50 protein-coding genes and 3 tRNA genes (2 of these 53 cut by a window edge) are annotated in these 57,671 nt (G+C 41.5%); 19 read left to right on the top strand and 34 right to left on the bottom strand.

Going from position 1 to position 57,671, the window contains the following annotated elements; translation table 11 throughout:
• From DW800_RS17065 to DW800_RS17030, 8 genes are all read left to right on the top strand, one after another.
• Window positions 1-2,801 carry the 3' portion of a SusC/RagA family TonB-linked outer membrane protein gene (locus tag DW800_RS17065; protein WP_119958220.1) on the top strand. 319 nt of this gene lie to the left of the window's left edge, so the window shows 2,801 of its 3,120 coding nt (coding positions 320-3,120); its start codon lies beyond the left edge, outside the window; it ends in the stop codon at window positions 2,799-2,801.
• Between the two features lie 21 nt (window positions 2,802-2,822).
• Window positions 2,823-4,535, top strand: coding sequence for a RagB/SusD family nutrient uptake outer membrane protein (locus tag DW800_RS17060; RefSeq protein WP_165859904.1), 1,713 nt, complete (start codon window positions 2,823-2,825; stop codon window positions 4,533-4,535).
• Between the two features lie 199 nt (window positions 4,536-4,734).
• Window positions 4,735-5,931: a sialidase family protein gene (locus DW800_RS17055; RefSeq protein WP_119958218.1), complete on the top strand. Its 1,197-nt coding sequence runs from the start codon at window positions 4,735-4,737 to the stop codon at window positions 5,929-5,931.
• Window positions 5,932-5,946: 15 nt separating this feature from the next.
• The gene (locus DW800_RS17050; RefSeq protein ID WP_005823641.1) at window positions 5,947-7,137 is read left to right on the top strand and encodes a glycoside hydrolase family 172 protein; all 1,191 of its coding nucleotides are present in this window, start codon (window positions 5,947-5,949) and stop codon (window positions 7,135-7,137) included.
• Window positions 7,138-7,174: 37 nt separating this feature from the next.
• Window positions 7,175-9,784 carry a glycoside hydrolase family 3 N-terminal domain-containing protein gene (locus DW800_RS17045; RefSeq protein WP_117962671.1) on the top strand — a complete coding sequence of 870 codons (2,610 nt, stop codon included), beginning with the start codon at window positions 7,175-7,177 and terminating at the stop codon, window positions 9,782-9,784.
• Window positions 9,785-9,866: 82 nt separating this feature from the next.
• Window positions 9,867-11,594 (top strand): family 20 glycosylhydrolase, encoded by a 1,728-nt coding sequence (locus DW800_RS17040; RefSeq protein ID WP_227224196.1) that lies wholly within the window; start codon window positions 9,867-9,869, stop codon window positions 11,592-11,594.
• A 25-nt stretch (window positions 11,595-11,619) separates the two neighbouring features.
• Window positions 11,620-14,175 (top strand): GH116 family glycosyl hydrolase, encoded by a 2,556-nt coding sequence (locus DW800_RS17035; RefSeq protein ID WP_119958217.1) that lies wholly within the window; start codon window positions 11,620-11,622, stop codon window positions 14,173-14,175.
• Between the two features lie 191 nt (window positions 14,176-14,366).
• Window positions 14,367-14,732, top strand: a complete 366-nt coding sequence (locus tag DW800_RS17030) for a hypothetical protein (RefSeq protein WP_005823632.1) — start codon at window positions 14,367-14,369, stop codon at window positions 14,730-14,732.
• A gap of 95 nt (window positions 14,733-14,827) precedes the next feature.
• On the opposite strand, the gene DW800_RS17025 is transcribed toward DW800_RS17030, so the two are convergent.
• Window positions 14,828-15,982 (bottom strand): acyltransferase family protein, encoded by a 1,155-nt coding sequence (locus tag DW800_RS17025; RefSeq protein WP_008665488.1) that lies wholly within the window; start codon window positions 15,980-15,982, stop codon window positions 14,828-14,830.
• Between the two features lie 100 nt (window positions 15,983-16,082).
• Window positions 16,083-16,646 (bottom strand): Crp/Fnr family transcriptional regulator, encoded by a 564-nt coding sequence (locus tag DW800_RS17020; RefSeq protein ID WP_005823628.1) that lies wholly within the window; start codon window positions 16,644-16,646, stop codon window positions 16,083-16,085.
• 173 nt (window positions 16,647-16,819) lie between these two features.
• Between DW800_RS17020 and DW800_RS17010 the strand changes: the two genes are divergently transcribed.
• The gene (locus DW800_RS17010; protein WP_057282023.1) at window positions 16,820-17,116 is read left to right on the top strand and encodes a hypothetical protein; all 297 of its coding nucleotides are present in this window, start codon (window positions 16,820-16,822) and stop codon (window positions 17,114-17,116) included.
• A gap of 133 nt (window positions 17,117-17,249) precedes the next feature.
• Here DW800_RS17010 and DW800_RS19705 read toward each other — a convergent pair.
• The 21 genes from DW800_RS19705 to DW800_RS16890 all read right to left on the bottom strand — a co-directional run bounded on the left by DW800_RS19705 (window position 17,250) and on the right by DW800_RS16890 (window position 34,575).
• Window positions 17,250-17,355: transfer RNA gene (locus tag DW800_RS19705), tRNA-Gly, on the bottom strand.
• A 101-nt stretch (window positions 17,356-17,456) separates the two neighbouring features.
• Entirely contained in the window at window positions 17,457-18,056 is a 600-nt protein-coding gene (locus DW800_RS17005) for a hypothetical protein (protein WP_009129192.1), read from the bottom strand.
• A gap of 193 nt (window positions 18,057-18,249) precedes the next feature.
• The gene (locus DW800_RS17000) at window positions 18,250-18,705 is read right to left on the bottom strand and encodes a lipocalin family protein (RefSeq protein WP_009129191.1); all 456 of its coding nucleotides are present in this window, start codon (window positions 18,703-18,705) and stop codon (window positions 18,250-18,252) included.
• A complete protein-coding gene (locus tag DW800_RS16995; RefSeq protein ID WP_009129190.1) occupies window positions 18,702-19,739 on the bottom strand; it encodes a penicillin-binding transpeptidase domain-containing protein in 1,038 nt (345 codons plus the stop codon). Before DW800_RS16995 ends, DW800_RS17000 begins: the two co-directional genes overlap by 4 nt.
• 73 nt (window positions 19,740-19,812) lie before the next feature.
• The gene (locus tag DW800_RS16990) at window positions 19,813-20,415 is read right to left on the bottom strand and encodes a hypothetical protein (RefSeq protein ID WP_119958216.1); all 603 of its coding nucleotides are present in this window, start codon (window positions 20,413-20,415) and stop codon (window positions 19,813-19,815) included.
• Between the two features lie 6 nt (window positions 20,416-20,421).
• On the bottom strand, window positions 20,422-20,832 hold the full coding sequence (locus DW800_RS16985) for a hypothetical protein (protein ID WP_009129188.1): 411 nt from the start codon (window positions 20,830-20,832) through the stop codon (window positions 20,422-20,424).
• A gap of 1 nt (window position 20,833) precedes the next feature.
• Entirely contained in the window at window positions 20,834-21,073 is a 240-nt protein-coding gene (locus DW800_RS16980) for a hypothetical protein (protein WP_009129187.1), read from the bottom strand.
• 716 nt (window positions 21,074-21,789) lie between these two features.
• Window positions 21,790-22,377 (bottom strand): tyrosine-type recombinase/integrase, encoded by a 588-nt coding sequence (locus DW800_RS16965; protein WP_009129186.1) that lies wholly within the window; start codon window positions 22,375-22,377, stop codon window positions 21,790-21,792.
• Window positions 22,378-22,527: 150 nt separating this feature from the next.
• Window positions 22,528-22,974: a JAB domain-containing protein gene (locus tag DW800_RS16960; RefSeq protein ID WP_009038408.1), complete on the bottom strand. Its 447-nt coding sequence runs from the start codon at window positions 22,972-22,974 to the stop codon at window positions 22,528-22,530.
• Window positions 22,975-22,985: 11 nt separating this feature from the next.
• Window positions 22,986-23,261 (bottom strand): hypothetical protein, encoded by a 276-nt coding sequence (locus DW800_RS19965; protein WP_009129185.1) that lies wholly within the window; start codon window positions 23,259-23,261, stop codon window positions 22,986-22,988.
• 84 nt (window positions 23,262-23,345) lie between these two features.
• Window positions 23,346-23,618, bottom strand: a complete 273-nt coding sequence (locus tag DW800_RS16950) for a hypothetical protein (protein ID WP_009129184.1) — start codon at window positions 23,616-23,618, stop codon at window positions 23,346-23,348.
• Window positions 23,619-23,705: 87 nt separating this feature from the next.
• Window positions 23,706-24,725, bottom strand: a complete 1,020-nt coding sequence (locus DW800_RS16945; protein ID WP_009129183.1) for a DUF3871 family protein — start codon at window positions 24,723-24,725, stop codon at window positions 23,706-23,708.
• Window positions 24,726-25,023: 298 nt separating this feature from the next.
• Window positions 25,024-27,318: a zinc ribbon domain-containing protein gene (locus DW800_RS16940; RefSeq protein WP_009129182.1), complete on the bottom strand. Its 2,295-nt coding sequence runs from the start codon at window positions 27,316-27,318 to the stop codon at window positions 25,024-25,026.
• Between the two features lie 201 nt (window positions 27,319-27,519).
• On the bottom strand, window positions 27,520-28,164 hold the full coding sequence (locus DW800_RS16935) for a winged helix-turn-helix transcriptional regulator (protein WP_009129181.1): 645 nt from the start codon (window positions 28,162-28,164) through the stop codon (window positions 27,520-27,522).
• A gap of 1,093 nt (window positions 28,165-29,257) precedes the next feature.
• Complete coding sequence (locus DW800_RS16925) at window positions 29,258-30,466, bottom strand: hypothetical protein (RefSeq protein ID WP_009129179.1); 1,209 nt, start codon at window positions 30,464-30,466, stop codon at window positions 29,258-29,260.
• Between the two features lie 284 nt (window positions 30,467-30,750).
• Window positions 30,751-31,593, bottom strand: a complete 843-nt coding sequence (locus DW800_RS16915; protein WP_009129178.1) for a hypothetical protein — start codon at window positions 31,591-31,593, stop codon at window positions 30,751-30,753.
• Window positions 31,594-31,662: 69 nt separating this feature from the next.
• Window positions 31,663-32,880: a site-specific integrase gene (locus tag DW800_RS16910; RefSeq protein WP_009129177.1), complete on the bottom strand. Its 1,218-nt coding sequence runs from the start codon at window positions 32,878-32,880 to the stop codon at window positions 31,663-31,665.
• A 128-nt stretch (window positions 32,881-33,008) separates the two neighbouring features.
• Window positions 33,009-33,081, bottom strand: a tRNA-Gly gene (locus tag DW800_RS16905).
• Window positions 33,082-33,090: 9 nt separating this feature from the next.
• A tRNA-Tyr gene (locus DW800_RS16900) sits at window positions 33,091-33,173 on the bottom strand.
• Window positions 33,174-33,246: 73 nt separating this feature from the next.
• Complete coding sequence (gene ribH / locus DW800_RS16895; RefSeq protein ID WP_005823623.1) at window positions 33,247-33,741, bottom strand: 6,7-dimethyl-8-ribityllumazine synthase; 495 nt, start codon at window positions 33,739-33,741, stop codon at window positions 33,247-33,249.
• Between the two features lie 150 nt (window positions 33,742-33,891).
• Window positions 33,892-34,575, bottom strand: a complete 684-nt coding sequence (locus DW800_RS16890; RefSeq protein ID WP_057282025.1) for a tetratricopeptide repeat protein — start codon at window positions 34,573-34,575, stop codon at window positions 33,892-33,894.
• A 237-nt stretch (window positions 34,576-34,812) separates the two neighbouring features.
• Between DW800_RS16890 and recF the strand changes: the two genes are divergently transcribed.
• Complete coding sequence (recF, locus tag DW800_RS16885) at window positions 34,813-35,925, top strand: DNA replication/repair protein RecF (protein WP_008666103.1); 1,113 nt, start codon at window positions 34,813-34,815, stop codon at window positions 35,923-35,925.
• Complete coding sequence (locus DW800_RS16880) at window positions 35,922-36,212, top strand: DUF721 domain-containing protein (RefSeq protein ID WP_005823615.1); 291 nt, start codon at window positions 35,922-35,924, stop codon at window positions 36,210-36,212. Before recF ends, DW800_RS16880 begins: the two co-directional genes overlap by 4 nt.
• Here DW800_RS16880 and DW800_RS16875 read toward each other — a convergent pair.
• From DW800_RS16875 to gap, 7 genes are all read right to left on the bottom strand, one after another.
• Window positions 36,205-36,990: a histidinol-phosphatase gene (locus DW800_RS16875; RefSeq protein ID WP_005835445.1), complete on the bottom strand. Its 786-nt coding sequence runs from the start codon at window positions 36,988-36,990 to the stop codon at window positions 36,205-36,207. The two genes, DW800_RS16880 and DW800_RS16875, sit on opposite strands and share 8 nt — an antisense overlap.
• Window positions 36,987-37,517 (bottom strand): 5-formyltetrahydrofolate cyclo-ligase, encoded by a 531-nt coding sequence (locus DW800_RS16870; RefSeq protein ID WP_117703452.1) that lies wholly within the window; start codon window positions 37,515-37,517, stop codon window positions 36,987-36,989. Before DW800_RS16870 ends, DW800_RS16875 begins: the two co-directional genes overlap by 4 nt.
• Window positions 37,435-39,174: a S41 family peptidase gene (locus DW800_RS16865; protein WP_117703451.1), complete on the bottom strand. Its 1,740-nt coding sequence runs from the start codon at window positions 39,172-39,174 to the stop codon at window positions 37,435-37,437. Before DW800_RS16865 ends, DW800_RS16870 begins: the two co-directional genes overlap by 83 nt.
• Window positions 39,175-39,242: 68 nt before the next feature.
• Window positions 39,243-39,683, bottom strand: a complete 441-nt coding sequence (locus DW800_RS16860; protein WP_022401703.1) for a dCMP deaminase family protein — start codon at window positions 39,681-39,683, stop codon at window positions 39,243-39,245.
• 5 nt (window positions 39,684-39,688) lie between these two features.
• Window positions 39,689-40,219 (bottom strand): DUF4847 family protein, encoded by a 531-nt coding sequence (locus DW800_RS16855; RefSeq protein ID WP_117703450.1) that lies wholly within the window; start codon window positions 40,217-40,219, stop codon window positions 39,689-39,691.
• Window positions 40,216-42,273 carry a M3 family metallopeptidase gene (locus DW800_RS16850; RefSeq protein WP_117703449.1) on the bottom strand — a complete coding sequence of 686 codons (2,058 nt, stop codon included), beginning with the start codon at window positions 42,271-42,273 and terminating at the stop codon, window positions 40,216-40,218. Before DW800_RS16850 ends, DW800_RS16855 begins: the two co-directional genes overlap by 4 nt.
• A 140-nt stretch (window positions 42,274-42,413) precedes the next feature.
• Window positions 42,414-43,424, bottom strand: coding sequence for a type I glyceraldehyde-3-phosphate dehydrogenase (gap, locus tag DW800_RS16845; protein WP_005835458.1), 1,011 nt, complete (start codon window positions 43,422-43,424; stop codon window positions 42,414-42,416).
• A 140-nt stretch (window positions 43,425-43,564) separates the two neighbouring features.
• Here gap and mscL point away from each other — a divergent pair, with 140 nt between their 5' ends.
• The 4 genes from mscL to DW800_RS16820 all read left to right on the top strand — a co-directional run bounded on the left by mscL (window position 43,565) and on the right by DW800_RS16820 (window position 48,130).
• On the top strand, window positions 43,565-43,999 hold the full coding sequence (gene mscL, locus DW800_RS16840; RefSeq protein ID WP_005835461.1) for a large-conductance mechanosensitive channel protein MscL: 435 nt from the start codon (window positions 43,565-43,567) through the stop codon (window positions 43,997-43,999).
• A gap of 462 nt (window positions 44,000-44,461) precedes the next feature.
• Window positions 44,462-46,015, top strand: a complete 1,554-nt coding sequence (gene guaA / locus DW800_RS16830; protein ID WP_005823593.1) for a glutamine-hydrolyzing GMP synthase — start codon at window positions 44,462-44,464, stop codon at window positions 46,013-46,015.
• Window positions 46,016-46,054: 39 nt separating this feature from the next.
• A complete protein-coding gene (gene guaA / locus DW800_RS16825) occupies window positions 46,055-47,362 on the top strand; it encodes a glutamine-hydrolyzing GMP synthase (RefSeq protein ID WP_117703448.1) in 1,308 nt (435 codons plus the stop codon).
• 81 nt (window positions 47,363-47,443) lie between these two features.
• Window positions 47,444-48,130 carry an SGNH/GDSL hydrolase family protein gene (locus DW800_RS16820; RefSeq protein ID WP_005823589.1) on the top strand — a complete coding sequence of 229 codons (687 nt, stop codon included), beginning with the start codon at window positions 47,444-47,446 and terminating at the stop codon, window positions 48,128-48,130.
• Between the two features lie 20 nt (window positions 48,131-48,150).
• Here the strand turns inward: DW800_RS16820 and DW800_RS16815 are convergent, their stop codons facing one another.
• The gene (locus tag DW800_RS16815; protein WP_117703447.1) at window positions 48,151-48,813 is read right to left on the bottom strand and encodes a Crp/Fnr family transcriptional regulator; all 663 of its coding nucleotides are present in this window, start codon (window positions 48,811-48,813) and stop codon (window positions 48,151-48,153) included.
• 101 nt (window positions 48,814-48,914) lie between these two features.
• A complete protein-coding gene (locus DW800_RS16810; RefSeq protein ID WP_057088355.1) occupies window positions 48,915-49,604 on the bottom strand; it encodes a rhomboid family intramembrane serine protease in 690 nt (229 codons plus the stop codon).
• A gap of 170 nt (window positions 49,605-49,774) precedes the next feature.
• Between DW800_RS16810 and DW800_RS16805 the strand changes: the two genes are divergently transcribed.
• Genes DW800_RS16805 through DW800_RS16795 form a run of 3 tightly spaced genes read left to right on the top strand, consistent with a single transcriptional unit; the run spans window position 49,775 to window position 54,431 of the window.
• The gene (locus DW800_RS16805; protein ID WP_057088353.1) at window positions 49,775-51,715 is read left to right on the top strand and encodes a glycogen debranching enzyme N-terminal domain-containing protein; all 1,941 of its coding nucleotides are present in this window, start codon (window positions 49,775-49,777) and stop codon (window positions 51,713-51,715) included.
• Between the two features lie 14 nt (window positions 51,716-51,729).
• A complete protein-coding gene (locus DW800_RS16800; RefSeq protein WP_008666090.1) occupies window positions 51,730-52,998 on the top strand; it encodes a glycosyltransferase family 4 protein in 1,269 nt (422 codons plus the stop codon).
• Between the two features lie 17 nt (window positions 52,999-53,015).
• Window positions 53,016-54,431: a glycoside hydrolase family 57 protein gene (locus tag DW800_RS16795; protein ID WP_117703446.1), complete on the top strand. Its 1,416-nt coding sequence runs from the start codon at window positions 53,016-53,018 to the stop codon at window positions 54,429-54,431.
• Between the two features lie 80 nt (window positions 54,432-54,511).
• Here DW800_RS16795 and DW800_RS16790 read toward each other — a convergent pair whose 3' ends face one another.
• Both DW800_RS16790 and DW800_RS16785 read right to left on the bottom strand, forming a co-directional pair.
• Window positions 54,512-56,095 carry a DUF4270 domain-containing protein gene (locus tag DW800_RS16790; RefSeq protein ID WP_117703445.1) on the bottom strand — a complete coding sequence of 528 codons (1,584 nt, stop codon included), beginning with the start codon at window positions 56,093-56,095 and terminating at the stop codon, window positions 54,512-54,514.
• Window positions 56,096-56,118: 23 nt separating this feature from the next.
• The gene (locus DW800_RS16785) at window positions 56,119-56,943 is read right to left on the bottom strand and encodes a glycogen/starch synthase (protein WP_005823572.1); all 825 of its coding nucleotides are present in this window, start codon (window positions 56,941-56,943) and stop codon (window positions 56,119-56,121) included.
• 246 nt (window positions 56,944-57,189) lie between these two features.
• On the opposite strand from DW800_RS16785, the gene panC reads away from it, so the two are divergent.
• Window positions 57,190-57,671: the 5' portion of a pantoate--beta-alanine ligase gene (panC, locus tag DW800_RS16780; protein ID WP_044469131.1), read on the top strand. It continues 376 nt past the right edge of the window; the window shows 482 of its 858 coding nt (coding positions 1-482); it begins with the start codon at window positions 57,190-57,192; its stop codon lies off the right edge, out of view.

The raw sequence follows: 57,671 nt of genomic DNA, 5'->3' as shown, positions 1-57,671 counted from the left end.
AGATTATTCTAAAAGAAGATAGTGAATTATTATCGGAAGTAGTGGTAGTTGGCTATGGAACTCAAAAGAAAACATCACTTACAGCAGCTGTTTCTTCTGTGGATGGTAAGATTATAAGCCAACAACCAGTAGCAGATGTTTCTAATACTTTAGGCGGTAGAATGGCGGGTGTGATATTTACACAAAAAAGTGGAGAACCTGGTTCAGATTTATCTGATATAATGATTCGTGGTGTAAGTACGACAGGAAATAGTGCCCCTTTGGTTATAGTTGATGGAATTCAGCGTGAATTATCTCGTCTTGATCCTAATAGTATTTCTTCTATTACTGTTTTAAAGGATGCGGCAGCGGTAGCTCCTTATGGTATGGCAGGAGCGAATGGGGTAATTTTAGTAACAACGAAACAAGGAAATTCTGGTGCTCCTCAATTCTCTTATAATGGGTATGTAGGGTGGCAAAATCCAACAGTTTTGACTGAATTTGCCGATTCTTATGAATATGCCTGTTTATTTAATCAGGCAAATGATAATCAGGGACAACCTCATCGTTTTTCAGATTATGATTTGGAAATGTATAAATCAGGGAAAGATCCGATAAATTATCCTAATCACAATGTATTAAAAGAATTGATTAAATCAAATTCACCGATAACAAGTCATAATGTTCAGTTGTCTGGTGGGAGTGAGAAATTTAACTATTATATAAGTTTAAATTATTTGTATCAGGGTGGTATGTGGGAAACAACTAATATGCATAAATATAGTTTAATGTCCAAAATACAGGCTCAGGCTACAAAAACAACTAAAATAGAATTGGCTGTTACTGGACGGATTGAACAGTATAATTATCCTGGAGTAGCTTCTGGCGGTGCAGGGAATATTTTTTCTCAAGCTTTTCGTACTCCTCCGATTGCTCCATTGGTTTACCCAGGTGGATTGGCTGGAGAATTTGAAGGCCGCACTGTATATGGTCAAATTTATCAAAGTGGATTTAATAAATATCGTAACTATGTTATGTATAACCAAATGGTTATAGAACAAGACTTGCCGTTTGTTAGAGGATTGAAACTGAAAGGAGTTATAGCATACGATTTGAAGCCTATTCATAAAAAGATTTGGAAAACTCCTATGCCTTATTACACTGTTGACATGTCAAGTGGTAGTCCTGAATATGTACAAGCAGGTAGTGACGGACCAGAAAAACCTACATATACTCAGAATTATTCTGAAAATCAAAGTCTCACCTTGCAAGGACAAATTCAATATAATAATACTTTTGGTAAACACGAAGTGGGAGGGCTAGTGGTCTTTGAGATGAGAAATACGCAAGGAGATTCCTTTGAGGCCTCTAGATTGAATTATAATGTTAATATACCAGAGTTGAATAATGGAAGTTCTGATCCCGCAGATATAAAAAATAGTGGTAATTCCTCTAAAACGAAACAGCGCTCTATCATATATCGTGTAAATTATGCATATGATGGTAAATATTTATTTGAAACTTCTGCTCGTTATGACGGTAGTTATTATTTTGCTCCAGATCATCGGTTTGGCTTTTTCCCATCTGCCTCAATAGGGTGGCGTATTTCAGAAGAAAACTTTTTGAAAGGGCGTTTTAATTGGCTGAGTAATTTGAAATTGAGAGCTTCGTATGGAGAATCTGGTGCTTTGGCGGCAGATCCGTTCCAGTATCTCAGCTCTTATAATCTGTATAGTAATTCTGCTGTTTTGAATGGTAAACCAACACAAGGTTTGTCTGAGTTATTAGAGCCTAATAAATATATAACTTGGGAGAAGGCTAGAAAGATGGATATAGGTTTTGATTTGGGACTACTTAATAATCAAATATCATTTTCGATAGATTATTTCTCTGAATATAGAAGTAATATGTTGGTAAAGCCTCAAGTTACTGTACCATTTGAGTATGGTATTGGGATAGCCCAGGAAAATAAAGGTAAAATGAAAAATAGAGGCATTGAATTTAGTTTAAATGCATCTAATCAATTTACAAAAGATTTTTCCGCAGGACTTCAAGTGAATTTTACTTATGCTAAAAATAAGATTGTTGAGATATTTGAGACTCCAGCTACTTATAATAATCCATATCGGAGGCAAACAGGTAGACCACTGGGACAAAAATTCGGTTATAAAGCTTTAGGGTACTTTCAACTTTCGGATGATTTGAATGGGAATGGTATTATTGATTCAGATGAGTATAATGTAAAACAGCCTTGGGGAACAGTGCATCCCGGTGACTTAAAGTATCAGGATACTAATAAAGACGGTTCAATTACTGAAGATGATATGGTGCCTATTGGACTTTCTAATATTCCACAAATTGTATATGGATTTTCTCCTAGTATTAGATATAAAGGATTTGATTTGCTTTTGTTGTTTCAGGGTGCTGCAAAACGAGATTTCTGGATTGGAGATGTTGGAGCATGGCCATTTACAAATAATTCATCTGTGCCAAAAACTGCATTGGATGTATGGACTCCTAATAATCCAAATGCTAGAAATCCTCGTGTGACAACAATTCCTGCTACAAATAATACTCAGTATTCATCTTGGTGGTTACATAATGGGAATTATCTAAGATTAAAGACGGGAGAGTTAGGATATACGATCCCCAAGTCTTTAGCCGATATGGTTGGGATCAAATCAGCAAGAATATATGTGTCTGGTCAGAATATTTTCACATGGAGTAAAATTAAAAATTTTGATCCGGAAATTAGTGATCAAAATGGTATCTATTATCCTCAACAAAAAGTAATTTCTATTGGTGTGGATATTAAATTTTAATACATTAAAATGAAATTAGTTATGAAAAAGTTGTATTATTTTGTAGTTGCTATTTGTACTGCTTTAACGGCTTGTGATGATAGTTTGCTTGATGTAATTCCTAGGGATCGTTTGTCAGATGGAAATATCTGGGCTGATGAAAGTTCTGCAGATTTATTTCTAAATGATATCTATGACAAATTACCAGATGGAAATAACTATCAAGATCCATTTGAAAATTTTAGTGACAATTCTATGAATGGTTTTTCATGGGCTCCTTCTAGAAGTTTGGAGAGAGAATCGTCTTATACTCCTTATGCTTATCCTGATGGAGGTATAACTTTAAATATTTATTGGGATACAAATTATTCTTTTATAAGAAAGTGTAATATATTCATTAAAGAGGTTTCAAAATCTAACTTGTCAGATAATTATAAAAAAGAAAGAATAGCTGAAGCACGCTTTCTACGCGCTTTTTTCTACCACATATTGTGGATGAATTATGGGGGGGTACCATTGATTACTGAACCTTTAGATCGTATAACTCAAGGAGATGAAATTTTTGTATCTAGATCTACTGTAGAGGAGACTGCAGATTTTTTAATTGATGAGCTGAGATTGGCCGCTGTTGACTTGTCAATAACAAAAGAGCCTGGACGAGTTTCAAAAGGAGCTGCATTAGCATTAAAAGGCTGGATTGAATTGTATTTTGCAAGTCCTTTGCATAATCCAGATAATGACTTAAGAAGGTGGGAACAAGCGGCAGCGACTAATCAAGAGATAATGGATTTAGCCGTGTATCATTTATATCCTGATTATGGTAAATTATTTTTACCTGAGGGAAACATTAATGAGGAAGGTATTTTCTACCGCCAATATTATCCAGGAGCTAAAGGGGGAAGGGAGTCTAGTTATATGTCAACTCCCTATACAGGAAATGGAGGACATACGAGTTGGGGAGCTGTCAATCCGACGCATAATTTAGTTGCAGATTATGCAATGAGTAATGGCAAAACAATTGATGAACCTGATTCTGGTTATGATGAACAAAATCCCTATCTGAATAGAGAGAAGAGATTTTATGAAACAATTGTGTATGATGGTTCTTATTGGTATAATACTACTATTTATACTCGTTTAGGAATGAATAGTTTGAATGAGTTGGACCTATCAGATGCTAGTGATGCCACTAATACAGGTTATAATTTGCGTAAGCGAATGAATCCAAATATTGCTTTAGGGGCAGCAAATTGGGATGGGGCAACAAGTAGCCAAAATTATTATTTATTTAGATATGCAGAAGTGCTTTTGAACTATGCAGAAGCTCGTAATGAGTCGGTTGGCCCAGATGTTTCTGTTTATGATGCAGTGAATGCTGTAAGAGAACGAAATCCTGAAGAGCCATATTTGCCTAAATTGAAGGAGGGATTAAGCAAAGATGAGATGAGGAAAGCTATACGCCGTGAACGTAGAGTAGAACTAGCATTTGAAGATAAACGCAGATTTGATCTTTTAAGATGGAAAATAGCTGAAGAAGTGTATAGTCAAGGGTTGCAAGCTATGAGAATAGAGGAAGTGAATGGAAGATTAAAATATACAGTAATACAAGCTCCTGATGGGAAGAGGAAATTTGAATCGAAAAATTATGTATTTCCAGTTCCACGTCAAGTATTGGACCAAAATCCCAAAATTCTTGAACAGAATGGTGGGCCGGATAATTGGGAAAATGGCCAAAATCCAGGATATGACAAATAATATTATTGTAGATGAAATCATATTTGATAAAAATATTAATCTATGTATTAGTGAACATGGGGAATAGTTGTTGTATATTGTTTGATATAGTTACTCAAAATCCTGGTTGGGATAAATGAAGTATATTATTGAAATCTTTCCAATATGTTGTAACTTTACAGCATATTGGAAAGATTGATAAACGAACATAATAAAATATATGAAGAAATCTATATTTCTCTTTTATTGTCTGCTTGCTTACTTGTGTTCTGCGACAACATTGTTTGCTCAACAGAATGACGTTTTGATACCAGGTGTCAAGAAAATAAAGGATGTAATAATATATAAGGATACCATGTTTTACTCCGCTTTTCCTTCAGCTGTAAGATTATCGAATGGAGAGATACTGGTATCGTTCAGAAGAGCTCCAGACCGTAAAGTCTTTAAGGAGAAGAAGAATAATCATTTGGACCCGAATAGTTATCTGGTAGTAGTGAGATCCAAAGATGGCGAACATTGGACCAAGGAACCGGAACTGCTTTATGCCCATCCGTTTGGAGGCTCACAAGATCCATGTTTGTTGAAGTTGAAAGATGGAACACTGCTATGTGCTAGTTATTTGTGGACATTTATTCGTCCGGATGGTTTAGCTGTTCTTAAGAAACTGTTCGTACAGAATACAGACGCTGTTTTTGCAGGAGGATATTTGCTCCGTTCTTATGATGATGGTAGAACTTGGAATGATTTGATTATACCTTGTAGCGTTCCGTCTGAAATAAATTATAGTGGATTGGGAGGTAAATTGCCGGCTTATAATCGTGGCGCTTTGTATGAAGGAAAAGATGGACGTATTTTTTGGGCAGTAGTAGCTTCTGATACAGAAGCTTTAAGAAATACGTCGGTCTATTTGCTTATATCCAAAGATAAAGGAAAAACATGGGAATACGGTACGAAAATTGCTAAAGATAAAAAGGTCTCGTTTAATGAGACTTCCATGTATGAAACGCCTAATGGGGATTTGATTGCTTTTATGCGTTCGGAAGCGTTTGGTGACCAAGCTTGTATTGCACGGTCCATAGATGGTGGGAAAACATTTGGTGAATGGAAAAGTATGGGGTTCAAAGGACATCCTCTCCAGGCAATGAGGCTGCCAGACAATAGAGTTTTGTTGACATATGGTTATCGTCATGAACCTTGTGGAGTTAGAGCCAGAATTCTTAATGCAGAATGTACAGATTTTGCCACGGCTCCTGAGATTATCATAAGAGATGATGCGGATAATGGAGATGTCGGATATACATGGGCTGTACAGCTGGATGAGAAGAGGGTATTGGTGGTATACTATATAAACTTTGACAGAGCCAAAGGTACTAGACATATACAAGGCTCTATTTTAGAGATTGAACCGCAAGGATAATTGTTAATACATAATATGATGAAGAGAAAACAAATTCCGGGCAATATGGATTCCAGCCCTCAAAAGATGTCTCGTCGTAAAGCATTGGCTACTATGGCAGGTGCCGTAGGATTGGCAGCATTACCTGGTGTAGGGCATGCATTGAATCCCATCAAGAAAGAACGGAGAGACATTCAAACCTCTGCTTTTACATCTATCCATACTATGCGTAACGCTGTATCTCGTCAGTTTACGACTTTTGACTTGAATACTAAGATTAAAGCCCATTTGGTTGGACCGGGTGAGAAATCCGTACTGGTAGATCACACTTCTCCTGGTGTAATTACCCGTATGTGGTTTACTATTAATGGTTGGTTTTGGGAAAATTGGGATTTAAGTAAGGAGCGGTGGCCTGATCCTACTATTTTGAAAATGCTGATTTTGCGTATTTATTGGGATGGTGAGGACTATCCTTCTGTAGAATGTCCGATTGGTGACTTCTTTGGTATAGGGCATTGTGAATATAAGCATTATATGTCCAAATATATAGGTATGTCCAGTGGAGGTTTCTATTGTTATTTTCCGATGCCATTTAAAAAGGTAAGGATAGAAGTGGAAAATCTTCATCACCGTTTGACTACAAGCGTTTTCTTAAATGCCAATTATGATCAATTGGAGAGTTTACCTGAGGGTATGGGACGATTCCATTGTTTATATAATGCTGGTACCAATCCTGGTTATGAACCATTAACCATATTGCAGACTAAAGGACATGGACATTTTATTGGCTGTTCCTTGTCCATGCAGAGTTGGCTTCCAAACTACTTGGGATATTTGGAAGCACCCGAGTTTATTTATATCGATACGGAAGACAAAAGTGTACCGACTATAGTTGGTTCTGGACTTGAAGATTATTTTAATGGTGGCTGGTATTTTAGGGAAGGTGAATTCTGTGGAGAGTTGCATGGAGTTCCTATAAAGGATCCGCTCCGTTCGATGGTGAGTATGTATCGTTATCATGAGCAAGATGCAATCTGTTTCAATGAAAGTTTTATTTTTGATTTTATAAATCCCCGTAAACCGGAGCAGACCCGGCCCTTTAAATTCTCTTCGGCGGCTTTCTGGTATCAAGACAAAGCTGTACCTCTGGCGTTCAAATTACCAGAGAAAGAAAAGTTGGTTGATTGGTATAGAATGCGTGATACAGACCATCAAGCTATACCATAAGATTGATATTTATATTTACTTTTTGAATTACTGAAATATGTTACTTGAAGATAGGATTTTGAAAAAATGGTTATTACCTTTTATATTGTCGGTTCTTATTGCCGTAGATTCCATGGCTCAATGCATTCCGGTGTACAAGGATTCTAGTATGTCTGTTGAACGACGGGTTACAGATTTATTGGGCAGAATGACATTACGAGAAAAAATAGCACAATTAAGTCATTTGCATGGTTATCAATTATACAATGGTCAAGAGGTGGATTACCAAAAATTAAGAGATGCAGCTGGTGATATTAGTTACGGCTGTATTGAGGGATTCAATCTTACTGGTGAAAATGTGCGGAAAGCATTTCATGCAATTCAGAAATATATGGTTGAAGAGACACGCTTGGGAATCCCAGTTTTTACAGTAACTGAGTCTTTACATGGCTCGGTACATGATGGTTCTACCATTTTTCCTCAATCTGTAGCCGTTGGTAGTACTTTTAATTTAGATTTGGCTTATCAGATGACTAAAGCAATTGCTACAGAATTAAGGTCCCAAGGGGTAATTCAGACTCTTTCACCAGGATTGGATGTTGTTCGGGATTTGCGATGGGGGCGTGTTGAGGAATCGTTTGGTGAAGATCCTTGGCTAGTGGGACAGATGGGGATTGCACAAGTGAAAGGTTATATTGACGGAGGAATATCTCCAATGTTGAAACCTTTTGGACCGGGAGGAGCTCCTTTGGGAGGGCTGAACTTGGCTTCAGTTGAGAGTGGAGAACGGGATATACGTAATATCCATATCAAGCCGTATGAGATGGCTGTTCGGAATACGGAAGTGAAGGCGGTGATGACCTCCTATAATTCTTGGAATGGCATCCCTAATTCTGCTTCTTCTTATTTACTGACGAATATTTTACGCAATGAATGGGGATTCAAAGGATATGTATATTCCGATTGGGGGGCAGTGGCTATGTTGAAGGATTTTCAGCATACAGCTAAGGATGATAGTGAAGCGGCTATCCAAGCCTTGACTGCGGGGGTGGACTTGGAAGCTTCCAGTAATTGCTATTGGGCTTTGGAGCAATTGATAGAGCAAGGCAGGTTTGATGAAAAATATGTGGATTTGGCTGTTGGACGTATCTTACGTGTTAAATTTGAATTAGGATTGTTCGAGAATCCATATCAGGGCGCTGACATGCCGGAAGTAGCCATGCGTACTAAAGAAGCGGTGGAGCTATCGCGCAGAGTGGCCGATGAATCGATTGTTTTATTGAAGAATGAAAATACTCTTTTACCCTTAAATTTGAATAAAATAAAATCATTAGCAGTGATTGGGCCGAATGCTAATCAAGTACAGTTCGGGGATTATACATGGAGCCGGAGTAATAAAGATGGGGTTACTCCACTTGAAGGCCTAAAGAAACGGGTTGGAAATAAGATAAAAATAAATTATGCGGCAGGATGTGATCTTATTACAGATAATAAATCCGGATTTGATGAAGCTGTAGCTGCTGTAAAAGCGAGTGACATGGCTGTTGTGTTTGTTGGTTCTTCTAGTGCTTCACTGGCACGTGACTATTCAGATGCTACATGTGGGGAGGGGTTTGACCTCTCTTCTCTGGATCTGACAGGTGTACAAGAAGAATTGGTGGAAGAAATCTATGCAATAGGAAAACCAGTTATAGTTGTATTGGTTACAGGTAAGCCTTTTTCTATTTCTTGGATAAAAGAACATATTCCAGCCATAGTTGTACAATGGTACGGTGGTGAGAAAGCTGGAGATGCAATAGCTGATATGTTATTGGGAAATATTAATCCTTCAGCCAAACTTCCATTCTCGTTTCCGCAGAGCGTAGGACATTTACCGGTTTTTTATAATCATTTGCCAACGGACAAAGGATTCTATCGTCGTCCTGGTAGACCAAATGAACCTGGACGTGATTATGTTTTTTCTTCACCAGCTCCGTTATGGTCTTTTGGGCATGGATTGAGTTATACTACATTTGAGTATTTGAATGCTCATTATTCTGCAGAGTTATTACATCCATCTGATACCTTGATTGTCAGTGTATCTTTGAAGAATACGGGTAGTGTAGCGGGAAAGGAGGTAGTACAGCTTTATGTTCGAGATGTGGTCAGTTCGGTTGTGACTCCAGTCAAGCAACTGAAGGCATTCTCAAAACCATTCTTACAACCAGGCGAAATGCAGACAGTTGTTTTGAAGCTACCAATACAAGAATTGGCCTTATATGATTTGAGCATGAAAAAAGTAGTAGAAGAAGGGGAGTATGAAATACAGATAGGAACAGCCTCAGATGATATCAGATTACGAAGGACAATCTTTGTTGGCAGACAGCCGGTGACTAGTAATAGTCTTGGTCATAACGACTTCTGCATGGATGAAATTGTGAAGAATCCAGGAAGAAAGATAAAGGTTGCTGGTTGTGTCAGAGATGTACAAGCAACCCCTATAAGTGGAATTGAAATCAAATCTAATTATTCTGGTAGAACGGTTATAAGTAAGGAAGGCGGAAGATATTCCATTCTGACTGTAGAAAACGATGTGCTAACGATTTCTGCCAAAGGATTCGAGACAGTAAATATCAAGGTGAATAAACAAAAGGATATAGATATAAAATTGAATTACAGTCATGATTAAACACGAAATCAGATGGAAATACATATTGGTAATATGTATTATTCTCGGTACGTTACCTTGTAATGCACAGTCAGTAATTCCTATGCCAAAAGAAATGGTGATGGGAGAAGGTTCTTGGGATGTATCTGCCGATACACGTATAAATTACAGTAATGATGCGCTTACCAAAACAGTCGGTCTCTTTAATAATTATTTAGATGGACGGTTTGGGGTGACTTTGAAGAAAGGATCGAAAGGAAAGAATGCCATTCATTTGCAGATAGACAAGAAAATGCCTTTAGAGGCATATTCATTAGTTGTGGATGATAAGGGAGTAACAATCAAGGGAAGTGAAGCTGGAATATTTTATGGAATTCAGACATTGCAGCAGTTACTTGTTGATAAGGGAAATGGATGCATACAGCTTCCGTATATTATGATAAATGATGAACCCCGTTTTGGTTATCGTGGTTTGATGTTGGATGTTGCACGTTATTTTTACTCAGTGGAATATGTAAAAGAGTATATAGATTTAATGGCTCGTTATAAAATAAATAGATTCCATTGGCATTTGACAGAAGATGCCGGGTGGCGTATTGAAATAAAAAAGTATCCAGAATTGACCAAAATTGGGGCATGGCGTAATAGTACTCAGTGGGGGCATAATCCGACAGAACAAGATCGTATTCCACATGGAGGATTCTATACTCAGGAGCAGATTAAGGAGATTATCCAATATGCGGCAGATAGGTACATCACTATTGTTCCGGAGATCGATTTACCAGGACATACAATGTCTGTTTTAGCTACATATCCGGAGCTGTCTTGCACGGGCGGACCATTTCGGATACCGGAAACTTGGGGTATTAAGGAGGAAGTTCTTTGTCTCGGTAATGATGAAACCTATCGGTTTGTAGAAGATGTTTTATCCGAGGTGATAGATTTGTTTCCCGGTGAGTATATTCATATAGGCGGTGATGAGGCACCTAAAAGACGTTGGAAAGAATGTCCGAAGTGTCAACGACGCATTAAGGAAAATAAATTGAAAGATGAACATGAATTACAAAGCTACTTCATCCATCATTTGGATGAATTTGTAACGGGGAAGGGGCGAAAAATCATTGGTTGGGATGAAATCTTAGAAGGTGGTCTGGCACCGAATGCTGCTGTAATGAGCTGGAGAGGAGAAAACGGTGGAATTGCTGCAGCGGAAATGGGGCATAAAGTGGTGATGGCTCCCAATAACTATATGTATATTGATTATTATCAGAGTGAGGATTGTACTAATGAGCCTTTAAATATAGGAGGACTGGTTACGTTGGAACATATCTACAGCTATGAACCTTATACGCCTAAGCTTACAAAAGAGCAATGTGGTTATATAATGGGGGTACAAGCCAATGTTTGGGGAGAATTTATACATCATCCTGATAAAGTGAACTATATGGCATATCCTCGGGCTATGGCCCTTTCAGAAATAGGTTGGTCACCTGCGGAAAAGAAGAATTATGCAGATTTCCGTGAAAGATTAGCGGGATGTTTGGCTGAACTGGATAGACAAGGGGTTACTTTCCGTATTCCCGAACCGATTGGTTGGGATAAAGCTATTGTTAGAGGCGGTAACGCGATAGTGGATTTGAAGCCGTCAGTAGAGGGTGCTGATATATATTATACCACAGATGGTACCGATCCTCGTTTATATGGAAAACTCTATACGGATACATTGCAGTTACCTTTATCTTTCAGTGGAGTAAATATAAAATGTTATCTCCGCCTTCCTTCCGGTAGAAGTAGTGCTGTCTATACAGTTGTAGCTCCTGATACAAAATAAAAAATTGATAATAAATACAGTATTTATGACGAAATATTTATTAGTATGTCTGGTAGTTTGTGCACTGATTTTTCAAGGGTGCTGGCATCATGAGAGTGCGGTTGAACGTGGCTATAATGAGAAGTATATAGGTGAATATACGCGTAAAATAGCTTTCCCTATAGGAGGTATAGGCACGGGCATGTTCTGTATTGAAGGAACAGGAGCATTGAGTAATATGTCTATACGTCATAGACCGAATGTTTTCAATGAACCAACGATGTTTGCTGCAATTCATGTGAAAGGTTATGAGCATGGTACACGAATTCTGGAAGGGCCGGTTCCAGAATGGAAAAAATTTGGTGCTCCTAATTCCAGCCGTGGAGACGGCGGCTCATGGGGAATGCCCCGGTTTAAGGAGTATAGTTTCCAGTCACGTTTCCCTTTTGCGGAGGTAGAGTTGGCAGATCAGAATGTCCCTATAGATGTGAAACTGGTTGCCTGGAATCCATTTATACCAACGGATGAAGATAATTCAAGTCTACCGGTTGCTGGGTTTGAATATGAGTTTCATAATACCAGTAATGAGGAAGTACAAGCCGTCTTTTCATATAATAGTATGAATTTTATGCAAACTCCGGGTAGGGGTAAAGCGTATATAGATGCAGCAAAGAATGGATTCATTCTAAGACAGACAGGCACAGAGAATGAACCTTTCTGTCAAGGTGATTTTATGATTTATACTGACAATCCCCAGACAGTAGTTAATCATAACTGGTTTCGTGGAGGTTGGTTCGACCCATTGAGCATTTGTTGGGATAACTTGGAAGAGGGCAGAATGGAAGAGAATCCAGCAGGCTTGGAAGGAGCAGTGGGAGCTTCGTTATATGTGCCGTTTACTTTAGCACCTGGTGAGACTCGTAATATAAGGTTGTACATGGCTTGGTATGTCCCTTATTCACAAGAACGAATAGGTGGAATCCCACGTACAGATACTGATATCCCTGATGCACCAGTTTGTCCAGATGAATTGAGTAACTGTTATACTTATGAGAATAATTTTGAAGGGAATTACCGCCCTTGGTATAGCAGTAGGTTTGGCAGTATACAAGATGTTGCAAACTACTGGTTGGATAATTATGATGCATTGAAAAAGAATACTCAGTTGTTCACTGATGCTTTCTATGATTCTACTCTTCCACCTGAAGTTAAGGAGGCTGTTGCTGCTAATTTGAGTATATTGAAATCTACTACAGTACTTCGCCAATACGATGGGCGTATGTGGAATTGGGAGGGAAGTCATGATAATTGGGGCTCTTGTCATGGTTCATGCACGCATGTTTGGAATTATGCGCAAGCTGTATCTCATCTTTTCCCAAAATTAGAACGTACATTACGTGAAACAGAATTTTTTGTGAGCCAGGATAAAAGGGGACATCAAGTGTTCCGTACGAATCTGCCTATCAGTCCTACTGTCCATGATTTTCATTCGGCGGCAGATGGGCAATTAGGAGGTATAATGAAGGTATATCGTGAATGGAGAATTATGGGTGATATAAATTGGCTGAAGATGATGTATCCAGCTGTGAAGAAAAGTATGGATTATTGTATCCGTACTTGGGATCCGAGAGAGGTTGGAGCTGTTGAAGAACCTCACCATAATACGTATGATATAGAGTTTTGGGGCGCGAATGGGATGATTACCAGTTTTTATGTAGGAGCATTACAAGCTATTTGCTTGATGGGTAAAACGGTAGGCGATGATATTTCCCGTTATGAAGAATTGATGAATAAAAGTAAAGCATATTTGGAGAGCAAACTTTTTGATGGAGAGTATTTTATTCAGAACATTCAATGGACTGGATTGGACGCTCCAGACCCAGTTGATGCCCAATCGTTTGTGACCCATTATACGCCAGAAGCTTTAAAAATCCTACAAGAAGAAGGTCCGAAATATCAGTATGGTAAAGGTTGTTTGTCTGACGGAATATTGGGCTCTTGGATGACATTGGTATGTGGAATGCCGGAGGTGGTCGATCGTCTGAAAGTAAAAAGTCATTTGATTTCTGTCCATAAGTATAACTTTAAAAAGAGCTTAAGTAACCATGTCAACCCTCAACGTTCCACCTTTGCATTGGGAGAGGATGGGGAATTATTACTTTGTACCTGGCCGAAAGGTGGTAAGCTAAAATTGCCTTTTGTATACAGTAACGAAGTGTGGACTGGAATTGAATATCAAGTGGCTGCTCATCTTATGTTTGAAGGAGAAGTGGAAAAAGGGCTTGAAATAGTGAGAACTTGCCGTGATCGTTATAATGGTCGTGTTCGTAATCCGTTTAATGAATATGAGTGTGGAGCATGGTATGCTCGTGCAATGGCCAGTTATGCTATGCTAGAAGGCCTTACGGGAATACGCTATGATGCAGTAGACAAAATTTTGTATATAGATTCGCGGATTGGAGATGATTTCACTTCATTCTTGTCTACGGAAACGGGTTTTGGTAATGTTGGACTTAAGGAAGGAAAGCCGTTTATAGATGTGAAATATGGGGTAATAGATGTACAGAAATGTATCGTTTCCGGTAAGGAAATTCAATTATAGTTTGGATAAGGTTCTTGATTATATACAAATTGTGAAATTTGTAGTATTGTAAGATTTACATGTATAGATTAGATGGTTTTATGAGAGTTCTGTGGGGCTGTGATTGTTCCACAGAACTATTTTTATGTTATTTGCAGATTTTTGCAACCAAACTTCATCTTTCTGCGTCTAATAAATAAAAAGAGGAGATTATGAATATGAAAATGAATTTTTCTATGGACGAGATTCGTCTTAAAGTAGAGGAGTATATAAAGAAAGGTAGTCGGGCAGCTGGTCGTCCCGTACTGACAGCTTATTATGTCCTGACTGCTGATTCTACTCCAGAGAGTGAAAGGACAAATATCATGATTGCTTTGGTGGCCATTGTGTTTCCTGCCGGTATAGAAGACCTCTTGGGACAAGTCTTTATGGTAGGGAAGGGATTTGCTGCAATCTATGCTTATAAGAAAATGAAGAAATACATCACTCCACAGATAAAGGATAAGGTAGAGGCAAAATTGGATGAGTGGTTCCATGAGAATGTGATGGAAGTAGTGGAACCGCTTTATCTGGAATAACAGTTCGCCACAAAGATCATACTGATTTGCGCAGATTGAATTTATATCGGGAATTTGTATCTGTGCGAATCAGCATAATCTCCGTGACGGACTGTTTATTGTTTTTTGCTCAAGAAGCGTCTGGCCAGATATTTCCGTACCGGTTCATCATAGAATTTTAAGCATAGATAAGCCAATAATATGTTCCATGCGTAAACACACAAGGCAACCTGCCAAGTCTGCTCCAACGTGAAGAGCTGGTTCTTGATGAGCCATGCATAGAACAAGTACATAAATGGATAATGTATCACATAGACTGGATAGGATATATCTCCCAGGAACTTGCATATCTGGGTCGATTTTTTATCCGTTGTGGTACCGGAAGCTCCTAACCAGACGAGAACCGGAAAAGCGATGATTACACAGAACGCTTCATAAATGCCATTTGTACAGACCGGTGTTGCACCTTCCAAGTAGGGCACTGAAAACAAGGTAACCAATGCAATGGCACATATCCAGAAAGCACCTTTCACCTTGATAGGCTTGAAGTTGCGCGACAAAAGCATGCCCATGGAGAAAGGAAAAAGCATCCTCAGCAATCCGCCGCCAAAGTTTATTCCGTCCAGTGTCCAGCCTACCCCCATATTTCCGTATCCGGAGATGTCGAAAATGGCGAATGATGCCAATGCCACTCCCAGCAATATTGTCAGTACGGCAAGGGCTTTGTTTGATAAGCGGTGGATAAACAAGGCATAAAGGATGTTGCCTAAATATTCAAAAAACAAGGACCAACATGGACCATTCAAAGGAAACATTTCGCCATTACCACGGACTTCATAACCTGCACCTGGCATTGCGGGAATAAAAAATATAGTGCAAAGAAGGGACAGCATAATCATGGAGAGGGCAATATGTGTTCCGTCCCATTGTACGCATCCTTGAAGACAGAAAGTAATGGCACCCAGGACAGCTCCCATAATGACCATCGGATGGAGACGTATCAGGCGCCGTTTAAAGAAGTTTTTCATTGTGAGGTTCCTGCCCCAACGGTCGTCATAAGCATACCCGATAACGAATCCCGATAGTATAAAGAAGAAATCTACAGCTAAATAGCCGTGGTTGAAGGTTTCGATAATGCTACCACCGGCAAAAGCATAGCCTTCGAATATATGATACCATATAACCATCAAGGCTGCTACGCCACGGAGCCCGTCGAGAAGGTCATAATGTGCTTTGGTGTCTGAAAAGGCAGAAGATGAAATGTGCGACATCTGTTTTTTTTCTGTTGTTTGGTTAATGTTTTCGGATCTCAAAGATACGCCATGCGAAGCGAAGTTCTTTTGCTTAAAAGCAAAAAAGAACGGCAATCTTCTATTTTTTTGCGCGTACCCGGCTGAGAGTATAGATGGAAATACCCAGGAAGGCTGCCACATATTTTAGCTTCACCCGATTTATCAGTCTGGGGTAACGGCGGTTAAATTGTTCATACCGCTCTTTGGGAGGCAGTTGGAGCCTTTCCACAAACATATGACTGAGCTCTTTGTTTACGTTCTGATGCAGTATTCTGCCCCAGTTGGCTATATCAATATATGTTTCGTAGAGAGCATTTAACTTGTCTATGTGGATGACGTAGATTTTGCAGTCCGAAAGAGTTTCAATGCTTTCTACTGACGGCTGCTGATAGTACAGTGAATCCATTCCGAAGGTTACATCACCTTCCTGGCTGAACCAAGTGGTGGTATCTTGTCCGTCGTGATGAAATACGGAACGGGTGACCCCTTCCTCAATGAAATAAACCAAACGGTCTGTCACTCCTGCTTGTACTATATAAGTTCCTTTAGGGTAGTGTCTTACCTGCATATTCATCAGCAATGCCTGAAGAGCTTCTTCGGAAACCGGATAAATCTGCCTGATTTTATGAATGATGTTGTTCATTGGAGGGGAGCTTTTTATTCGTTTACAAACTTACATAATTTTATTAACTAAAACTGAACTTTGATATACAAATGTGTGCGTTGCCTTATAAGCGTTTATGGTATAATGGAATTTTTTTTGTAAAAGAGATGTTTGTTCTTTGAATATTGTATCTTTGTAGAAAACAGTAGCGTATGAATAAAATATTGGTAACATTATTGGCTCTAATCGGAGGTAGCTGCATTTCATTCGCACAGATGGAGACTGGAAGAGTTTCCGATACAGTTGAGGATACATTGAGAATAGAAAATGAAATTGTCGCTGTTGATACCGGATTTTACCAGTCAGTAGTCCGCTATGATACGGTGCGCTATAATTTGAAAATGCAGAGTGTTTACAAAAAGGCTTTTCAACTAAAGAATGATGTTTTTGTGGAAAAGATGAAAGAGCCGTGGTTAGATGATATTCTCAGAAATATCTTATTTAAATAACCATGAATTTGTGCTTTGCGTCATTCGGTTGACTTCCTGGTTTAACTCACTCGGTTAAACCACACTAAATTCAGCATTCTCTAAAAACAAAAATCAGATAGAAATCTTGCGATAACTATCTGATTTTCAGAAGAGCGGAAGACGGGGCTCAAACCCGCGACCCTCAGCTTGGAAGGCTAATGCTCTTCTGCGGCTGCCAAAGGCTTCGCCTTCGTCAGCTACCAACTGAGCTACTGCCGTTTAGCTGCTCTTAATGAGAATCCTCTTTCAGTTATCTTCTGCTTCGGTTTACATATTGGTTTACATCTATCGTGCAAAGCAAGATAAGTTAGTTATTCAATTAATTATCTCTATTTCTTAATCTTATTTGCGTGTCAATGAAGTATAAATCTCCGTCTATGCCATAAAGCACATTATTGGGAACTGCATCAAACACTTCATAATCCGAATTATGATATTCGTCGTAATAGTCCATTTCAAAGCCTAATGCTTGCATATAGGCAGCTATCTCGTCTTCCGTAGCTTCTCGTTCAGCTAATATATAAGGTTGTACGAGAACTGCGCAAAATTCTTGCTGACTGTTATAAGCGAAGCCTATCATTTGATAAGGCACATTGCCAAAGAACTTGTTATGTGCAGCAATGCGGATGAAGAAGTTCTCTAAATCATCCCCTGCGTACTCAAAGTTATTTAATTTTACAACAGACACATTACCATCATGGAACACTTCATTCTCACCACCTCTATCCATATAAGTAATATTGAGGTGTGATAAGTCAATCCATAGACCATTGTCATTGGCAAACTTTATCAGTTCTTCTGTTTGTCTTCTCTTATAGCCCTCTGTTGATTCAGTTTCTCCTGCTGCTTCCTTACTTCTTCTGGCGATGCAGGTCGCTTGCTCCAAGAGGCTATTGATTGACGAGTGCGTTCTATCCATTCTTTGTGAAATTCGTTGATGTATTCCATAATTTGTTTGATTATGAGTTTAAGACAAAGGTAATCATTCCTCTTTTAATAGCAATGCTTTGGTTGTTATATTCTTGCGAATGGGGTGTTGTGGAACATTCTATAAAAGAGAAGCAGCATAAGAGTTCCCTCAAATGCTGCTCTGTTTTAAATTAGTTTGGGAATTAGTCAATCTTCTTGTAAGTGGTTGTTGTAATGTCGTCCAATTCCTCGCTACCATCGTCCAGATTGTCCCAATCCTCAAAGGCAAGTACCAACTTAGTAGCTGTAAGTTCATTGATAGTAAGGACATCAGAATAGCCATCACTGTAAGAGAGGGTTAGTTTATTGTCTTTCAAAGACCAGCGGCTTGTTTCTGTATATCCACCTTCAACGCGGCTCTCTATGCAAGTACCATCAGCTTTGAACTCTAATAGGGCATTGGTATATGCTTCATCAGAAGTTACTACTTCTTTACCATTCTCCACTTTGTGAATCTTCTCCCAAGTGGACTGCCATTTACCTATAAGGTTAGCTTGTTCAATGATAGTCTGTTCTTCTTCTTCATCACTACATGCTGTAAAGTTTACAGCCAAGATGACCATTAATAAGGTCATTCCAATTAATCTAAATGTTCTCATTTTGAATTAAAATATTTATTGTAAGTAATAATATATTCTGTAATCTGCCTAAACACATCACCTGCTATCAATCCACCACTTACAGGAAGTCTCTCTTTATGGATGGAAACAATGATAGAATATTGGGGAGCATTGGCAGGAAAGTAACCGCAGAACTCTACAATATAACTTCCATCTTCAAACTGTATTGTCCCTGTCTCACCTGCAACTTGTATCTTATTTGACTTGGCAGGTTGTCCCAATCCATCAGTTACCACATATTCCAATGCCTGTTTCAGACTGTCAATGTTGGCTTGACTTGCTATCTGTGGATTGATAACTGTTGTACTGTCTTTGTAAAGTTGAGGTTGTACCATCTTTCCACTATTAGCAATAGCATTATAAAAGGTTAGTGTTTGTATGGGGGTAATAGTCTGATTATATCCGATGCAGAACCATGCAAAAGCTGTATCACTCCAACCGCTATCTTTAGGAGTAACAAAGTATGCAGGTTTCAGATTAGCTATTCCTGCGATGCAGTCTGGTTTACCATAATTCATTCTATCTATCAGATTGAAGTATGCTTGTGCATCATCTCTAAATGCTTTCTCCATTGTTTTATAAACAGCAATGTTTGAACTTGAAGCTAAACCTTGCTTGATAGAGATTTCACCATATCCACCTCTATGCCAATTATGGTCTTTCAGTTCTCTGTCTTGTATAGAATAGATTCCATTGCCTACATCTACCATATCAGATAGTTTCACCTTTCTTGTTTCCAATGCTGCCAATATGGATATAGGGTGCATCAGTGCTGATTCGTGTGCTTGGGAGAAGTTCTCACAAGGTAGGTAGTTAGCACCATCTTTCCTTTCAAGTCCAACCATAGCCTTTATATGTCCTGTCTGAACTTTCATAATGATAACTTGCCCAGATAAGGCATTAAGTTCAGTTAGTTTATTTTCTAAGATAGAAGTAGCTTTGACTTGTAAAGTACTGTCTATGGTGGTAGAAGTTTGAGTGTCCTTTTGCTTTGTAGAGTTACAAGCTATCATTGTAATCATGCAACTTAATAATATGCTTATCCGTATCATTTGAATTAATCTATTTGCGGTTTACTTGTACTTACTATTGACACAAATGTAAATTCACATAGTTACCATCATGGTATTCTTTACATTCTATCCAATTGTTATGACTGTCATATTGGTATTCAAACTCTTTCTTTATTCTCTTTCCGTTCCACCAAGCATCGCATAAGACTATATGCTCTAAATCATTATATTTAATGATAGTCTGTTTCTTTATGCCCTTATCGTCCTCCCAATTAGAAATTATCGTTCTTCCAGCTAATTGCCCTTTATTTTCTTCTGGTTCAATATAAGGAGCGACATTCTTCGTTGCAGAACCGCTAAACTCTACTTGATTTCTGTATTCTTTAATGTGGGTATATGTAGAATCGAACTCTCTGACTAATAGTTTAGATAAGTTGTTCCCATAGTAAGATATAGTATCGCACTTTATCATTCTCCCATTAGAAAGAAGAAGCTTGTGCTCAAGCTTTATGGTTCTTGTTTCCTCCATTGCTTTATTAGAAGAGTACCATTTACTAATTTCTTTTCTACCAATAGTAAATGTCTGTGCAATTAATCCTTGAATAAGTTCTTTATTGTGCAAACTGTTGAACAATCTACTGATATGTATTGAGTATATGTCTATAATGTCCCACATGATAAATTATTCTAATGAAAAACCTCCCAATTGTGTATAACTCTTTAAACTATATTGAGTCTCTTTTTTAGAGTGCTTCCCACCTACCAAAAGAGTGTCAAATCCCAAAGTCATTAGCTGCCTAATAAAAGGCTTGTTTGACAATATATATTGAGAAATTTCTCTAATTTCAGAATCTTTTAAATTATTATCATTCTCTATTGATATTCTAAATCCACTTCTTAAAAAGAATGCACTCATTTCATGTGCATAGTTTACATCTCCAATTGTTACAGATACCTTGCAGAATCTATCTAATTCACCACAACAATAGCTATCTTTAAAATTCTGATTCATGGTATTTATTAACTTCATCCGTTCCAATGAAGTACCTACTAAAGAATTGAGTAAGTTTTTAAAGAAATCGACAATGTTCATATTAAGCTAATTTATCATTTACTATATCCTTAATCTTTAAGAGTTCTCTGTAATTGAATCTGTTGTTGTTAATCATAGCTGTTAGCTCCTCTGCTACATCTTTATTGTTGGGATGCTTATCTGGGTGAGCTTGTTTGATAAGCTCTTTATATAGCTGTTTTGCTTTAGCTATGCTCTCAACAACATTGTATGCTTCATCATCTGTTGAATGATTCTTGGAACAGAATAATCTGGTAAACATATTCATAGTATGTCTTTTAATTGTTAGGAGAATAGCCATGCAGCTATTCCAATTACTACCAGAACTATAAGGATAACAAAAAACTCTGATAATTTAGGGTCTTCCCCATTATATTGCATTTTAGTCATAATTAGGATATTTACGCTCACCTGCTTCCTATGATGAATTATAAATAAAAAAGGTGTGGAAGCTATATTTGTCTTATCCTGTTTCTTGGGCTTCTCGCATTGCCTTTTGGTACGGATAAAACAATAGCCCCACACCAAAAGGTATATAGTTCACCTAAGCGATGAATATATATCAAATGTGTGGGTGCTATTGCTATCATCTTCGTACCGTTTTTAAATTTTGCGAGAATCTAAGAAACAGAAGATAATTTCAATAACACCTTTCGTTAAATATGTCCTTCCAACTCCCTATCTCATTAGTTCATTGGAATTGGTGCAAAGATAATGAAAGGTTCTAAATTAATAGGTATGAAGTGTGGATTAATAGTAAATTCTATGCTCTCAAACATAGTCTGAATGGGATATTTAATAAGAGTTGAGATAGTTATAAACTCTGTAAACTTATGGAATTGACTTACTTCTATAAGACTGAAATGCCAAACTGCCAAGATTGGACTTTAAATGTATCTAAGCTCAATATTTTATAGATTTGGGACAGAACCATTCAGACCACTATAAAGATGTATCTTAATAATCCTGTCCCAATTATTAGAAGCTCAAACAGTCATAAGTCTGTAAGATTTCTTCCTGCCTTAACCCCAAGTATCTTTTAGTAATGGCAACAGAACTATGGTTGAACAGTTCCATCAGCTTTACTAAAGCAAGTTCAGCATTATCGCTGTTCATATTATAGACCTGTCTACCAAAAGTCTTTCTAAGAGAATGGCAGCTAAAGTTCTTAATCTTTAGCCTGTACTTCTTCTTCACCTCTTTAAGAATGATATTGATTCTCTGAATTGTGAAGATAGTGCCTTTCTGACTGATAAGGATTGGCGCATTGATTCCAACTGGATTTATATGCTCGTAGCACTCTTTAATATGATGTTGTAATTGTGGGTTTAGTCTGATAGTCCTTACCTTGCCTGTCTTTTGCTCAATTACTGTAAACTCGTCAGTACCTAATATCTGCTTCCACCTTAGAGATAGAATATCAGATATTCTTAATCCTGTGAAGCATCCCAAAGCTATAAGAAGTGAGATTTTATAATTCTCGTCTTTGGCTAACTTTCTAATGAGGTTCATAGCATCAGACCATATAAGATAGTCTGCCGTTGTGCTTGAATATTTAAGTGACATAATGTTCTGTTTTATAATAAAACGAATAGAAGTGAATATTAATTCTGAGTTGGATTTACTAACTCACTGATTACTAAAGGAACATTCACTAATAGCAGAAGTGAATATGATAAGGACACCCAACTTAAAAATTGAGTGCCTTCTACCTTATTATAATTCTCCCTCGTCAGCAAAACTGTAATATCCTGTATCTGTTAATATGAGGTGGTCTAAAACTGTAATTCTCATTAGTCTTGCAGCTTCTTTGACCTGCTTAGTAATCTCCATATCCTGCCTGCTTGGTTTCAGATTACCGCTTGGGTGATTATGTGCAAGAATGATAGCTACTGAATTGGTGAGCAATGCAGCTTGTAGGATAACTCTGACATCAGCACAAGTTTCAGTAATTCCACCCTCTGATATGAGAGTGTAGCCTAAAACTTGGCTGGATTGGTTTAGAAACAGAACTTTGAAGTATTCTTTGTAACAGATAGTTCCCTCCTTATATGTAGGAAGTAAATATTTATATGCGTCCTCAGAACTGCCTACCTTATATATATTCTTGAATTTTGGTTTGTAGGACAGTTCCACTTCTCCAACAGTATAATCTATATCCATAATATCAAGTATTAAAATGGTTTATCGCCATATTCATAAACAAGAATTGAATTGCATACTCTATCGTAGAATGAGAATCCACAGCAAGTATGAAAATAGCTCTCATAAACTGCTGCATACTCTCCATGCTGCCTACTGTTCCTATCCAAAAATGAATCAAACTTGTGCAGCCAATATTTAAGTGCTTGCAAGTGTTTGATGTATTGCAGATTGTTCTCACAGTAGCATAATTTCTCTTGTAAAGAAGTGATATGATTGATAGCATTTTCAATTTTAGATTTATCCATAATGTCATAGAATTTGTAAAGTGTATAAATAGAAAAGGACACCTAACAAAATAGCTGTCCTTTTGAATATTACCGTCTGTCCTCTTAGATAAAAGGCAGATATGTATCATCCAATGCACCACTGTCAATAATATTTTTGCATAATTCATGTGATGCTTGATTTCTGAGGTCTGTGCCATAATTATCATCGCCTACCATTTTAATGATTGCAACAATGGTTCTCATCAACTCTTGTTGTAGGGTGCGGTGATAGTGACTTACACCTTCAGCAAATCTTTTTGGATTCCAACTCATATCATTAAGCGCACGTTCTAATTCTTGTGCAGCTTTGTATTCACGAGAATTTTGTAATTCCATAATTTATGTAGTTTTAAATAGTTCATAAAATAAAGAAAGGACAACTAACTGAATAGCTGCCCTTTCCTCTGTCAATCAACAATCCACTCAGCCCAAGAACCAAGCGTATTCACTATCTCCTAATTTGGCACGTTGGATGCCTTGTACGAACTCTGTGCAGTTAAGATTCCTCTCCAAGAAGTTATCTATGTAACTTGACTTTACAGAACCATTGAGCAGGTTTAAGAGCTGCCAGCCTGTAATGCTGTCCCCTGTACTCTTGAAATTCACATCAGAAACGAATGCTCTGCAAGCCGCATTAATTTGACTGTCTCCCAACAATAGACGAGGTAAGCGTTTCTGTTGGTTGGGTGTAAGAGCTTGATATAATCTCATCCTGCCTATTATCTGGCAGAACTCGCTTGTAGAGATTGACATCTGCCCAAGTGTCCTTAACAGATGCAGGTCTTTGGATGGGTTGTAAGCATGGAACAGATTCAATGCTGCTGCATATAGTTCCTGTACGCTTAGAACTTCTACCTTATCCTGTAAACCGTCAGTAGTGAGCATTAAATTCGAGCACACACGATTCCTAAAACCTATGAAGATTTTAAATCTCTCAACAGACTTCTTACTGTACAAGTTAATCTCGTTATATGCTCTCACTCCACCAATGGATAATGCTAAACGATTACCGTATTCATCATGTACAATGGATGGAATTTCAAAGCAGAAACACATTCTCTGATAGAACAAAGTTTTCTCTTCATCAGTCAGTTCAGAAGCCTTCTTACCTAATGCACTTGGTATTCTACCATTGATAGGGTGTGAAATTCTAATCTCTGGCATATCAAACTGTTCTCCATGAAAGTAATCCTTAGCTGCATCCACTACTGCACCTATAAAGGATTGGTGGCTGATGGTTTCTTCCATTGATGCAAAACTTGGAATGATGCAGTCTTGTTGTAGGTGCTGCAAGGTTACTTCCTGCGTGTTGGCTTCAATGAAATGGTTTACTCTCTTGGGTGCTGCAACTTCTTCTACAATGATTGCTTCTTCTGCAAACTCACCCATGTTTAATGATTCTCTACGCTGTGCCATAGCTGGCATAATTACTAAATCTCTCATAATGAAATTGAATTAAATGGTTATTGATTGAATGGATTTAATAGGAACAGACCTAAAACACAAATGAATTTCTTCACCTGTATCTTAGGCTGTCCTATGTCTTTCCCTAAAGATTCTTTCAAAGGAAATGAGGAGCATTAGTAAATTATTGGTAGGCTGTGGCAATAGTACATCGTGCCTGTTCTTGGATTAAAAAGAATGCTTATTCCTGTCAGCTATCAGACTGTATTTCTAAAGCATTCTTTTTATTTAAGAGCCATGAGGGGGGATAAAATAGTAGTATGGTTGTCCGCTTATATTATATTCTTCTTTTGTAGTTAGCAATTTTCCACTTATAATGGCATGAAGGGCACTCTGTATGCGTATCGTCAAACTCTGTTCCACATTTGGGACAAAATAATGTGTGTAGGTCTTTATGTCCTTTTCCTAATCTATTATTAATCCATTGAGGAACAAGTCTGTTAGAGGATAGGTATTTATTAGCCATTCTGTCAAAAAAATCATTAGAGCAGCAGGTTAAACATTCTGGGCAAATGCACAATCCATTGGGACATCTTTTACTTTCTCTGGAATCAATAATTCCATCTTTGCAATTAAAGCAATGATTAATGTAGATTTCTTGATGGTATTCCTTACATTGTACATTTTCACAATGATAATATGTGTATTCGTTAGAATCGTTTCCTTTACTACGTTTGGCAGGGAATAGAATATGACCACATTCTTTGCATTGGAGCCTATCTACAATCTTTTGAGCTTTAAGCATTATATCAACGAATTTATTATATTCTCCATTTGCTATAAAGCCACACCCTTTATCTTCTATGATATTATGTCCTAAAATATTTAGCATATCTGTTAGTTTGTAATCCTTCCATGATTGCTTATGTTCAATAGCGGTTCTAAAACATGGTTGGTGTTTACACCAGACAAAATTTTTGTTAGTGATGTGGTGCTTCTTCTCAGACAGATTACCATAGCAAATATCAGTAGGTCTGAGTAAATTGTTTTTGAGATTGTTGTAAATATCCTTCCAATCAGTAAAGAATGGTTGGCTGCTCTCACCTGTGTTGTGGACATAAAAACCCTTTAAGATTCTATTGATAAGTTCTTTGTTTTGAATAGAAATTATCCATTCTTCTTTACTGTCAGAATCAGTCCATTCGTTTAGGGTATTAATGATATTTTCTTTTATTTCCTCTTTATTGGAGAAAGTTTCAATAGAGGAGTTTAAGGTAAATCTTGCCTTGTTTATAGTTAGAAGTTCTGGTATGAGGCATTTGCTTATTTCATCTGCATCTTTTATGCTCCAAGAATTGGCAGGGTATTTATCTTTTAAGAAAAGTAGCAGCTTGGGTAAGTCTTCTTTGCTATCATTTAGTTCGTTAATTAAATATCCTGCATAATCAATATCATCATAGGATAAGTCCTTTAGACTTTTCATTCTATTGATTGCAATATCTATGCGTTCTCTGAAATTATCTAAAGCTAATGTGCTATTTGTTGCTATTTGGTATTCAACGAGAAGAAAACCGTTAAACTTTGGATTAACTCGCAACCCTCCATTGCAGGTGTCAAACACTCGCTTAGAATCTAAATTTATTTTTATCTTTTGACTGCCAGATTGCTGTATAGCTATGTCAATAACTCCATTAAGGGTTAGAAATGTCTTTTTATCTGCATAGCTTTTTATGGCATCTAATAGTATTTCTAATGATAGATTTAATTCTGGTCTTAAACCAAATAATGTAATTTGATAGTCTGCTAATAATTTGCGTTTGGAGTTTAATAGGGTTTCCAACCAACCAATGTTTATTGAGTGGTTATTATTTCTATGTTCTTCAAATAGCTTTCTTATTATAAGCGTTCTGACATTTATTCCTAAATAGTAGAAGTATTTCTCAATAATGCTCATGTTTACCATCGAATGCAAATCATTGAGCCATAGTATTAGTTGGATGATTTCATTATGTGCTTGTGAAGTTATATTTATCAGACGATAATCATTCTCTTTCTTCCATTGCTGAATTTTGCTATATATAAGTCTGAATTGGTTGAAGATTCCTAATTCCCTACAAGTAAAAGATTCACCAATGATTTCCATTGCATCAGTGAGTAATCGTGGCTCTATTACTTTAAAGTCATAGCCAAACTCATTCAATATAGGAAGGATAAGCTCTTGTTTATTTAGAGATGCGAATGAGACGTATTTATATAGGTCTTTTATGAACCATTCCTGTATAGTAGGGTAGTCTGTTAGCTGTTTGTGAATGGCTCTCTTAAATGCTTCTGATTGAAATTTGGATGTATTTATTGCATTCAGTATTCTTAAAAGGTATAGATAGTAAAACTTGTCTGTAACCTTATCGTGGAATATATATTCTTGGAACAAACTATTCCAATCTTGTTCACTGTAGCTAAATAATCTGAACCGTTGAGTTTGTATATTATAAAATCCTGTGGCTGTTTTCCCTTTAGATTTTGATATAACTTCTGGCAAGTGTTTAACCTGTAATCCCTTATCTGTAGCCCAATAACCTTCTTGGGTTTTATGATTAAGAAGCTCAAAGTGTATGTAGCAGAGTTGTTCCATGAATATTCTTTTTATGTATCTACAAATGTAGGGCTAAATAAAGAAAAAACAAATTGATTCTCTAACATCTATTCTCTTAATATGCTTCTTGTTATTAAAGAATTTGGGCATTAGGTGTTTGTCAAGTTTAAGGTTGGTTGGGGATTATTCGTACCATCTAATAAACAGTATAAACAATCCCAACTACCTGTTATTGGAACATTATTCGTTATAATTGTGAATTTTTCTCTCTGCAATATCTTCATCAGTGAGAATATTGGAATAGACATTCTTTACAAATGCAAATGTTGATTCAGAGGTAATGATGAATATCTTTCTGTCTTTAAGGTGTATTCCTTTATCATTCCTTTTTATATATCCGCAATCTTCTGCCTGTTTTAAATATCTTGAAATGGAACTTGGGCTTATGTTCAGTTCTTTGGCTAATTCACTTTGGGTATATTGACAGGTATTTGTAGCGTTCAAACACTTGCACTTTAGTAAGACAAGAAATCCTTTTAATTGGCGGGATATGGGTTCACTGTACAACTTCTTGCTTATAAGGACATAGTGCTCAGTATTCAATGTATATTTGCATCTGTCAAAACTTCCATATTTACCTTTAATTGGGTGTTTGTCTATCTGAATCAAATTCAAGTTCTCAAACTTGTGTAACCATTGCCTTATCTGTTCTTCTTTCTTTATTCCATAGAACTCTGTCAATGCCTCTTGCTTGACATTTGAAACCATTGTGTAGCAGTCAGAGCATAGAGCCAAACAATAGAATAAGTATGCTTCCAACAAGTCAAGTTTTCCAGCAATGTTCTCAGTTATTTTCCTGTATGATAAATCTTCTTTTCCTGTCATTAGCAACTGGTTTATTATAGTCAGTAAAATAAATCTTGTTCTCTTTTACCAATCTCCTGTATCTGTGGTTGCCAAAATAAGACTTGGCTTCCTTTTGCGTTATGAATTTCATTCCTGTAGATAAATGGATTATCATATAATTAAATTGGATTTATAAACTTGTCTCATCTTTATAAGTTCCAATCCATGCGGCTTGCGGAGCAAGACGAATGGTAGGTAGAGTATTTATCTGCAATAGGTGTTTATATATAGGTATTTATAAGTAGCCTACCTGTATGAAAGTTCCACCCTACCTATTTGAAAGAGCCGCCCTACCTGTTTGAAATCTCAATATTTCAAACTTTAGATATGTGTCAGCTTAAATATTACTGAGTTAATAAGCCAACTTCTGCAATGAGATATAATAAGTAGAAACCTTTCCATTCTTCTTTCTCCTTGTCTTTAGATAGTTGTTAAGGTTAGCCCACAATCCAATGTGAACCTTGTTATCTTTTATTCCTTGTTTAAGAGCCTTAGTCCTTATCTGTTCATAAGTAAATTCTTCCATTTTAGATATTCTGAATAGTTTGTAAGTCCGTCAATCTGTGTGGTGGGATTATCTGTCTGTGGTACTGTAAAGATAGTAATTTCATGAGTGGGGAACTAATGGTAAGACCACAATTCAGAAGTATTAAGTAGGCAGGGAAACCTCTCACATTTCCCTGCTTCTTGTCAATCCTCCTTGTCATGTTCAAAACATAGGACTAAGTGTATAATTCCATTCTCATTCTTGAAAGCTATTCTTGGATTATCAACTTCCTTATATGTAATGGAAGTTATAATAATGGGGAACAGTTCATTCTCATTATAAAGTTTGAGGCTATTTGCAATATATTCATTAGAACTATATTCTGGGAGAATGAAACTGAACAGATAGAGCTTGACATCATTGTATTGTTGCATTTTAGCTCTTAGTATTTCTTGCTTAGCAATTATTGCTTCGTAGATAGTGCTTAGATATAAGCTGGATTGTATGATATATGGATTCATTGTTTTATTATTTAATTGGTTAAGAATTAAGCCCACCTGTCACATGGGCTTTGCTGTTAGTGGCTTATGCAACCTGTTCTTCTTTAATCACTCCATGATTCTTTAGATATTGGGTAAGCATCTCAGAATAAATGGTATTCACATGGTCTGACTTTACTGCATTTATAATTTTGATGCTACTCTCATTCAATGTCTTTATGGTACTTAAAGTTTCATCCAACCCAATCTTCTTGTCTTCTCCGTTCGGTGCGTAATTGGCAAGTTGGGTAATTGCATCAATCATGTAGCGATGTCTGATAGTGTCCTTAGAAATCTTCATGTCATTTAAAGTCTTGATAATTGTATCTCCTATTGTCAAGTCATATTCTTCAAGTTTGGCTTCACAAACTCCCTGCATGGCACTATTCCAGACTTTCAAACTTAGTGTCTTACCAAAATTATAGTATTTGGTGATTACGCTGATGTTTGCTTTCAATTCCAATGCCTTTTGGAACACTCTGTTAAAGAACTCCTGTTGAGTGGCTAATGCTGCATTACCAGCCTTCTCCAATCCATTGAAACCTCTGCTCAACACATTGTTCACTCCTCTGTACTTGCCAAACTCCTGTAAAGAATCAAACTTTTTAATTCTTACATTCTCTATGGTCAGTTTGGTGTCGTCCTTGACTATGGCATTAAGGTTGTGTTCATGGTAGCTTGCCCATTGCCAATATCCGTTTGCTGTATCAACAGGTACGTAAACATTGGGAGTGCCTTTAGGTACAATGTTTCCGTTAAGGTCTTTCAGCTCAATGTCTGCATTGTAAAACAGGGCGGCTTCTGTAATGTAGAGAGGAACTTTATCAAAATGTTCATTGGTTATCAAATCCTTACCACATTCAAGGTTTACCTTACTTACTGCCATGCTATAAACAGATGTAGCGATGATGATTTCCTTTTCCTCTTTAGTAAAGACTACCTGCTTGTTTGTGTTCTTGCTTTCATTCCACAATTCTACTTTAGCAGTTGGTAGTTCTACCTTTTTAAGTGCTTCAAGATATGCCGTTTCAGCCTTGCCTACATTGACCAGTGCAGATTTCTTAATATTGGCTTCTGCATCCTTATTGGCTTCAAGCACGCTCTTGGCTTTCATCAAATTCTGACGGGCTTCTTCTACTGCTTGTAACTTAGTCTCTGCGGTTGTCATTTTTACTTCTTCCATGATTTCATTCTGATTTAAAGATTCAATTTCATTATTAATTTTCTCAGCTTTTACATTTACTAATTCGTTCATAGTTTTAATCTTTTAAGTTGTTGTTATTCATTTAGTGTAACCCTCAAACCTATGTACACTTGGTTATCTGATTACGTTGCAAAACTACTTGCTTCTGGGCTGATTAAAAGAGAGAAATTAATGAGTGTTTTTACTTTCCCTCTTAATTGGTAGCTCGTCCGCTATCGTTTTTGACGCTGCAAAGATGGGATATAATGGCAGGATTAAAAGAGAGAAAAAAAGTCCTGCTTTCATGTACCCTCTTAATGGTATGAAGCAGGACTGTATTAATTATCAGATGTTTATTAGAAATATATGCTGTTCGCAGTATCAATTCTCTTGTCTTTATATTGCTTGATGTAGCCTTTTAAAACATCTTCATCATCTGAGAATTTACTATGTTTAGATAGCTTGGTGAAGTAGATAAGCCTTGATATGAGCAATGTCTTACTAAGTGATATGGTGCTTCCTTTCTTTTGTCTGACATTAAACTGCTTATTATATGGAGATAGATTGAAGAAGTCGTTAAACATTTTATAAAATAGGTATATCTGAATGGATTCCTTTTCTTCTGCATGGGTACTTATGCTGACTTGTTGGCTCTGCATCCAAGGGTGTTCCTCTATCTCCTTTAGGTTATTGATGATGGTAGTAGCCAAGTAGCCTATTGCATTGGCATTGTCAATTACAATCTGATGCTTGCCCTCTACCTTTACAGAGATAGTGATAGGTTTCTTAAAACTTACTCCAAATTGGTTAATCTCCTTATGGTTGTCAGCTATGGCTTGGGCAAATTTGGTGAGTTGTTCTATTCCAATGCCTGTAGCTTTCATTCCATCCAAGCACGTTCCACAAGTATAGTCAAAGATGAACAGAAGTAGAAACCAGAACTTATCTATATCAATTCCTAAACCTTTTAGTGTATTCTGTATGTCCTCATTGGCTATATAATCTTCGTATGTGAAGTTACCATATAGTTTATTCTGATAGCATCTTCTTATAAATATGGGTAAGGCGGTAGTGCCACAGATATATTGCTCTCCTGTTTCAAGGTCTATATCTACATCTGGAACATATTCAACGGCTATGGCTTCCATGTATTCCAAACGAGTATCAATGCTTATATAATCTTCCTTTAGCTTCTCCATAATTATTAGTTTAGGACAAAATTAAAAAATAATCCTCACCTGTATTGCTACAAGTGAGGAATTATTGGCTTAGAGTAAATTCTTCATGGCATTATCTATCTGTTCATTATCAAAACTATCAAGATAGATTTGAGTAGTCGTTAGGTCTGAATGTCCTAACGCTTCACTAATCAATGCAATGTTTACACCAGACTTCTTTAAGACGCTTGCGAATGAATGTCTTGCAACATAGGTTGTAAGATTGGCTTCAACTCCAAGCTGTGCGGCAAGTAGTTTTAGATTCTTATTGACCTTTCCCAGCATCTTATGTATTCTGTTCTGCTTTTGCAATGGTGTCTTATGCAACTGAGCATTGAGAATGGGGAACAGATAGCCTTTACTCTCTACTGCATATCGCTTAATGATTTTTAAGGCTTCTTCTGACAATCCCAACTTGATGAGTTTACCTGTCTTTTGACGAATGTAGTGTAGTCTCTTCCCCTCTATGATATTATCCTTAGTTAGATTGGCTATGTCAGTGAAGTTTATGCCACCACACAGATAACTGAAAATAAATATGTCTTTGCTTAGTTGAACATATTGCTGCTTGCCAATGGAATGAACATCTGTTGAGAATTTCAGTACGTCAGCTTTAGCGATGGCTCGCTTCTCAGTACTGACATCAAATTTACTTATCCTGTAATCATTGAAGGGGTAGTCAGACTTACGTGCACATTTGCTTTCAATAGCTTTGTTGTATGCACTACGCAGGGTACGAAACATTAAACTCATAGTAGTTTCTTTGTTTCCTTTGGAGCGTAGCCACTTCTCGTACTTGTTGAGCCATGCAACATCTATTGCACTAAATGGAATCTCTAAATTACCATTGGTAAAGACATTGATAGAGTTGTAGGAGCTTTTATAAATAAGCCTGTTCCCACATTTCTCATTAGCCTTGTACTGCTCAATCAATTCTTGGTAGAACTGTTTGACTGTTTTGAGTTCAAACTTCCTATGCTCGTCATGAAGTAGGGTGGTAGTGGTGTACTCCTTTTGTTCTGCATTCAGTTCAAGCATCCGCTGTTGAAGTTCCGCTTGCTTGTTAAGGATAAGTTTTAAGATATATTCCCTATTAGGACAGTTGGACTTAGGTTTATTCTTACTGAAATCCCAGAATTTAGGATTTACAGACACACCTAAACTTTGGTATTGGCGTTTACCTCCTTTGGAAACTTGTAGCATTAATGGACTTTCGCCATTAGATAGTCTTTTAGACTTGTAGCAAACTACTGATAATGAAGCATTCATGTACCATTTCTTGGTTTACATCTTGGTTTACATGATGATGCTCAAACCACCTGTATCCGCCTTAATCAGATAGTACTAAAAGAAGAAATCCTGAATGCCAATTGCTTGACTTTCAGGATTCTCTTAAGAGCGGAAGACGGGGCTCAAACCCGCGACCCTCAGCTTGGAAGGCTAATGCTCTATCAACTGAGCTACTTCCGCAATTTTTTGTGGTCAAAGATGGATTCGAACCACCGAAGGCGTAAGCCAGCAGATTTACAGTCTGCCCCATTTGGCCACTCTGGTATTTGCCCTTTTGCACTTAAGATTCTATCTCAATTCTCTCATTGAGTAGGTTTGTTTCTCAATTGCGGTGCAAAGATACGACTATTTTTGTAAACTCCAAGCAAAATCTATCATTTTTATTGCAGTAATTGCACATTCGTCTCCTTTATTACCCAGCTTACCACCGGCGCGGTCTTCTGCTTGCTCCATAGTATTGGTAGTAATTAATCCGTAAATTACTGGTACATCGCCACTTGCGTTTAATTGGGTAATTCCTTGGGTAGCACCCATGCAAACATAGTCAAAATGTGGAGTATCTCCTCTGACTACACAACCAATTGCAATAACTGCATCGACTTCACTGTATTCGATAAGTTGGTTGGCGCCGAAAGTCAGTTCAAAACTGCCGGGTACTGTTTTTACCAGAATATTTTCATCTTTGGCTCCATGTTTTTTTAAGGTGTCTATGGCGCCTTTTAGGAGAGCACCGGTAATATTATAATTCCACTCAGATACAACGATGCCGAATTTCATTTTTTCCGCGCTGGGTACAGAACTGAAATCGTAGTCTGAAAGATTGTGATAAGCTGTTGCCATAAATAAGGAATTAAGAATTAAAAATTAATAATTGAAAATTAAAGGGAGAGGGGAGATAAAAGAGGCACGGACTACACGGATTCACGGCTATTGTGTCTTTCCGTGTTTTCCGTGTAATCCGTGCCTGAGATGTCTTTATAATAAGGTATATTACTTCTTCAACAGTTTGGCTTGTTCGATATACTTGTCGATATCCATTGCCTGGTATGAACGGAAGTATTTATCCTTGATAGTGGTATACGCCTGGATTGCATCGTCATACTTACCTTGCTTTACCAGGATTTCTCCGGCTTGCAGCAGGTAGATGGGGCTGAGGGAGTTGTTGTCGGCTTCGTTGGCGGCTTTCAGCAGCATAGAAGCGGCTTTGTCCAGTTGGCCGAGCTGCGCATAGCAGTTACCCATAGCACCTTTCATGGCAGGAGCTACCATTTGGTCGTCTCCGTCAAAGCTGTCCAATGCTTTCACTGCTTCGTCATATTTGCCGAGGTGTGCATAGCAGAGACCCATATAAGCTTTTGCAAGATTGGCTGCTTTTGTGCCGCTGTATTCGTCTGCCACTTTTACAAATCCGGCAAAACCGATGCTGTCACCGTTCAGTGCTTGTGCATAAGCGTCTGCTTCGAAGTATTCTTGTCCTTTGAATAAGGCAGCTTGTGCTTTTTCTTCACGGGGGTCTGCATAAAGGTTCTTGTACATCACTACACCGGCAATGATGATGATTACTGCTACTACAGCGCCGATGATTGCTTTTTTGTTCTTAATGAAAAAGGCCTCCGATTGTGTCAGTGCATCCTCCACATTTAAGGCTTCATTCGTCTTTTTTTGTTCTGCCATTTTTATATAATCTTTTTGTTATTATTCTTATTTATCTATTTCGACCCGCAAAAGTAAGTTTTTTATAGCTATCAACGAAATTTAGCGGCATCTTTTTTTGTTTTGTATCAGAAAACACCGAAATTATTTCTACTTTTCAATAAGCCGGGCTTCACCTCTATATTAAAAATAAGCAGGCTTATTTTGTACTGCTTTCGGTTTTGCATTATCTTTGTAACCGAACTCATCGTTACTATAATGATACTGAAACGTATATCTATACTCAATTATAAGAACTTGGAGCAGGTGGAGCTTTCATTCTCGCCCAAGTTGAACTGCTTTTTCGGACAGAACGGCATGGGGAAAACGAACCTGCTGGATGCGGTGTATTTCTTGTCTTTCTGTAAAAGTGCCGGTAATCCCATTGATTCCCAGAATATCCGCCATGATGCCGACTTCTTTGTTATTCAAGGGTTTTATGAGGCTGCCGATGGGACTCCTGAGGAAATCTACTGTGGTATGAAGAGGCGCCAGAAGAAACAGTTCAAGCGAAACAAGAAGGAGTATACGCGTTTGTCGGACCATATCGGCTTCCTGCCTTTGGTCATGGTCTCGCCTGCCGATTCGGAGTTGATAGCAGGAGGCAGTGATGAACGCCGACGTTTTATGGATGTGGTTATCTCGCAGTACGACAAAGAGTATCTGGATGCTTTGATACGATACAATAAAGCTTTGGTGCAGCGGAATACCTTACTGAAGAGTGAACAGCCGGTGGAGGAAGAGCTCTTTCTGGTCTGGGAGGAGATGATGGCGCAAGCCGGCGAAGTGGTGTTCCGCAAACGTGAGGCCTTTATCCGTGAGTTTATTCCTATTTTCCAGTCTTTCTATTCATTCATTTCGCAAGATAGGGAGAAGGTGGGATTAAGCTATGATTCCCATGCCCGCGATGCCTCTTTGCTGGAAGTGCTGAAGGAAAGCCGTGTACGCGACCAGATTATGGGCTATTCATTGCGCGGTGTGCACAAGGACGAGCTGAATATGCTTTTGGGAGATTTCCCCATCAAGCGTGAAGGGTCGCAGGGACAGAACAAGACTTATCTGGTAGCGTTGAAGCTGGCACAGTTTGATTTCCTGAAACGTACCGGGACCACTGTTCCCTTGTTGTTGCTGGACGATATCTTTGACAAGCTGGATGCTTCGCGTGTGGAGCAAATCATCAAGTTGGTGGCAGGCGACAGTTTTGGACAGATTTTTATAACCGATACCAACCGCGAACACCTGGACCGTATTCTGCATAAAGTGGGCAGTGATTATAAGATGTTCCGTGTGGAGCAGGGAACGGTTGCCGAAATGAAGGAGGAAGAGGCATGAAGCGCAATAATGCCGAACAGATAGGTGAACTTATCCGTCATTACCTCAGGCAGGAAAGTCTGGAGTCTCCGCTGAATGAACGGCGGCTTATCAGTGCGTGGCCCGAAGTGCTGGGGCCTACCATTGCCTCCTACACCCGTGAACTTTATATAAAGAACCAGGTGCTTTATGTGCATCTCACTTCTGCTGCTTTGCGCCAGGAACTGATGATGGGGCGTGAGTTGCTGGTGCGCAACTTGAACCGTCATGTGGGGGCTCAGGTCATCACGAATATCATATTCAGATGAGCATCCTCAGCTCATCTATTCTTTCAATCTTCAGTTCCTTCAATTCCCGGACTGCCCGGTCATAATACATCGGAGTTTCCAAATCCTTGTTGTCATGCGCATCCAGTCCGATGATAGCTGTACAGCCTTCATTGGCAGCGATTCGCCAGAACTCCGGGCACGGGTAGGTGGATAAGCCGTGCGCTTCATTGTAGGCTACATAGCCTATATTGTATTCCAACGGGACATTCAGGCGTGCAGCAGTACGGCAGATGTGCCGGCTGATGGTAGTGCAATGGTGGTCGAACTTCGGATAGGAGCGCATGAACAAGTCCGGATGGGCAAGGCAGGAGAATAATCCGCTTTCCATACCTTCGATGGCGCTCTCTTCGTAAAGTTCGAGCATGTCGCGGCTGTCTGTATGATGGCCGAAGTAGGGGAACTTTTCATCGGTGTGGTAGTGATGGTTTCCGAAGATGATATAGTCCAGTTGGTACTTCTTGGTTTGCTCTTTCAGCCAATGGATATATTGGGGGAAGTATTCACATTCAAGTCCTATTCTGATGTCTATCCGGTCGTGGTATTTCTCACGGAGCGTCTTGAGACTCTCCACGTAGCCGGGAAGCTCTTCAGGGAGCATCCGCATGTCGGCTACGTAGTCAGTACGGTATTTCCAGGGAGTATGGTCTGAAAATCCGAGTATCCGGTAACCGCCTTTGATGGCACTGAGCACATAGTCTTCATCATCTCCGGTGGCATGCATGCAGCGTGTGGTGTGTGTATGATAATTAGTTTTCATTGCGTAATGATTTCATCCATGCGTATATCAAACGGTTCCGCAGGAACTTCTTCTACGAGTTGAAACGGGAAGCAGATGCCGGCTTTGTGGGCTGATGGGATGCGGGGCAGAAGCCGGTCATAGTAACCTTTACCGCGCCCCAGGCGGTTGCCGTTACGGTCGAATGCCACGCCGGGAACCACTATGAAGTCTATGTCTGCATAGTCGGTAAATAGCTCGCCGGTTGGTTCTTCGATGCCGTATGCGCCAGGTTTCAAGTCTTCGGGTCCGGTGTACAGCCGCAGTTCCAGGTCGTCACCTACAACTACCGGAAGCAGTATCCGCTTTTCGCGGCTCCACTTCCGGATAAATTCGTGTGTGTCCACTTCGTCTTTGAGAGAGTGGTAAAGCAGTACGGTTGTTGCCGCCCTGAAAGCAGGGTGTGCCTCGAGGGCGGCAAGTATTTCAGCAGACTGACGCGTAGTGGAAGAGCTGTGTCGGGTCTTCAACAAAGCTACCTGCCTGCGCAGTTCTTTTTTCCTTTCCATCATCTTTTGTATCCTCTATGATTGGTGTTGCTTCCGGAGCTTTGGGGAATGCCTCGCCACGTTCCAGAATATCCAATGCTTTCTTGACGGTAGCATCGCTCTGGTTGATGTAGCGGATGTATTGCTCCCTTCCCAGTATGTTATAGATAATGTTGCCGTAAAGACTTCTTTCCAGTAGCTTGTAGGACTTGTGGATAAGCAGGTTGCGCCGCTTTACTCCCTTGGAGTCTGCAAAACGTACAAACTGCTCCACAATACTCTGGTGGCGAAGGTACTTCAACAAATCTTCTTCATTGTCGTATTCACTCAATTTCGCACGGTTGCGGTCGGTATACTGGAAGCTGAATTGCAGAATCAGTCCCTTGTTGCTTACTTCTATCAGGTAAGAAGATACTCCGGTTGTGTCTTGCGGAACGAATACGTCCGGCATAATGCCACCGCCGCCGTATACGGGTCTGCCCAAACCGGTAGAGTAACGCAGGTTTTCGTCCAGTTTGATGCTGTCTTTGGAGAAGAACTCGCCGTGTTCGTAACGGGTAATCCAGTCCATTTCGTATTTGCTGTCCTTGCCGTTCTCGTAGGGGCGCTGGATGCAACGGCCCGATGGGGTGTAATAACGGGCAATGGTCAGGCGGATGGCGGAACCGTCACTGAAGTCGATGGGTTGCTGTACGAGTCCCTTGCCGAAGGAACGGCGTCCTACAATGGTTCCGCGGTCATTGTCCTGAATGGCGCCCGCAAAGATTTCGCTGGCCGAAGCGGAACTCTCGTTTACCAATACCACTAGCGGCAGCTTCTGGCAACTGCCGGTACCGTTGGCATATTCCTCCATGCGGGGATATTTGCGGCCGTGGGTATATACAATCAACTTCCCTTCCGGCAGGAATTCGTTCACCATGCGTGTGGCGGCTTCCATGTATCCTCCGGTATTGTCGCGCAGGTCGATAATCAGGCCTTTGCACTTCTCGTGGCTCAGTTGGGCAATCGCATTCAGCAGCTCCACGTGTGTGGTACGTCCGAATTTGCTGATTTGTATATATCCGTAGTCATCGTCGAGCATATAGGCTGCGTCAATGGTGTTTTGCGGGATGTCACCGCGTGTGATGGTGAAGTCGAGCAACTCCTTTTCCGTGGCACGCTTGACGCCTAACTTCACTTGGCTTCCTTTCGGACCTTTCAGGTTGCGCATGGCCTTTTCGTTTGTCAGACCTTTGCCTGCAAAAAGACTGTCGTTGACCATCACAATGCGGTCGCCTGCCATCAGGCCCACTTTCTCGGACGGTCCACCGGGAATCACGCTGTTTACGTGTATCGTATCTTCTTGAATGGTGAACTGGATGCCTATACCGCTGAAGCTGCCTTCAAGTTCGGAGTTTACCTCTTCCAGCTTCTGTGCGGGGATGTAGGTGGAGTGGGGGTCGAGTTCCGCCAATATCTGCGGCATGGCCTTCTCTACCAAATCGGTCATGTTGACGGTATCCACATACTGGTCGTCAATAACACGCAGCAAGGCATTCAGCTTGTTGGACGAGCTATTGATGATTCCCAGTTTATTACCGGCAAAATGCCTGGCATAAAACGTTCCGATAAGAATTCCCGCGACTACGCTGATTGCGATGATAAGCGGCATAAAGCGGGAAGTATTTTTTGTACCCATGATGTTTATTTACTATTAGACTATTTACAATTTACTATTTGGCTGCGCATGCAACTTTCAACTTTCCATTATCCATTATCCATTGAAATAAATACCACCTCGATGCCTGCCCGTTTCAAAAGTTCGATACCATCTTCCAGACGGTATTTCTCGGAGTAGACCACCCGCTTGATGCCTGCCTGGATAATCAGTTTGGCGCATTCTATGCAGGGAGAGGCAGTGACGTACATGGTGGCACCGTTACTGCTGTTGTTTGAACGGGCTATTTTGGTAATGGCGTTTGCCTCGGCATGGAGCACGTATGGTTTGGTAACGTTGTTCTCATCTTCGCACACATTCTCAAAACCGGAAGGGGTACCGTTGTAGCCGTCAGAGATAATCATCTTGTCTTTTACAATCAGTGCACCGACCTGGCGACGTTGGCAATACGAATTTTCGGCCCAAATGCTTGCCATACGTATATAACGCCTGTCCAATGCTTCTTGTTTGTCTTTTGTAGAATCGTCCATCATATTTATGTTTTATCGTTGCGGGTGAATCCCATGACTCTGGTTGTCGGTCCGTCTTTAAAATAGAGGGTCAGTGAATTGGCATCCCCTTCATACTTGTACACGTTTTGCAATCCGGAGATGAATGCCTTGGCCAGTGCATCGCTCTCTGCAGACCCCGTAATCTTCACGCTGATGCTGAGCGAGCCTGAAGCTCCGTCGGCTTTCCAAGTGCCGTTGACGCTTGAGTTGATGCCTTGTCCGTTGACGGTGGTGCCCATCAGTTCTCCATCCAGTTCGGTACCTTCAAAATTGAGGGTGAAGGTGTTTTTCTGATTATATAGCTTGTCCAGGCTCTTCTTCATCTCTTCCTCATTGTTGTTCCAAAGATTTGGATAGAATTGGGCATTGCTGCCTTTATTGGTGAGTCGGCTGAGCTTCCATGGCTTCCCGGTGAATATTCCGATAACATCGTCCTCGTTGTCGCAACCGCTTAGCAGGGGGAGCAGCGAAAACATGAGCAACATGCAAAAGATGTTCCTTATAAGTCTCTTCATTTCTTTATTCCATTTCTGATTAATAATGCGTCGATTGTAGGCTCTTGTCCGCGGAAGCGTTTATAGAGCGTCATCGGATGTTCCGTTCCGCCTTTGGAAAGGATATTCTCTCGGAAGGAGGCGGCAGTCTCCGGGTTAAAGATGCCCGTCTGTTTGAATAGCGAGAAAGCATCTGCATCCAGCACCTCTGCCCATTTATAACTGTAATATCCGGCAGAATATCCTCCGGCAAAGATATGGGAGAACTGTGTACTCATACAGGCTTCTTCTACAGAAGGAAGAACTTGTGCTTTTTCCCAAGCCTTCTTTTCATAGGCTTTCACGTCACCTTCAAACGGGGTGTTGCGTGTGTACCAAGCCATATCGAGTAGGCCGAAGCTAACCTGGCGGAGGCAGGCGTATGCCGCGTTGAAGTTGGAGGAATCCACAATGCGCTGTACCAGCTCGTCCGGTATCAGTTCTCCGGTTTGGTAATGGCGGGCAAACGTATGCAGGAATTCCTTTTCGATGGCGAAGTTCTCCATGAATTGGGAGGGGAGTTCCACAAAGTCCCAATACACATTGGTCCCGCTCAGGCTTCCGTAAGTGGAATTGGCGAACATACCATGCAGGCTGTGTCCGAATTCGTGCAGGAAGGTTTCTACCTCGCCGAAGGTCAGCAAAGCAGGTTTGTCCTGTGTCGGTTTGGTGAAGTTCATCACAATGGATATGTGGGGACGGCTGTTCTCACCGGTCTTTTCGTCAATCCACTGTTCCTTGTAGCTGGTCATCCAGGCTCCCGAGCGCTTGCCTGCTCTGGGGTGGAAGTCGGTATAGAACACGGCAAGGAATTTCCCGTCTTTGTCGAAGACTTCGTAGGCATCCACATCCTTGTGATAAACGGGAATATCCGGATTCTTCTTGAAGGTGATGCCATACAGCCTGGTTGCCAGGCCGAATACACCTTCCTTCACGTTGTTCAGCTCAAAGTAAGGGCGGAGCAGCTCATCGTCGATATTGAACTTCCGGTCCTTCAGTTTATGGGAATAGTACGCCCAGTCCCACGGCATCAGGACGAAGTTTTCTCCTTCCGCTTGGCGTGCCAGGGCTTGCACTTCTGCATATTCTTGTTTGGCGGTGGGCGTGTAAGCCTCCAGCAGTTGGTCCAGCAGCTTATACACGGACTCACTGTTTTGTGCCATGCGCTCCTGGAGGTTATATTCGGCGAAGTTGTCATAGCCTAGAAGTTGGGCAATCTCCATACGGACATTGGCCAGTTTCTTTACGATTTCCAGATTATTGCTGGCGTTGTCATGCGTACACTTCGTATTGTAGGCCATATACAGCTCACGGCGCAGGTCACGGCTGTCTGCATAGGTCAGGAAAGGGCCATAGCTGGGAGCCTGCAAGGTGAATACCCAGCCTTCGACGCCTTTTTCCCCGGCTGTCTCTGCAGCGGCTTCTACCGCGCTCTCGGGTAGCCCGGCCAGTTGTGACTTGTCGGTGATGACAAGCTTGTAGTCGTTCGTTTCTTTCAGGTTGTTTTCACTGAACTGCAGCGTCAGCAGGCTGAGCTCTTTGCATAAAGCCCGGTATTTCTCCTTGGCTTCTCCCTGGAGGTTGGCACCGTTGCGTACAAAGCCGTTATAAATGTCTTCCAGCAGTTTGTGCTGTTCCGGGCTCAATGTTTCTTTGTCTTGCTGTTCGTAAACAGCTTTGATACGTGCAAACAGCTCTTCGTTCAGGCTGATGTTGTTTTCATGCTCGCTCATCATCGGCATGATTTCTTTGGCCAGTTCCTGTAGGTCATCGTCCGTTTCGGCACTGAGCAGATTGCCGAATACAGTGCTGACACGGTGGAGCATCTCACCGGACTTCTCGTAGGCCAACACTGTGTTGGCAAATGTCGGGACTTCCGGATTGCGGATGATGGCCTCTATTTCCGCATTTTGGCGGCGGATGCCTTCGCGGATGGCGGGTACGTAATCTCCGGTCTTAATCTTGTCGAACGGGACAGTGCTGTGCAGCGTGGAGTATGTTTCAAAAAAAGGATTTTGAGACGATATAGTGTTCATAAAGCAAAGCAATATTAGAGTTAGTATAATCTTCATCATGTTTAAAGGGTCTGATAAAAAACGAACTAGCTGCAAAATTGCAAAAAAAATAGGCGACTTCTGCAGAAGTCACCTATTTTTTATTATTTTCTAACTGTATATTAGCAGTTAACTGATGCCATGTGAGCAATCAAGTCAAGAACCTTGTTAGAATAACCGATTTCGTTATCATACCAAGATACAACCTTAACGAAAGTATCAGTCAAAGCGATACCAGCCTTAGCGTCGAAGATAGAAGTGCGAGTGTCACCCAAGAAGTCAGAAGAAACAACTGCATCTTCAGTGTAACCCAGAACACCCTTCAATTCGCCTTCAGAAGCTTCCTTCATGGCAGCGCAGATTTCAGCGTAAGTAGCGGGCTTAGCCAAGTTAACTGTCAAGTCAACTACAGATACGTCCAAAGTCGGAACACGCATAGACATACCAGTCAGTTTGCCGTTCAATGCCGGGATAACTTTACCTACAGCCTTAGCAGCACCGGTAGAAGACGGGATAATGTTGCCGGAAGCAGCACGACCACCTCTCCAGTCTTTCATAGAAGGACCGTCAACTGTCTTCTGAGTAGCAGTTGTAGAGTGAACAGTAGTCATCAAACCGTCAGTGATACCCCATTTGTCGTTCAATACCTTAGCGATAGGAGCCAAGCAGTTGGTAGTACAAGAAGCGTTAGATACGAATTGAGTACCCTTAACGTAAGTCTTTTCGTTAACACCGCAAACGAACATCGGAGTGTCGTCCTTAGAAGGAGCAGACATTACAACATATTTTGCGCCGGCTTCGATGTGAGCTTGAGCTTTGTCTTTGCTCAAGAACAAGCCAGTAGATTCAACAACGTATTCTGCCTCTACTTCGTTCCATTTCAAGTCAGCCGGGTTTCTTTCTGCAGTGATGCGGATAGCCTGACCGTTAACGATCAGCTTGCTGTTTTCAACATCAGCTTCGATAGTACCGTCGAACTGGCCGTGCATAGTGTCATACTTCAGCATGTAAGCCAAGTAATCTACCGGGCAAAGGTCGTTGATACCTACGATCTGAATATCGTTTCTCTTCATTGCAGCGCGGAATACGAAACGTCCGATACGTCCGAATCCATTAATACCTACTTTAATCATTTTGTTTAAACTTTTAAGGGTTTTATAATGTTTAAAAATAAACTTTCGCTTACTAATTGCAATTCTTTCTGATTTGCGGTGCAAAAGTAAGAAAATGTTTTTATATTCGTAACCAAAATCATAATTAAATAATTGAAAAGATGGGAAAAAGTTCATTTTTACAGGAATTTAAGGCTTTTGCCATGAAGGGCAATGTGATAGACATGGCCGTCGGTGTGATTATCGGTGGGGCATTCGGAAAAATCGTCTCCTCCATTGTGGCAGATGTGATTATGCCTCCTATCGGGCTGCTGGTGGGCGGTGTCAACTTTACAGACTTGAAGTGGGTGCTGAAACCTGCCGAAATGGTGGACGGAAAAGAAATTGCTGCCGTGACCCTGAATTACGGTAATTTCTTGCAGGTCACCTTCGACTTCCTGATTATAGCATTCTCTATCTTCATGTTCATAAAGTTGTTGACCAAGCTGACTGAAAAGAAGAAAGAAGAGGCGCCTGCCGCTCCTCCGGCTCCCCCTGCCCCGAGCAAGGAAGAGGTGCTGCTGACCGAAATCCGTGATTTGCTGAAAGAAAAGTAATATCGAAGCGGAACTTCATAGGGATGTCAAAACCCTCTTGACGCTTTTTTTAGGCGCGGAATTCTAAGACCTACACAAGTTTTTGCACAGGAAACTTGCGTAGGTCTTAGAATTCCGCGCCTAATATTATAACATGATGAAAGCGTTCATGGCTTTTGATACATTCCCTAATGCATTTAACTCTCCCCGGTACCGCCGGAAACTGTCCCTTTTTATACTAAGCAGTAATCTTACCACAGCCGTGGTAAGAAAATAACATTGCTGTGGTAAGCAAGTTGCATAGCTGTGGTAAGAAAACAGCACGGTTGTAGTAAGAATAGCTTTTAGTATCCTTGTGGATAGTTCTAGCCTGAAATTAAAGCTGTTTTTAGTAAAAAAACGTTTTTCTGTCACATTATCCCTGATAATTCCTTTACTTTTTCTACTTTTGCAAATCATTTATTAAAGTCTATACGGATTTATATGCAAGAGAAGATTATTATTCTTGATTTCGGTTCGCAAACCACGCAGCTCATCGGCCGCCGGCTGCGCGAATTGAATGTCTATTGCGAGATTGTACCTTACAACAAATTTCCATACGGAGATGAGAGTGTAAAAGGAGTTATCCTTTCGGGTAGCCCCTTTTCTGTTTATGATAAGAGTGCATTCAAGGTAGATTTGAGCGGGATTCGTGGGAAATACCCCATTCTGGGTATCTGCTACGGTGCGCAGTTTATCTCCTACAGCAACGGTGGACGGGTGGAGCCGGCAGGAACCCGCGAGTACGGACGTGCCCATCTCGGTTCTTTCGATTCGGAGAATGTCCTTTTCAAAGGGGTAAGGAAGAATACCCAAGTATGGATGAGCCATGGAGACACGATTACAGCCATTCCCGACAACTTCAAGATTATAGCTTCTACGGACAAGGTAGCGATTGCTGCTTACCAGGTGTCCGGCGAGGAGATGTGGGGAGTGCAGTTCCATCCGGAAGTATTTCATAGCGAGGACGGTACGCAGATGCTGCGCAACTTCGTGGTGGACGTATGCGGTTGCAGCCAGAGCTGGAGCGCCGCATCGTTTGTAGATACTACTGTGGCCGAACTGAAGGAGCAGCTTGGCAACGACCGAGTTATCCTGGGACTGAGTGGCGGTGTGGATTCTTCGGTAGCCGCCGTGTTGCTGCATCGTGCCATTGGCAAGAACTTGACCTGTATCTTTGTGGACCACGGACTGCTTCGCAAGAATGAGTTCAAGAATGTGATGCACGACTACGAATGCCTGGGACTGAACGTGATTGGCGTGGATGCCAGCGAGAAGTTCTTCAAGGATTTGGAGGGAGTGACCGAGCCTGAGCAAAAGCGTAAAATCATCGGCCGCGATTTTATCGAGGTCTTCGATGCCGAAGCGCACAAGATAACCGATGCCCGCTGGTTGGCGCAAGGCACCATTTATCCCGACCGCATCGAGAGCCTGAACATTACGGGCAAGACCATCAAGAGCCATCACAATGTGGGCGGTCTGCCCGAGGAGATGAACCTCCGTCTGTGCGAGCCGTTGCAGTGGCTGTTCAAGGACGAAGTCCGTCGCGTGGGACGCGAATTGGGAATGCCCGAACATCTGATTACCCGTCATCCTTTCCCCGGTCCGGGACTGGCTGTCCGCATCCTGGGGGATATAACACCGGAGAAGGTGCATACTTTGCAGGAAGCCGACGATATTTTCATTCAGGGCTTGCGTGACTGGAAAGTGCAGGATGCCGACGGCAACGAGACATCGCTCTACCATCAGGTCTGGCAGGCGGGCGTCATTCTTCTGCCCGTACAGAGTGTGGGCGTGATGGGTGACGAACGCACCTATGAACGTGCAGTGGCCTTGCGTGCCGTTACTTCCACCGATGCCATGACAGCCGACTGGGCGCATCTGCCCTACGAATTCCTGGGTAAGGTGTCCAACGACATTATAAATAAGGTGAAAGGTGTGAACCGCGTGACCTATGACATCTCTTCAAAACCACCCAGCACAATAGAATGGGAATAAGACCGACTGAAATTATTAACTTAAAAACAATATAGAAGAATGAAGCAGGATATGATTGTGATTCTGGATTTGGGAAGCCATGAGAACACAGTGCTTGCCCGGGCGATTCGTGCGTTGGGAGTATATAGCGAAATCTACCCGCACGACATTACTGCCGCCGAACTGAAGGCCTTGCCGAATGTGAAAGGCATCATCATCAACGGTGGCCCCAACAATGTGGTTGACGGGATGTCCATCGACGTGTTGCCCGAGATTTACGAAGCGGGATTCCCCGTAATGGCTGCCGGACACGACAAGGCGCTGTGCGAAGTGAAGCTGCCGCAGTTTACGGATGATGTGGAAGCCATCAAGGAGGCTGTGAAATCTTTCGTATTCGATACTTGCAAGGCTGAGGCGAACTGGAACATGACGAATTTCGTCAACGACCAGGTGGAGTTGATACGTCGTCAGGTGGGCGACCGTAAGGTGCTGCTGGCACTGTCCGGTGGTGTGGATAGCTCCGTGGTGGCCGCTTTGCTGCTGAAAGCCATCGGAGACAAGCTGGTTTGCGTACACGTGAACCACGGACTGATGCGTAAGGGCGAATCGGAAGCCGTGGTGGAAATCTTTGGCAAGGAGCTGAAAGCTAACTTGATATACGTGGATGCTACAGACCGTTTCCTCTCCAAGCTGGAAAACGTGGCTGACCCGGAAGAAAAGCGCAAGATTATCGGCGGAGAGTTTATCCGTGTCTTTGAGGAAGAAGCCCGCAAGCTGGACGGTATCGACTTCCTGGGACAAGGTACCATCTATCCCGATATTGTAGAGAGTGGCACAAAAACAGCCAAGATGGTGAAGTCTCATCACAACGTAGGCGGTCTGCCCGAGGATTTGCAGTTTGAATTGGTGGAGCCGTTGCGCCAGCTGTTCAAGGACGAAGTACGTGCATGCGGTGTAGAGCTTGGATTGCCGTACGAGATGGTTTACCGTCAGCCGTTCCCCGGTCCCGGATTGGGAGTACGTTGTCTGGGAGCCATTACCCGTGACCGCTTGGAGGCTGTACGCGAGTCGGATGCCATTCTGCGTGAGGAATTCCAACTGGCAGGCCTGGATAAGAAGGTATGGCAGTATTTCACTGTGGTGCCCGATTTCAAATCTGTGGGTGTACGCGACAATGCACGTTCGTTCGACTGGCCCGTCATTATCCGTGCCGTCAACACAGTGGATGCCATGACCGCTACCATTGAGCCGGTGGACTGGCCCATCCTAATGAAGATTACCGACCGTATTCTCAAGGAAGTGAAAACCGTCAATCGCGTTTGTTATGATATGTCTCCGAAACCCAATGCGACTATCGAGTGGGAGTGAGATTGACCAATGATAATGATAGCCTCACCTTAAAAACGGTGGGGCTGTTTTTTTTATAACAAAACAACAAAGAATAGAACAATGAAACTTTTATGTATGATTGCTGTCTTTTTGTGCATCCCCTGGGTAGCCTCTGACGCACAGAAGCAGGACTGGGGAAATTTGAAACGCTATGCAGAGGCAAACAAGGAACTGGTACGGAAGGGAAAACAGAAGGACCGGGTGGTTTTTATGGGCAACTCCATCACGGAAGGATGGGTGGCAAACGATGCCGCTTTCTTTGAAGACAACGGTTATGTGGGCCGTGGTATAGGCGGGCAGACTTCTTCCCATTTCCTGCTCCGTTTTCGCGAAGATGTCATCAAGCTTGCTCCGGCGCTGGTCGTGATAAATGCAGGTACCAATGACATTGCGGAAAATGCAGGCGCTTATAATGAAGAATACACTTTTGGAAATATAGTGTCTATGGTAGAGCTGGCACGGGCCAATAAGATAAAGGTGATTTTGACGTCTGTGTTGCCTGCCGCTGCCTTTGGCTGGAATCCTTCGGTGAAGGATGCTCCGCAAAAGATAATGCAGCTGAATGCCAGAATCCGGAAGTATGCCCAGGAAAACAAGATTCCTTATGTCGACTATTACAGTGAGATGGTGGAAGGCGACAATAAGGCTCTGAACTCCTCGTATACCCGGGATGGGGTACACCCCACTCTAGAAGGGTATAAAGTGATGGAAGCCTTGATAAAGAAAGCGATAGACAAGGTGTTGTAGGAAATCTCGGTTCAGGTGGCCTATAAGAGCTTTTCTGCGTCGGGAATCATCATCTCGCCTCTGTGCAGTTCGAGCAGGCCTTTCTCCTGCATGCTGTTCAACGCTCTTGATACTCCCATACGGGTATCATTGACCACCTGAGCCAATTCTTCCATTTTTATTTTCAGTATTTTCCTGCCTGACGGACGTTCGATATGTGTCAGGATAAAGTTGCTGATACGTTTCTCAAGGTTGTCGGTGCTTTCTGCCCAAAGACGGCTGTTTAGGCTTTGGGCGCGGTTGCTGATGATATTCATGTAATTCAGGCGGAATATGTCATATTTGAACAATTCGCTCATGACGAAAGCCTTGCTGATGCTCACTGTGTGGGTCTCGGTTTGGGCGGTATAGGCCGAGACGTAGGAGGTGCTCATCCCGAACAGAGATTGTGGCTCGATGACATAAGGTGCCTGAAAATATTCCGTGGAGCTGTATGATGTATTCGCAGATGAAGTACATGAGGAGATTTCACCTTTCAATACGAATATCAGTTGACTGCATGTGTCACCGGCTTTCACGATAACTTCGCCGGCTTTATGCTTTGTAAAGCTCAGCTTGACTTTCCCCAGGATATTGGTAAAGTCTTCTTGTGCGAGTCCTTGAAAGAGTGGCAGTTGCAGTAATGTATCAAACATTGTATTCATAATGCTTTTTCTTCTTGTTTTGAAACAAAAGTAGATATTATCAAGGTGTACTGTAAACTCTTTGCCCCTCTTTTTGTTTTTTTTATTGTTTCTTAAACGTGCTATTCAATCCTTGTAGACGAATCCTCATCCTTCTCCTCTTCCTTCTTATCGTCCTCATCCTCATTGTTTTCCTCATCTTCGTCTTCCTCCTCGTCTTCCTCTCCGGCAAACGGATCGGGCCGTTGGGGACCGTATCCCATAAAGCCTATGGCGCATAGCGTGCCTGCTATGGCTCCGCTAAGGTGTCCTTCCCAGGAAGTGGTGGCTTTGGCAAATTGTGGGAACATATTCCATACCAGGCCGCCATATAGGAACGTTATCAACAGTGAAATGGCGATAAGCGGTACATGTTTGCGCAGAATGCCGCTGAAGAACAGAAAAAAAGCCAGTCCGTATATGATGCCGCTGGCTCCGATATGCCATCCCGGTTTCCCTATAAGAAAGGTAAGCGCACCGCATCCTATCCAAATGGCAAAGAAGATGTAGGGGGCTATATGCCGGTAGAAATAGAACAGACACCACATCAGGAAAAAGAGTGGAATCGTATTGGCGAACAGATGCTTGAAACTGCTGTGTACCAGTGGATGTGCGAAAATTCCGAACACGCCCCGCTGTTCCATCGGATATACTCCCAGTCGTGTGAAGTTCCAATCCATGCCTGTCTCCAAAAACTTCAAGATGTATAAAATGAATAGCAGGAATAGGGGTATAACCGCCGCCAATGCCATTCTGCGTATATCATGCTTCATATTTCGTACAGTGATTGCTATTTTTGTACAATACTACGGAATATTTGACGAAAACCGAAAAAAAACTGACTTTTTATTTTGCCTATAAGCTTTAATTCGTATTTTTGGGCATCGCTACATGGCTTGTAGCGCATATACCGAAATAATTAACCTTTAAATAATGCACAACTATGAGTTATTTACGATTTGACAAGACCCTGATGATTAATCTGCAAGAATCTTTGCCAAGGGAGATATTGCGGACGAATAGGTCAGGAGCCTATCATTGTACAACAATTGTAGATTGTAACACACGCAAATATCACGGTCTGTTGGTGATACCGGTCCCCAACCTCGATGATGAAAACCATGTGCTGCTGTCTTCTTTGGATGAAACTGTAATTCAGCACGGTGCGGAGTTCAACCTGGGGTTGCATAAGTATCAAGGAAACCACTTCAGTCCTAACGGGCACAAGTATATCCGAGAGTTCGACTGTGAAAATATCCCCACAACTACCTATCGTGTAGGAGGCGTCATCCTTCGTAAGGAAAAGATTTTCGTACACCATGAAAATCGGATTCTGATTCGTTATACCTTGGTCGATGCCCATTCGGCAACCACACTTCGTTTCCGCCCTTTCCTGGCATTCCGCAGTGTGCGCGAGTACACGCACGAAAATGCGCAGGCAAGCCGCGACTACCAGTTGGTAGAGAATGGCATTAAAACCTGCATGTATCCCGGTTATCCGGAGTTGTTCATGCAGCTCAACAAAAAGAATGAGTTCCACTTCCAGCCTGACTGGTATCGTGGTATCGAGTATCCCAAAGAACAGGAACGCGGATATGACTTCAACGAAGACCTTTATGTGCCGGGATATTTTGAAGTGGATATAAAGAAAGGGGAAAGCGTTGTCTTCTCCGCCGGTATCTCCGAGATTTCTCCCCGCAAGCTGAAGCAGACTTTTGAGTCCGAGGTGGCCGACCGCACTCCGCGTGACAGTTTCTACCACTGTCTGAAAAACTCGGCGCACCAGTTCCACAACAAGCAGGGCGAGGAGCATTATGTGCTTGCAGGCTATCCCTGGTTCAAGTGTCGTGCCCGTGACTTGTTCATCTCCCTGCCGGGTCTTACTTTGGCCTTAGGCGAGCAAGATGAATTTGAAGACGTGATGAAAACAGCCGAAAAGGCTATCCGTGAGTTTATCAATGGAGAGCCTTCCTCTTATAAGATATACGAGATGGAGCATCCGGATGTGCTGCTGTGGGCTGTCTGGGCTTTACAGCAGTATGCCAAGGAGACTTCGCGTGAAAATTGCCGGCAGATGTACGGTAATCTCCTTGAGGAGATTGTTGGCTATATCCGTGAACGCAGGCATGACAATCTCTTCCTGCACGAAAACGGACTGTTGTATACCAATGGCACCGAGAAAGCGGTTACCTGGATGAACTCTACCGCCAATGGCCGCCCGGTTATTCCGCGTACGGGCTACATTGTGGAAGTGAATGCACTATGGTACAATACCCTGCGTTTTGTAGCCGATATGGTTCGGGAGGGAGGCAATGAAATTCTTGCCGATACACTGGACGCTCAGGCAGAAATCACCGGAAAGTCTTTTGTAGACGTCTTCCGCAATGAGTATGGCTATCTGTTCGACTATGTGGATGGTTATATGATGGACTGGAGCGTACGTCCCAACATGATATTTACCGTTGCCTTTGACTATTCTCCGTTGGATAGGGCCCAGAAGAAACAGGTACTCGATATTGTGACGAAAGAACTGTTGACTCCGAAGGGCTTGCGTACACTGAGCCCCAAGAGTGGCGGATACAATCCGAATTATGTCGGCCCTCAGATACAGAGAGACTATGCCTACCATCAGGGAACAGCGTGGCCATGGCTGCTGGGCTTCTACATGGAAGCATATCTGCGTATCTATAAAGTGAGTGGCGTGTCGTTTGTAGAGAGATACCTCATCGGTATGGAAGATGAAATGACTTCCCACTGTATTGGCGCATTGCCCGAACTCTTCGATGGTAATCCTCCGTTTGTTGGAAGAGGGGCGGTGTCATTTGCCATGAATACGGCGGAAATCCTGCGTATCTTGAAGTTATTGTCTAAGTATAATTTATAAAAGGAGGAACGAAGATGAAAGTTTTAATGTTTGGATGGGAATTTCCTCCCAAAATATATGGTGGTCTTGCGGTTGCTTCTTATGGAATAACTAAGGGATTGAGTTTGCAGGGTGATGTGGAAACTACTTTCTGCATGCCCAAGCCGACGGGCGAAGAAGAGGACTTCTTGAAGATAGTGGGCATGAACCAGGTGCCTATCGTGTGGCGTGATGTCGATTACAATTATTTGAAGTCGAGGCTGACGCGCAACATGACGCCGGAAGATTATTATTCTTTCCGCGACCATATTTATTCGGATTTCTCTTATATGCACGTCAATGACATAGGCTGCATGGACTTTGCCGGCGGTTATCCCGGCAACCTGCACGAAGAGATAAACAACTTCTCGGTGATTGCCGGAGTAGTGGCTCGCCAGCAGGAATTTGATATTATTCATGCCCACGACTGGCTGACGTATCCTGCCGGAGTGCATGCCAAGATGGTGAGCGGAAAGCCGCTCTGTATCCATGTCCATGCTACGGACTTTGACCGTTCGCGCGGAAAAGTCAATCCTACCGTCTATTCTATGGAGAAGAACGGTATGGATTATGCCGACTGCATCATGTGCGTGTCCGAACTGACCCGCCGCACGGTTATTGAGCAGTACCATCAGAACCCCAAGAAGGTGTTTGCCATGCACAATGCCGTCTATCCTCTCTCGCAGGAATACCAGGACATTCCGCGTCCCGACCATTCCAAAGAAAAGATTGTGACATTCCTGGGCCGTATCACCATGCAGAAGGGGCCGGAATACTTTGTGGAAGCAGCTTCGCTGGTATTGCAGCGTGCCCGCAACATCCGCTTTGTGATGGCCGGTTCGGGAGATATGATGGATGCCATGATTAATCTGGCAGCCGAGCGGGGCATCGCCGATCGGTTCCACTTCCCGGGCTTCATGAAGGGAAAGCAGGTATATGAGGTTTACAAGAACAGTGATGTATTCGTTATGCCTTCCGTTTCCGAGCCTTTCGGTATCGCTCCGCTGGAAGCCATGCAGTGTGGGACTCCTTCCATCATTTCCAAGCAGTCGGGATGCGGTGAAATTCTTGATAAGGTCATCAAGACCGATTATTGGGACATTCATGCAATGGCCGATGCCATTTATTCCCTCTGCACCAATCCCGCTCTCTTCCAATATCTGCAGGAGGAAGGCAAGAAGGAAGTGGATGGAATCACGTGGGAAAAAGTAGGTTTGAGAATCCGCGCCCTCTACGAGGATGTGTTAAGAAACTATGGTAAATAACAAAAACAATAATAGAAATGAGAACTATCTGTCTTTATTTTGAAATACATCAAATCATTCATCTGAAACGTTACCGTTTCTTTGATATAGGTACCGATCATTATTACTACGATGATTATGCCAATGAAACCAGTATCAATGATGTAGCCGAACGCTCTTATATCCCGGCATTGAACACCCTGATTGAAATGGTGAAGAATTCCGGAGGTGCGTTTAAAGTGGCTTTCTCCATTTCGGGGGTTGCGCTGGAGCAGTTGGAAATATATGCGCCGGCTGTCATCGACTTGTTGCACCAGCTGAATGATACCGGTTGCTGTGAGTTCCTTGCCGAGCCTTATTCCCATGGCCTTTCTTCTCTGGCCAACGAGGATTGCTTCAAGGAAGAGGTGATGCGTCAGAGCGCTAAGATGAAGCAAATGTTCGGTAAGGCACCGAAGGTGTTCCGTAATTCCAGTCTGATTTATAATGACGAGATTGGTGCGATGGTGGCAGCTTTGGGATTCAAGGGTATGCTGACGGAAGGAGCCAAGCATGTTCTGGGTTGGAAGAGTCCGCACTATGTATACCATTGCTCTATGAATCCTAACTTGAAGTTGCTGTTGCGTGACTTTAAGCTGTCTGACGACATCAGCCTGCGCTTCTCCAACTCCGAGTGGAACGAGTATCCTTTGTTTGCCGACAAGTACATCAACTGGATTGATGCTTTACCGCAGGAAGAGCAGGTCATCAACATCTTTATGGAGCTCTCTGCTCTGGGTATGGCACAGCCGTTGTCTTCCAATATTCTGGAATTCCTGAAGGCACTTCCATACTGTGCCAAGGAAAAGGGGATTACTTTCTCCACACCGACGGAAATCGTTACCAAACTGAAATCTGTTTCCCAGTTGGATGTTCCATACCCAATGTCTTGGGTGGACGAAGAAAGAGATACCAGCTGTTGGCTGGGTAACGTGATGCAGCGTGAAGCATTCAACAAGCTGTATAGTGTTGCCGAACGTGTCCATCTCTGTGATGACCGCCGTATCAAGCAAGACTGGGATTATCTGCAGGCAAGTAACAACTTCCGTTTCATGACTACCAAGCAAAGCGGTGTCGGCTTGAACCGTGGTATTTATGAATCTCCTTTTGATGCTTTTACCAATTATATGAATATTCTTGGTGACTTTATCAAACGTGTTGATTCTCTCTATCCGGTGGATATAGATAACGAAGAACTGAATGCATTGCTGACCACTATCCAGAACCAAGGTGCCGAGATAGAGGAACTGCATAAGGAATTGGAGAAAGCACAGGCCAAGTTGGAGAAGATAAAGGCTGCAGAAAAGAAAGAGAGCAGGGCTACAGCTAAATCTGCCGCAGAAAAACCGGCAAAGGCCAAGGCTCCTGCCAAAAAGCCTGCCGCAAAGAAAACAACTAAAAAGGCTGCTGAATAATATCGGCAGCTTGTCCCATCAATCAAAAAAGCCTTCCGCTCTACAATGAGCGGAAGGCTTTTTTATGGAATATCTGTCAGTTACTTGTTGAAACTGGTGTATGTAACTTCTATTTTCAGCGGAGATTCCACTTCGCCTTTTGCATTCTCTTTCGGGCCGCCTTTTAGTTTGGCATATCCCGGCTTGAGGTCGTTTTGGATACCGGTTATGGTTTTGTTGCCGCTGCTGCTTGCACTGCTGTCATAGGTAATGGAAACCGGAATCAGCAATACCTTATCCCAGTCTTCATTTTCTTTGTTCCAAGTTTTTTCCCACTCTGTCTCATTCCAAGAACTGCCGGCCTTTTCTTTGGCGGCTTTCTTGGCAGCTTGTTTTTCGTTGATGCAAGTGGTAACCAACCGGGCTATGTTGCTGAATACATATTGATTGGTAGCAAATGCATTGTGGGTGGTTGTAAATGAGGTAATATTATCCCTGACTTTGTTCTCTTCAAAGAAGCTCTTCAACTCCTGCTTACGTATCAACAGCACGTCATTGGGAGCACTCATGCTATATTCGTAGTCACTGTTTATATTGTAATTCGTGAAAGTCAGTTTCACGGCATTCAGGGTGTCATTGGTCAGTTTGTTGTATATTGAATCGTATGGCATGATAGCTTCGGTGAAGATACCGGCAGGAGATTTAATGTAAGTGTGCTGAGATTCGGCAGCCTTTTCCTTTATCAAATCTGAATTCAGGAACTGGTTTGCCTGGATAACCTCTTTGGTAGAGGCAAATACAGTCTGCATGCTATAGAACAAAGAGTCTGTACCATCTTTTTTCTTCAGTGCTACACCGGTAGTATCATTTACGTAGTGGAAACGGAATTGCATATTCAAAGCCACATAATCCACATAGAGGATGGTTCCATCTCCGTAATCGCTCTTTACATATACTCCTTTGAAAATCTTGTCTATGAAAGTTGCGGCGTCTTTAAAGTATTCGGGATGCTCGCGATAAACCTTCAATATTCTGTCTTCGCCGAAAGTTTTCTTGTCCAATGGGAACGTCACATTGGGATAGAAAGTATAATAACCATTATTGTCCTTTTCAAATCTCACAGAATCCGGAACAGACGTATCGAAAGCTGAATAAGCCTTACGTCCGAGCAGGGACTTGGGGTCGTACTTGTTGTAGTATTCTTCTGGATTGATATTGGTATAGCGATTTTTGTCCAGCTTCTTGTCCAGTTCATAGATACTCATCCGGCATGCATTCAGGGAGTCGCCGAACCAACTGGAATAATAGACTGCCAGTTGCACTGAAACTACCGAGTCGGCAGTCATTGTACCAGTTGCCTTGATTGGATTTCCTTCACTGTCCCGTTCGGTCACTTTATACACTTCCGGAAGGGAGAAGTTTTCCGTACAGTTCAGCTCCGTAAGGAAACTTGTTTCGTAATAACCGAATTCCGGGTCGGAAAACTTGCCTATATAGCCGGTACTCGTTTTGGCAAATACGGAATCAACGGCAAATGAACGTGTTGTTACATTAAAAGTAGTAGTATGCGCTGACATGCCGTCAGAATCGGGCAACATACCCAGACCTAATGTTCCGGTGTTGTCATCGCATCCAAAGAAAGTCAGGACTGCCAAAAGCAATGTTCCCAGGTATCTTACTTTCATAGTTTTAACTGTCTAAATCGATTTTATTTTTGTTCTGTTTCCCATACCTTGTCGTAGAAGTCATTGCAGGCTTCAGCAAAGTTCTCGGGAGATTGATATTCCAATACCGGTTTTCCGGATTCGCGGGCATAGTTCAGTACTTCCTCATTGACGTGTTCGCTTTGCTGGATAATGCCGTCGGAGAAGTCAGCAGCCAGTTTGCAAAGTGCTGTGTAGTCAATGGGTTCCTTCAATCCTGCAATATCTTTCTTGGCGATGCCTTTCAACAATAGCTTGTTAGAGAAGTCTGCGTGGAAAGGTTGTTTGAAGTCATCTTCATAAAGGGAAAATATGACCTTGGCATCTCTGAAGGAAGGTTCGTCTTTATAGGCTTTTTTGATGTACAGAGGCGCTAAAGCGGTCATCCAGCCGTGGCAGTGGATGATGTCGGGACACCAACGCAGTTTCTTCACCGTTTCCAGTACGCCACGGGCATAGAAGATGGCACGGGCATCATTGTCTTCATACTCTTCACCATTTTCGTCTGTTACCTGCAAGCGGTTCTGGAAGTAGTCATCGTTGTCGATGAAGTATACTTGCATACGTGCAGACTGGATAGAGGCAACCTTGATGATGAGCGGGTGATCGGTATCGTCAATGATGAGGTTCATGCCGGAGAGTCGTATCACCTCATGCAGCTGGTTTCTGCGTTCGTTGATATTTCCCCATTTGGGCATAAACGTTCTGATTTCTCTGCCTTTCTCTTGAATAGCCTGAGGTAGGTTTCTGCCTACGAGGGACATTTCGGATTCTGAAACGTAAGGGGTAATTTCTTGGGTTATAAATAAAACCTTGTTCGCCTTTGTCATAATAACAATGTTCTCAATTATTCTGCAAAGATATAAAAAAAATCGGGCAATAAAGCAAACGGAGCCCGTCTATAATTCCTTATGAATTGTTAACTGCTTGTTATTCAGCGAGACAGCTGCTTCTGGAATTGCCGGAAAGTGTACTGAGTTTTGCATTAATTTGCGATATTTCTTCTTTATATGCTAAATAATGGTTTATTTTGCACCGCTTTTGCGAACAACCAAGTTATTATATAACCGATTAAAATGGAAATAGTACATACTATCAAGGACTTGCAGGCCGGACTTTCGGCTTTGAGAGCCCAAGGAAAGAAGGTAGGTCTGGTGCCTACGATGGGTGCCTTGCATGCCGGTCATGCCTCATTGGTGAAACGTTGTGTGGCAGAAAACGACGCTGCCGTAGTAAGCGTTTTTGTAAATCCGACCCAGTTTAATGACAAGAATGATTTAGTGAAATATCCTCGTACGCCGGAGGCTGACTGCCGTTTGCTGGAGGAGTGTGGAGCGGCATTTGTCTTTGCACCTTCAGTGGAGGAGATGTATCCGGAACCGGATGCCCGCCGTTTCAGCTATGCGCCGCTGGACACAGTGATGGAAGGAGCATTCCGTCCGGGACATTTTAACGGTGTCTGCCAGATTGTGAGCAAACTGTTTGATGCTGTGCAGCCGGATCGTGCCTACTTTGGCGAGAAAGATTTCCAGCAGCTGGCAATTATTCGCGAGATGGT

It is taken from the genome of Bacteroides sp. AM32-11AC, assembly GCF_003603515.1.
GTDB lineage: Bacteria > Bacteroidota > Bacteroidia > Bacteroidales > Bacteroidaceae > Bacteroides > Bacteroides uniformis.
Note: the sequence above shows the minus strand (reverse complement) of the source record. Positions and strands in the feature narration are given on the sequence as shown.

What these genes read in the sequence shown, in the direction of transcription:
- DW800_RS16785 (WP_005823572.1), bottom strand. Translation starts at nt 56,943, where the DNA reads ATGACAAAGGCGAACAAGGTTTTATTTATAACCCAAGAAATTACCCCT.
- DW800_RS16870 (WP_117703452.1), bottom strand. Translation starts at nt 37,517, where the DNA reads ATGGAAAGGAAAAAAGAACTGCGCAGGCAGGTAGCTTTGTTGAAGACC.
- DW800_RS16965 (WP_009129186.1), bottom strand. Translation starts at nt 22,377, where the DNA reads ATGTCACTTAAATATTCAAGCACAACGGCAGACTATCTTATATGGTCT.
- DW800_RS16815 (WP_117703447.1), bottom strand. Translation starts at nt 48,813, where the DNA reads ATGAATACAATGTTTGATACATTACTGCAACTGCCACTCTTTCAAGGA.
- DW800_RS17035 (WP_119958217.1), top strand. Translation starts at nt 11,620, where the DNA reads ATGACGAAATATTTATTAGTATGTCTGGTAGTTTGTGCACTGATTTTT.
- DW800_RS16820 (WP_005823589.1), top strand. Translation starts at nt 47,444, where the DNA reads ATGAAACTTTTATGTATGATTGCTGTCTTTTTGTGCATCCCCTGGGTA.
- DW800_RS16790 (WP_117703445.1), bottom strand. Translation starts at nt 56,095, where the DNA reads ATGAAAGTAAGATACCTGGGAACATTGCTTTTGGCAGTCCTGACTTTC.
- DW800_RS16980 (WP_009129187.1), bottom strand. Translation starts at nt 21,073, where the DNA reads ATGTTTACCAGATTATTCTGTTCCAAGAATCATTCAACAGATGATGAA.
- DW800_RS16805 (WP_057088353.1), top strand. Translation starts at nt 49,775, where the DNA reads ATGAGTTATTTACGATTTGACAAGACCCTGATGATTAATCTGCAAGAA.
- DW800_RS17005 (WP_009129192.1), bottom strand. Translation starts at nt 18,056, where the DNA reads ATGGATAGAACGCACTCGTCAATCAATAGCCTCTTGGAGCAAGCGACC.
- DW800_RS16850 (WP_117703449.1), bottom strand. Translation starts at nt 42,273, where the DNA reads ATGAACACTATATCGTCTCAAAATCCTTTTTTTGAAACATACTCCACG.
- DW800_RS16865 (WP_117703451.1), bottom strand. Translation starts at nt 39,174, where the DNA reads ATGGGTACAAAAAATACTTCCCGCTTTATGCCGCTTATCATCGCAATC.
- DW800_RS17010 (WP_057282023.1), top strand. Translation starts at nt 16,820, where the DNA reads ATGAATAAAATATTGGTAACATTATTGGCTCTAATCGGAGGTAGCTGC.
- DW800_RS16990 (WP_119958216.1), bottom strand. Translation starts at nt 20,415, where the DNA reads ATGTGGGACATTATAGACATATACTCAATACATATCAGTAGATTGTTC.
- DW800_RS17025 (WP_008665488.1), bottom strand. Translation starts at nt 15,982, where the DNA reads ATGTCGCACATTTCATCTTCTGCCTTTTCAGACACCAAAGCACATTAT.
- gap (WP_005835458.1), bottom strand. Translation starts at nt 43,424, where the DNA reads ATGATTAAAGTAGGTATTAATGGATTCGGACGTATCGGACGTTTCGTA.
- DW800_RS16890 (WP_057282025.1), bottom strand. Translation starts at nt 34,575, where the DNA reads ATGGCAGAACAAAAAAAGACGAATGAAGCCTTAAATGTGGAGGATGCA.
- DW800_RS16950 (WP_009129184.1), bottom strand. Translation starts at nt 23,618, where the DNA reads ATGGAATTACAAAATTCTCGTGAATACAAAGCTGCACAAGAATTAGAA.
- DW800_RS17040 (WP_227224196.1), top strand. Translation starts at nt 9,867, where the DNA reads ATGCCAAAAGAAATGGTGATGGGAGAAGGTTCTTGGGATGTATCTGCC.
- DW800_RS17055 (WP_119958218.1), top strand. Translation starts at nt 4,735, where the DNA reads ATGAAGAAATCTATATTTCTCTTTTATTGTCTGCTTGCTTACTTGTGT.
- DW800_RS17020 (WP_005823628.1), bottom strand. Translation starts at nt 16,646, where the DNA reads ATGAACAACATCATTCATAAAATCAGGCAGATTTATCCGGTTTCCGAA.
- DW800_RS16940 (WP_009129182.1), bottom strand. Translation starts at nt 27,318, where the DNA reads ATGGAACAACTCTGCTACATACACTTTGAGCTTCTTAATCATAAAACC.
- DW800_RS16795 (WP_117703446.1), top strand. Translation starts at nt 53,016, where the DNA reads ATGAGAACTATCTGTCTTTATTTTGAAATACATCAAATCATTCATCTG.
- DW800_RS16910 (WP_009129177.1), bottom strand. Translation starts at nt 32,880, where the DNA reads ATGAATGCTTCATTATCAGTAGTTTGCTACAAGTCTAAAAGACTATCT.
- DW800_RS16915 (WP_009129178.1), bottom strand. Translation starts at nt 31,593, where the DNA reads ATGGAGAAGCTAAAGGAAGATTATATAAGCATTGATACTCGTTTGGAA.
- DW800_RS17045 (WP_117962671.1), top strand. Translation starts at nt 7,175, where the DNA reads ATGTTACTTGAAGATAGGATTTTGAAAAAATGGTTATTACCTTTTATA.
- mscL (WP_005835461.1), top strand. Translation starts at nt 43,565, where the DNA reads ATGGGAAAAAGTTCATTTTTACAGGAATTTAAGGCTTTTGCCATGAAG.
- DW800_RS16800 (WP_008666090.1), top strand. Translation starts at nt 51,730, where the DNA reads ATGAAAGTTTTAATGTTTGGATGGGAATTTCCTCCCAAAATATATGGT.
- DW800_RS16985 (WP_009129188.1), bottom strand. Translation starts at nt 20,832, where the DNA reads ATGAACATTGTCGATTTCTTTAAAAACTTACTCAATTCTTTAGTAGGT.
- DW800_RS16855 (WP_117703450.1), bottom strand. Translation starts at nt 40,219, where the DNA reads ATGAAGAGACTTATAAGGAACATCTTTTGCATGTTGCTCATGTTTTCG.
- DW800_RS16925 (WP_009129179.1), bottom strand. Translation starts at nt 30,466, where the DNA reads ATGAACGAATTAGTAAATGTAAAAGCTGAGAAAATTAATAATGAAATT.
- DW800_RS16875 (WP_005835445.1), bottom strand. Translation starts at nt 36,990, where the DNA reads ATGAAAACTAATTATCATACACACACCACACGCTGCATGCATGCCACC.
- ribH (WP_005823623.1), bottom strand. Translation starts at nt 33,741, where the DNA reads ATGGCAACAGCTTATCACAATCTTTCAGACTACGATTTCAGTTCTGTA.
- DW800_RS17060 (WP_165859904.1), top strand. Translation starts at nt 2,823, where the DNA reads ATGAAAAAGTTGTATTATTTTGTAGTTGCTATTTGTACTGCTTTAACG.
- DW800_RS19965 (WP_009129185.1), bottom strand. Translation starts at nt 23,261, where the DNA reads ATGGATAAATCTAAAATTGAAAATGCTATCAATCATATCACTTCTTTA.
- DW800_RS16880 (WP_005823615.1), top strand. Translation starts at nt 35,922, where the DNA reads ATGAAGCGCAATAATGCCGAACAGATAGGTGAACTTATCCGTCATTAC.
- DW800_RS16945 (WP_009129183.1), bottom strand. Translation starts at nt 24,725, where the DNA reads ATGAGAGATTTAGTAATTATGCCAGCTATGGCACAGCGTAGAGAATCA.
- DW800_RS17050 (WP_005823641.1), top strand. Translation starts at nt 5,947, where the DNA reads ATGATGAAGAGAAAACAAATTCCGGGCAATATGGATTCCAGCCCTCAA.
- DW800_RS16935 (WP_009129181.1), bottom strand. Translation starts at nt 28,164, where the DNA reads ATGACAGGAAAAGAAGATTTATCATACAGGAAAATAACTGAGAACATT.
- DW800_RS16995 (WP_009129190.1), bottom strand. Translation starts at nt 19,739, where the DNA reads ATGATAGCTTGTAACTCTACAAAGCAAAAGGACACTCAAACTTCTACC.
- DW800_RS17000 (WP_009129191.1), bottom strand. Translation starts at nt 18,705, where the DNA reads ATGAGAACATTTAGATTAATTGGAATGACCTTATTAATGGTCATCTTG.
- DW800_RS16960 (WP_009038408.1), bottom strand. Translation starts at nt 22,974, where the DNA reads ATGGATATAGATTATACTGTTGGAGAAGTGGAACTGTCCTACAAACCA.
- recF (WP_008666103.1), top strand. Translation starts at nt 34,813, where the DNA reads ATGATACTGAAACGTATATCTATACTCAATTATAAGAACTTGGAGCAG.
- DW800_RS17030 (WP_005823632.1), top strand. Translation starts at nt 14,367, where the DNA reads ATGAATATGAAAATGAATTTTTCTATGGACGAGATTCGTCTTAAAGTA.
- guaA (WP_005823593.1), top strand. Translation starts at nt 44,462, where the DNA reads ATGCAAGAGAAGATTATTATTCTTGATTTCGGTTCGCAAACCACGCAG.
- DW800_RS16860 (WP_022401703.1), bottom strand. Translation starts at nt 39,683, where the DNA reads ATGGACGATTCTACAAAAGACAAACAAGAAGCATTGGACAGGCGTTAT.
- guaA (WP_117703448.1), top strand. Translation starts at nt 46,055, where the DNA reads ATGAAGCAGGATATGATTGTGATTCTGGATTTGGGAAGCCATGAGAAC.
- DW800_RS16810 (WP_057088355.1), bottom strand. Translation starts at nt 49,604, where the DNA reads ATGAAGCATGATATACGCAGAATGGCATTGGCGGCGGTTATACCCCTA.